This is a genomic window from Ideonella sp., from assembly GCF_044358605.1.
Lineage (GTDB): Bacteria > Pseudomonadota > Gammaproteobacteria > Burkholderiales > Burkholderiaceae_C > Ideonella.
Genome location: NZ_JBIKNQ010000024.1, coordinates 1 through 53,922, shown reverse-complemented (window position 1 = coordinate 53,922; position 53,922 = coordinate 1). Strand labels below are relative to the sequence as shown.

Here is a 53,922-nt window from a genome sequence, read left to right as displayed (position 1 = left end):
ACGCCTGCTGACGCGCAGGTGCTGGGCCGCATGATGACGCTAGTCCCCACGCTGATGTCGGAGTTGGGCGTGAACAACGGCTTCAGACAAGTCATCAATACCGGGCATGATGGGCACCAAGAGGTCCTGCATCTGCACATGCATGTCATGGGCGGGCCCAGACCCTGGAGTCGGGGTTGATGGCTCAGGGCATTTAAGGCGAGACATCGGGCCAGCATCAGTGGCCGACTAGAATTGACTGTTTCCTAGACTGGAGAATGACTATGGGTTCGTTCAGCATTTGGCATTGGCTGATCGTGTTGATCGTTGTGGTGCTGATTTTTGGTACCAAGAAGCTCAAAAACGTGGGCTCTGACTTGGGTCAGGCGGTGAAGGGTTTCAAGGATGGCGTCAAGGGCGGCACTGAAGGGGAGCCTGAAGCGGCCCCTCCGCAGCAAGTTACGGCCAACAAGGCGACTGACACCAACACCGTTGACGTCGACGCCAAGACCAAGTCTTGATGCATGATTGACTTTGGCTTTGACAAGCTGGCGCTGATCGGAGCGGTCGCGCTGATCGTGATCGGCCCTGAGAAGTTGCCGCGCGTGGCCCGCACGGTGGGCTTTTTCATTGGCAAGGCGCAGCGCTATGTGTCTGATGTCAAGGCCGAGGTCAACCGTTCGATCGAACTCGAAGAGCTTCAGAAAATGAAGTCTCAGTTCGAAAACGCTGCTCGGGATGTCGAGCAGACGGTGCACCGTGAGGTCAATGAAGCCAGCAGCAGCTTTGAGCAAAGCTGGAGCGAGGCCACGGCTGGCATTGGCAGTGACGCTTCCGGTTCTGGGTCTGACTACTGGACGCCAGCGCCGCCCAGCTATCAGCATCCTAAAAAGAATTGGCGCGTCAAGCGCAGCGCCACGCCGCGGTGGTTTAAGCAGCGGCAGGGCGTGCGAACCCACGTGCAGTCGGGGGCGGCCCGGGTGGCGCGCTTCAGGCCTGCGCGGCCTGGAAGTCCCCGATGAGTGACCACAAGCCTGACGAACTCGAAGGCACAGAAGCCCCTTTTGTTTCTCACCTGATCGAGCTGCGAGACCGGCTAGTCAAGGCCTTGATTGCGGTGGCGGTGGTGTTCGTTGCACTGTCCGCTTGGCAGTGGGGATTCGTGGGCAAGCCTGTGCTGACCGACTTGCTGGCTGCTCCGCTGGTGGCCTCGCTGACCGGAGGGGCCAAGCTGATTGCAACGGGCGTGCTGTCGCCCTTCATGGTGCCGCTGAAGGTCACCATGATTGCGGCCTTCATGATTGCCTTGCCCGTGGTGCTCTACCAAGCCTGGGGCTTTGTGGCGCCGGGGCTCTACGCTCATGAAAGACGCTTGGTCTTGCCGCTGGTGGTGTCCAGCACCCTGCTGTTCTACAGCGGTGTGGCGTTTTGCTATTTCTTTGTTTTTGGCAAGGTCTTTACCTTCATCCAGAGCTTCACGGCCGAAAGCGTGACGGCAGCGCCTGACATTGAGGCCTACCTGGGCTTTGTGATGTCCATGTTCATTGCGTTCGGAGCCGCTTTTGAGGTGCCGGTGGTGGTGGTGGTGCTCGCGCGCATGGGCATTGTCAGCATCGAGAAGCTCAAGGAGTTCCGAGGCTATTTCATCGTGCTGGCCTTCGTGATCGCAGCCATCATCACGCCGCCGGACGTGGTGTCGCAGTTGGCCTTGGCCATCCCGATGTGCATCCTCTACGAGGTCGGCATCATCGCGGCGGGCTTGTTCAACAAGCACACCAAGGCCCCAGAAGACGCTGCGGCCAAGTAGCTTTATTCGTTGCCGCCGCCACTGCGGCGCCGCTGTGTCTTGGGCCGCTTGGCAATGGTCACCTTGATCTCCAGGGCCTGTTCACCCCGTTGAACGCCGATCAGCGCTTCGGTGCCCGGCGTGATGGCCGCCACGGTGCTGAGCAATTCCGACACGCTGCGCACGGGCTGCCCCTGGATACGCACCACCACATCGCCTGGCTTCAGCCCTGCTTGGCTGGCAGGGCCATCTTGCAACACACCGGTGATGAGCACACCCTCTGAGATCGGCAGCTTGAAGCTTTGTACAAAGTCAGGGTCCAACTCGCGCGGCTGCACGCCCATCCAGCCTCGCGTGACCTGACCGTCCTTGATCAGGCTGTCCATGACTTGCCTCGCCAAATCAACAGGAATGGCAAAACCAATGCCCAGGCTACCGCCGCTGCGCGAATAAATGGCGGTGTTGATGCCCACCAAATTGCCCGAGGCATCTACCAGCGCGCCCCCCGAGTTCCCAGGGTTGATGGCCGCATCGGTCTGAATGAAATTCTCAAAGGTGGACAGCCCCAAACCACTGCGGCCCAAGGCGCTGACGATGCCCGAAGTGACGGTCTGGCCCACGTTGAACGGGTTGCCAATGGCCAGCACCGCGTCGCCCACATGCAACTGGCTCAGCGAGCCTAAGGTGATGACGGGCAGCCGATCTGCATTGATCTTCAACACCGCCACATCAGTCTCAGGGTCGGCACCGACCAAAGTGGCGCTGACTTCTCGGCCGTCTGACAAACGCACCGTGATGCCGTCTGCCCCCTCCACCACATGGTTGTTGGTGAGCAAATAGCCGTCAGGGCTGACGATCACGCCCGAGCCCAGGCCCTCTGGCGCTTCGGGGGCTTGTTGCCCACCGCGCTGGCCAAAAAAGTAATGGAACCAAGGGTCCCCTTGTCTGGCAGTGCGGGCGTGCTTGCTGGTGGTCACACTCACCACAGCGGGCGCGGCGCGCTGGGCGGCGGCGCTCAAGGGCTGGGTAGCGGTGACCCCAGAGGCCGCTTGCGCCACTTGCAGCACAGGCGCGGCGGGATGGCTGGTGTTCAAGCCAGGCTGCATCCAGCGCTGAGGCTGCTCCAGCCATTGCGGCTTGAAGGTCATCAGCACAAAGAGGATGGCCACCGCCACGGTGACCGCCTGAGAGAATATCAACCAGATTCTGCGCATTGCTGTTTTCAAAGGAGCACAACCCCCATGGTGGCACGCGACGAGATGGACCGCTATCTGCGGCAGGTGCTGGAGGTGGAAAAGTTCAAGGATTATGGGCCGAATGGCCTGCAGGTGGAGGGGCGCCCCGAGATTCGCAAACTGGTCTCAGGGGTCACCGCCAGCTTGGGTTTGATCGAAGCCGCTGTGGCTGCAGGGGCCGATGCGCTGCTGGTCCACCATGGCTTGTTTTGGCGGGGGCAAGACGGCCGCCTGACGGGCTGGCTCAAGGCCCGTGTGGCGCGCCTGATGGCGCAGGACATCAACCTCTTTGCCTATCACCTGCCTTTGGATGCGCATGCCGAGTGGGGCAACAACGCCCAGTGGGGCGCCGCCCTGGGCCTGCGCGCCGACAGCCGCTTTGGCGAACAAGCTTTGGGCTTTGTGGGCGAGGCCGGTGCCCTCAGTACCCTGCAGGCCTTGGCGCAGCGAGCCCAAGCGGTGGCCCAGCGCGATGTGCTGGTGTTGCCGGGCGATGGCCGAGCCCTGCGCCGCCTTGCCTGGTGCAGCGGTGGCGCCCAGGGCTATTTCGAGGCGGCCATTGCAGCGGGGGCTGACGCCTTTTTGACCGGAGAAATCTCCGAGCCGCAAGCGCACTTGGCGCGTGAGACGGGCGTGGCCTTCATCGCCTGCGGCCACCATGCGTCTGAGCGGCATGGCGCACCCGCCTTGGGGGCGCACCTGGCTGCGCACTTCGGCCTACAGCACGAATTCATTGACATCCCCAATCCCGCCTGAAGATCAAGCTTATGTCAGTCGCCGCCACATCGCCCGCTCTCCCCTTGCTCGTCACCATGGGCGACGCCTGTGGCATAGGTCCGGAGATCATCATCCAGGCTCACCAACGCGGGGCGCTGGGCGATGCGGTGGTGATTGGCAGCCGGGGCGTCATGGCGCGTGCGGCACAAGTGGTGCAGCAAGCCCAGGGCGGTGATCTCGTGTCGTGCAAGTCCGTTGCCAGCTTGGCCCAGGCTCGGGCCACGCTCAGCGGTGCCCTGCGGGTTTGGGAGCCGCCTCGCCTGGTAGCCCATCTGGCAGACCTGCCGTGGGGGCAGGTCCGGGCCGAGGCCGGCGCAGCGGCTGCGTGCTGCATTGAAGCAGCGGTGGCGGCTGTGCGGGCGGGGGAGGGGGCGGGCATCGTCACGGCCCCCATTCACAAAGAGGCCTTGTCGGCCGCTGGCGTGAGCTTTCCCGGCCACACCGAAATGCTGCAAGCCCTGTGTGTGTCGCCGGGTGCGCCGCTGCCGCCTGTGCGCATGATGCTGGCCAATGAAGAGCTGCGGGTGGTGTTGGTCACCATCCATGTGTCGTTGCGCCGCGCCATCGAGATGCTGGATGTGGCGGGCATCGTCGAGACGCTGCGCATCACCCACGAGGCCGCTTTGCGTTTCGGAATGGCCGCGCCGCGCATCGCCGTGGCAGGGCTCAACCCCCACGCGGGGGAGGGCGGTTTGTTTGGCGATGAGGAGATCCACATCATCAGCCCCGCCATTGCTCAGGCCAGGGCTTTGGGGATGAATGTGACCGGGCCTTTCGCGCCGGACACCGTGTTCATGCGGGCGCGCCACGCGCCGGGTCACCCTGGCGAGTTTGACTTTGTGCTGGCCATGACCCATGACCATGGTCTCATCCCCGTGAAGTACTTGGGCGTGGAGCAGGGCGTCAACGTGACCCTGGGCTTGCCGCTGGTGCGCACCAGCCCGGACCATGGCACGGCCTTTGACATTGCCGGCCAGGGCGTGGCGGACGCGTCAAGCTTGGTAGCCGCCATGCAAATGGCCCGGCGCCTCACTCATGCGGCGACGGGCCATTGATGCAGACCAGGCCCGCAGGCCCGGCGCAAAGCTTTAGCGGTTCTTCAGCGCGTCACGAATTTCACGCAGCAACACAACGTCTTCAGGCGTCACCGGCGCAGCCTCAGGGGCGCGTGCGGGTGCTTCAGCCTTCTTCAGACGGTTGATCTGCTTGACCATCATGAAGATGATGAAGGCCAAGATGATGAAGTTCAGCGCGACGGTGATGAAGCTGCCATAGGCAAACACCGCACCGGCCTTCTTGGCCTCGATCAGGGTGGTGGCTGTTTGCCCTGCCAGCGGGATGAAGTAGTTGGAAAAGTCCAAACCACCGAACACCATGCTGACAAAAGGCATGATCAAGTCCGCGACGATGGAATCGACGATCTTGCCGAAAGCTGCACCGATGATGACGCCGACCGCCAGGTCGACGACATTGCCCTTCATCGCAAACTCTTTAAACTCAGTTGCAAAACTCATGAAAAACTCCTCTAAGTTGTTGAGACGATGTGACTTTCCCGGAAGTCACTGCCGGGGGGAGTATGGCGAATACAGGGGCTGTGTCAAAGGTATTTACGCCGATTCGGCCCTGATCTGCGTGCGAAGTGCCGGGACCCTGTAGCTTGTCCGCTAAAATGCCGGATTGCCCGAGAACAAAGTCGGAAAAGTGTCGAGTGTTGAGCAGACGACCCGGACGACCATTCCTCAAGCTCCAAGAAGGACTCACATGAGTGATAACGCGGTGGATCAAGGCAAGCGCACCTGGCTGATTGCCACAGGCTGCGCTGGTGCCGTCGGCGGTGTGGCCACGGCCGTGCCCTTTGTCAGCACCTTTGCACCCTCAGAGCGTGCCAAAGCTGCTGGAGCGGCCGTTGAGGTCGATATCAGCGCCATCAACCCCGGCGAGAAACTCACCGTGGAATGGCGTGGCAAGCCGGTTTGGGTGGTGCGTCGCACGCCCGAGCAAGTCGCGGCCCTTAAAAAGCACGATGCGCAACTGGCGGACCCCAACTCTGAGCGCAAGGCCTATCCAACCCCGGATTACGCCAAAAATTCCCACCGCTCCATCAAAGAAGAGTTCTTTGTGGCCGTGGGCATCTGCTCGCACCTGGGTTGCTCGCCGTCGGACAGATTTCAAACGGGGGCGCAGCCCTCTTTGCCCAACGATTGGGCTGGTGGCTTCTTTTGCCCCTGCCATGGTTCGACCTTCGACATGGCTGGCCGGGTGTTCAAGAACGTGCCTGCGCCGGATAACCTCGAAGTTCCGCCCCATATGTACCTCTCCGACAGCAAGCTGCTGATCGGTGAAGACAAGAAGGCCTAAAGCGGCGTCACGGACACACGAAAGGCAATTCAATGGCTGAATTCAAAATTGCGCCCGCCGACGCCTCGGTTGGTGAAAAGCTGCTGACCTGGGTGGACAACCGCTTCCCAGCGTCCAAGATGTACAAGGAGCACCTCTCCGAGTACTACGCGCCCAAGAACTTCAACTTCTGGTACTTCTTTGGCTCGCTGGCCCTGTTGGTGCTGGTGATTCAAATCGTCACCGGCATCTTCTTGGTGATGCACTACAAACCAGACGCCTCGCTGAACGCGTCGGGCATTCCCGTGGCCTTTGCCTCGGTCGAGTACATCATGCGCGATGTGCCCTGGGGCTGGTTGATCCGCTACATGCACTCCACCGGCGCCTCGGCGTTCTTCGTGGTGGTGTATCTACACATGTTCCGTGGTCTGCTGTATGGGTCTTACCGCAAGCCGCGTGAGCTGGTCTGGATCTTCGGCTGCGCCATCTTCCTGTGCCTGATGGCCGAAGCCTTCATGGGCTATCTGCTGCCTTGGGGCCAGATGTCCTATTGGGGCGCGCAGGTGATCGTGAACCTGTTCGCGGCTGTGCCTTTCGTCGGTGAAGACCTGGCCTTGTTGATCCGTGGTGACTTCGTGGTCGGCGATGCCACCCTGAACCGCTTCTTCAGCTTCCACGTCATTGCCGTGCCGCTGATCTTGCTGGGTTTGGTGGTGGCGCACATCATCGCGCTGCACGAAGTGGGCTCCAACAACCCCGACGGTGTTGAAATCAAGGCCAAGAAGGATGGCCAAGGCCGTCCGCTCGATGGCATTCCTTTCCACCCCTACTACACGGTGCACGACATCCTGGGTGTCAGCGGCTTCTTGATGGCTTTCTGCGCGGTGATCTTCTTCGCGCCGGAGATGGGGGGCTACTTCCTGGAGTACAACAACTTCATCCCGGCTGACCCACTGAAGACGCCATTGCACATTGCGCCGGTCTGGTACTTCACGCCGTTCTACTCGATGCTGCGTGCCACGACCTCGGCCTTCATGCCGGTCTTCTGGCTCTTCTTTGTCGTGGTCGGTTTGATCGTGGTGCGGCCATCGCGCTTGCCTGCCTTGGTCAAGACGGGCTACTGGGGTCTGATGGGGGTGCTGTTCTTCCTGTTTGGCGTGCCTGCCGTGGTGGCTGGTTGGTTGGGCATGACGGTGTCCAACCCTGTGCTGGCAGGTTTCGATGCCAAGTTCTGGGGTGTTGTCGTGATGGGCGGCACGGTGGTGATCCTGTTCTTCCTGCCCTGGCTGGACCACAGCCCGGTCAAGTCGATCCGCTATCGCCCAACCGAGCACAAGTACCTCTACGGCGTGTTCGTGGCCTTCTTCCTGATCTTGGGTTATTTGGGCATTCAGCCGCCCTCATTCATGGGCACCTTGATTTCCCAAATCGGCACCGTGTTCTACATCGGCTTCTTCCTGCTGATGCCGTGGTGGAGCAAGATGGGCCAATTCAAGCCCGTGCCTGACCGCGTGACCTTCCACCCGCACTGATCCAGCCTCAGGAGAGCCTCAACATGATCAAGAAATTCATTGCGGGATGCGTGGCTGCGCTGACCCTGGCGGCTGGCCCTGTGCTGGCAGCGGGCGGCGGTGCACCTTGGGACAAGTTCCCTGCGGACCGCGTCACTGACCAAGCAGCTTTGCAGAACGGTGCCAAGCTGTTCGTCAACTACTGCCTGAACTGCCACTCGGCTTCTTTCATGCGCTATAACCGCATGGAGGAGTTGGGTCTGACCAAAGAGCAGATCAAGGGCAACCTGATGTTCGCAGCGGACAAGGTCGGTGACACCATGACCGTGGCCATGAATAACCGCGAAGCCAAAGATTGGTTTGGCGCCGCGCCGCCGGACTTGACCGTCATCGCACGCTCGCGTGCAGGCAAGCAAGGCACGGGTGCAGACTATCTGTACACCTACATGCGCGGCTTCTACCGTGATGAGACCAAGGCCACGGGCTGGAACAACACCGCGTTCCCAAGTGTTGCTATGCCGCATGTGCTGTGGGAGCTGCAAGGCACCCAGCGCGCTGTGTATGAAGACGTCAAAGACCCGCATGACACCACTAAGACGGTGCATCAATTCAAGGGCTTGCAGCTCGAAACCAAGGGCCAGATGACCCCGGGCGAGTACGACTCGGCCATGGCTGACTTGGTTGCCTTCCTGCAATGGATGGGCGAGCCTGCACAGAACCAGCGCTTCCGCCTGGGCGTGTATGTGCTGTTCTTCCTGGGCTTGATGACGATTCTGGCTTGGCGCTTAAATGCCGCCTTCTGGAAAGACGTGAAATAAGCTCACCGGCCAGTGCCCCATAAGGGCCTGGCCGAAAGCTCGTGCAGTGAGTGCTACGGTGCCCACTGCTTTTGTGTTTTTGGCGTCCACCCTGTTCGCTTTCACTCTAGGAGCCCACCACCATGATGGTGCTTTACTCCGGTACCACGTGCCCTTACTCGCACCGTTGCCGCTTCGTGCTGTTCGAAAAGGGCATGGATTTCGAAATCCGCGACGTGGACATCTACGCGAAGCCTGAAGACATCGCGTTGATGAACCCCTATAACGAGGTGCCCATCCTCGTTGAGCGCGACCTCATCCTGTATGAGTCGCACATCATCAACGAGTACATCGACGAGCGCTTCCCGCACCCGCAGCTCATGCCCGGGGACCCGGTCGCCCGTGCGCGCGTGCGCCTGTTCTTGCTCAATTTCGAGAAGGAACTGTTCGCCAACGTCAACATTTTGGAAGGCCGCGGCGGCGTCAAAGCCACCGACAAGCAAGCCGAGAAGGCCCGCGCACAAATCCGCGACCGCCTGACTCAGCTCGCCCCGATCTTCTTGAAGAACAAGTACATGCTGGGCGACGACTTCTCCATGCTCGATGTGGCCATTGCGCCGCTGCTATGGCGCCTGGATTACTACGGCATCGACCTGTCCAAGAACGCAGCACCACTGCTGAAGTACGCCGAGCGCATCTTCTCGCGCCCGGCCTACATCGAAGCGCTGACGCCTTCTGAAAAGGTCATGCGCAAGTAAGCGGTTCAACTGGGCACCATGACACCTCCGAACTCCAGCGATAGCCAGGGCACTTCGACCCGGCCCTACCTCATCCGCGCACTGCACGATTGGTGCACGGACAACGGCTTCACGCCTTATCTGGCCGTGCATGTCGGTCCGGGTGTGCAAGTGCCGATGGAGTACGTGAAGAACAACGAGATCGTGCTCAATGCCGGCTTCGAGGCCACCAGTGGCATGAAGCTGGGCAACGAGTTCATCGAGTTCAAAGCACGTTTTGGAGGTGTGGCTCGGGAGATCGTCGTACCTGTCGACCATGTGGTGGCCATCTATGCCCGTGAAAACGGGCAAGGCATGGCCTTCCCCATGCCCGTGGAAGCGGCCGAGGCCGTGCTCAGCGAAGAAGCTACACCGAAGCCGGGCTTGCGCCTGGCGGGCACCGAGCCTCCGGCCGAAGCTGCGCCACAAGTCGTCAACCCCGCCGACGACGAGCCCACCCCGCCTGCGCCTCCTCCGCGGCGCCCGGCGCTCAAGCGCGTCAAGTAAACCGCACACTTTCGGCATCACAGTGCCTTGGGCGGCCTCAAAACCCGCTTAGAATGCAGCCCTCTCAAGCCCCACAGCGCTCGCTGTGCCGGGTACCAGAGACGCCGGCTTAGCTCAGTTGGTAGAGCAACCGCCTTGTAAGCGGTAGGTCATCAGTTCGAATCCGATAGCCGGCACCATCTCACGTCAACACCCGCTCTTTACGGGCGGTGTGCTTGAACCTTGACCCGTATTGCAGTAGGCTGCCACCCCTGATCCAACAAGACCTGCTCAATCATGGGCAGTAATTGGCGGAGTTTCGCGGCCACCGCCCCATTGGGGGCCAGCAAGTTCCAGCCGGTGTCGTCCAATACACCGGCCCGAACATGAGGCCGCATAGCCGCTGGCAGCACGGACTTCACCGTCGCCAGTCGCGCTTCGGACTCTTTCAGCCGCGCCAACAGCGAGCCCAAAGTCGCATTGGCCCCAAGGGCCTCACTGATGGGGCGCGTCTTGGGCTCTTGGCGGCTGGGGTTCATGCGCAGGAGTGTAACGATGCAAATTATGATCACCTCAGGCAGCACCGCGCGAACGCGGGTCCTGAACCTCAACACGGCCCAGTTGACCTTGGCCATCAGTGCCTTGGTGGTGGGCCTGATGCTGGCTTCTGGCCTCGTCTACCACTTTGTGTTTCTCACCGCCGCCCGCGAAGGCTGGCCGGTGGTCAGTCAACTGGTCAAGCTGGTGGTGCGCGACGAGTTTGCCCAGCGCGACCGCTTCATGCGCGAAAACCTCGACGCCATGGCCAGCCGGGTGGGCGACCTGCAAGGCCGCATGGTCAAGCTCGAAGCCATGGGCGAGCGCGTCACCGGCCTGGCCGGCGTCAAGGTCGACGACCTCAAATCCCTGCAGCGCGACGCCAAGCCCGCAGGCTCAGGCGGCCCCTATGTGCCCTTGGATCACCCCACGCTGGAGCAACTCAACCAGACCATCACCAACATGGAGTACTCGCTGGACCAGCAGGGTGACCTGTTCACCTTGGCCGAGTCGCGCTTGTTCGAGAAGCGCCTCAGCACCCTGATGGTGCCCAACACCAAACCCATCGATATGCCCATTGGCTCTGGCTTTGGCTTCCGCGCCGACCCCTTCACCGGCCGTGCCGCCTTGCACACCGGCATCGACTTTGCTGCGCCACCTGGCACGCCCATCTTGGCCGCAGCCGGTGGCGTGGTGCTCTCCACCGACTATCACCCTCAGTACGGCAACCTGCTGGAGTTGGATCACGGCAATGGCCTGGTGACGCGCTACGCCCACAACTCCCGTATCTTGGTCAAGACGGGTGACTTGATCAAACGCGGTCAGCCCGTGGCCCAGGTGGGCAGCACAGGCCGCTCCACTGGCCCGCACCTGCACTTTGAGGTGCTGGTCGACGGCGTGCCGCAAGACCCGGCGCGCTTCCTGGCTGGTGGCCCACCGCCCGCCATGGCTGCCGCTCCCAGGCGCTGAGATCCGCACCAAACTTCACACCCGGCCGCCCCTCGGTGGCCCAGGGCGGCTTGGCCCCCCTGCTTGCAGCCCGCACGCTCGGGGAGGGCGTCTCCCTGGGTGCTAAAATTTGCGGTTTCGCGCGCCTTGCGTTGCGCCCTGGCGCCCCCATCTGTTGGCGGTCCATCCCTGGCGGGTGAATCCCGGCGGCGCCCTACTCACTACACATCCATCGCAGCATGTTGCCCAAGCTTCTCACCCAGATTTTCGGCAGTCGCAACGACCGCCTGCTCAAGCAATACCGCCGCGTGGTCGAGAAGATCAACAGCCTGGAGTCCCAGCTCTCCGGTTTGGACGACGCCGCGCTGCAAGCCAAGACCGAAGAATTCAAAGCCCGTTACGCCAAGGGCGAAACCCTGGATGCGCTGCTGCCTGAAGCCTTCGCCGCTGTGCGCGAAGCCGGCAAGCGCACCCTGAAGATGCGCCACTTCGACGTGCAGATGCTGGGCGGCATGACCCTGCACAACGGCAAGATCGCCGAAATGCGCACCGGCGAAGGCAAGACCCTGATGGCCACGCTGCCGGTCTACCTGAACGCGCTGACCGGCAAGGGCGTGCATGTGGTGACGGTCAACGACTACTTGGCCCGCCGAGATGCCGAGTGGATGGCCCGCCTCTACAACTTCATGGGCCTGACCGTGGGTGTCAACGTGCCCGGCCTGAGCCGTGAAGAAAAGCAAGCCGCCTATGCGGCCGATATCACCTACGGCACCAACAACGAATTCGGCTTCGACTACCTGCGCGACAACATGGTCATGGAGCCAGCTGACCGCGTGCAGCGCAGCCAGACCTATGCCATCGTTGACGAGGTGGACTCCATCCTCATTGACGAAGCCCGCACCCCGCTCATCATCTCCGGCCAGGCTGAAGACCACACCGAGATGTACGTGCGCATCAACGCGGTGGTGCCCAAGCTCAAAAAGCAGATCGGCGAAGCAGACCCCCGCACCGGCGAGGGCGTGATCGAGCCCGGCGACTTCACCGTTGACGAGAAGACCCATCAAGTCTTCCTGACCGAAGACGGCCACGAGCACGCCGAGCAAATGCTCTCGGAAGCCGGCCTGCTGGCCGAAGGCGCCAGCCTTTATGACCCGGCCAACATCAGCCTCATGCACCACGTGTATGCCGCGCTGCGGGCCAACCACCTCTACCACCGTGACCAGCACTATGTGGTGCAGCAGGGCGAGGTCATCATCGTTGACGAGTTCACCGGCCGCCTGATGACAGGCCGCCGCTGGTCCGACGGCCTGCACCAGGCCGTTGAAGCCAAAGAAGGCGTGCAGATCCAGAGCGAAAACCAAACGCTCGCCTCCATCACCTTCCAGAACTACTTCCGTATGTACGGCAAGCTGGGCGGCATGACGGGCACGGCCGACACCGAGGCCTACGAGTTCCAAGAAATCTACAGCCTGGAAACCGTGGTCATCCCACCCAACCGGCCCACGGTGCGTAAAGACGAACTCGACCTCGTCTACAAAACCACGCGCGAAAAGTACAACGCCGTCACCGACGACATCCGCGACTCCCATGAGCGGGGTCAACCCGTGCTGGTGGGCACCACCAGCATTGAAAACTCTGAGCTTGTCTCGCGCCTGCTGACCGAAGCCAAGCTGCCACACAACGTGCTCAACGCCAAGCAGCACGCCAAAGAGGCCGAGATCATCGCCCAGGCTGGCCGCCCCGGCGTCATCACCATCGCCACCAATATGGCGGGCCGCGGCACCGACATCGTGCTGGGCGGTAACGTTGAAAAACAGGAACAGTTCATCCTAGCCGATGAAGCCCTGGACGACGCCACCAAGGCCCAAAAGATCGAGCAGCTCAAGAGCGAATGGCAAGGCCTGCATGAGCAGGTCAAGGCCGCTGGTGGCCTGCGCATCATCGCCACTGAGCGCCATGAAAGCCGCCGCATCGACAACCAGCTGCGTGGCCGTGCTGGCCGCCAGGGCGACCCCGGCCAAAGCCGCTTCTACCTGAGCCTGGAAGACCCGCTGATGCGTATCTTCGCGGGCGACCGCGTGCGCGCCATCATGGACCGCCTCAAGATGCCCGAGGGCGAAGCCATTGAGGCCGGCATCGTCAGCCGCAGCATTGAAAGCGCCCAGCGCAAGGTCGAGGCCCGCAACTTCGACGTGCGCAAGCAACTGCTCGAATACGACGATGTGAGCAACGACCAGCGCAAGGTCATCTACCAGCAGCGCAATGAAATCCTCGACGCAGCCTCGCTGAACGAGCAGATCACCAACCTGCGCCGCGCCACCATGACCGACGTGGTGCGCACCTATGTGCCCGCCGAAAGCCTGGAAGAGCAGTGGGACCTGCCCGCCCTGGAAAAAGTGCTGCGCGAAGAATGGACGCTGGAGCTGGAGCTGCAAAAGCTGGTTGAAGCCAGCGAGTCCATCACCGACGACGACATTCTGGAAAAGGTCGTGGCTGCGGCCGACGCCGCCTTCCAGCACAAGCTGGACATCGTCGGCATCGAGCAATTCACCCCCTTCATGCGCATGGTGCTGCTGCAAAGCATAGACAGCCATTGGCGCGAGCACCTGGCCGCGCTGGACTACCTGCGCCAGGGCATCCACCTGCGCGGCTATGCGCAGAAGAACCCCAAGCAAGAATACAAGCGCGAAGCCTTCGACCTCTTCTCGCAATTGCTCGATGTGGTGAAGATGGAAGTCACCCGCATCCTCATGACGGTGCGCATCCAGTCCCAAGAGCAGGTCGAGCAAGCCGCGCAAGACATCGAGCAACGCGCTGAAGCCATCCAGAACGTCACCTACACCCACCCCAACGAAGACGGCAGCGTCAGCCAAGAGGTGGACCCAGCGACCCTGGCTGCCGAGGTGCCCCGTGTGGGCCGCAACGACCCTTGCCCTTGCGGTAGCGGCAAGAAGTACAAGAACTGCCACGGGCGTTTGGCTTGAGTGTGCGGACTGATGGCCGGTGGAATCAATACAGGCCACAGAGACACTGAGACACAGAGGAGGGGGTGTGGCTGTGCCTACGCCTAGCGCATGTCAGCCGCTCTCACGCCTGCCCGCCTGATCGCCGCCCAGCGAGAGCTGCGCACAGCACGGCTCAGGCTGGCTGCCCCGGCCCCAGCGCACGCGGCAGCGCTGATGGCCCTGGTCAACCGCAACCTGCCCACCCTGGGCTACATCGCCTGGGCCCAACAGCCTTGGACCCTAACCCGCGCCCAGCGCTTTTGCGCCCGGGCCTTGAGCTTTGTGGACGCTGGCGAAGACCTGGTTTTCCATGTTTTTGCAGGCCACGGCCCCGACGCGCCGCTGATTGGCCGGATTGACCTGCACAGCTTTGACCTGGAAGTCCCCCGCGCCGAAATCGGCTACGTGGCCGACGCCACCGTGCAAGGCCAAGGCCTGATGCGCGAAGCCGTGCTGGCCGTGCTCGACTTTGCTTTTGTGCTGGGCTTTGCCCGCATCGAGGCCATCTCCGAGCTCAGCAACCACCGCGCCCTGCACTTCGCCCAGAGTTTAGGCATGGTGCGCGAAGGCACGCTGCACCACCGCGAACGCGGGGTACACGGTGAGCTGGTGGACCAGGCTTTGTTTGCGGCGTGGCCTAAGCCTGACGCCGTCGAAACTCCAGACAAGCTTTGAACAGTCTTCAGGCCTGTTCCGCGTCATATCGCACGGAGGCCAGCTCCTGCAGCAGAGCTGGAAGGGCGGATTGCACGGTGTCCCAGACCAAATCGAGATTGATGTCGAAGTAACCGTGGGCAATGCGATTGCGCATGCCGCGCATATTGCGCCACGGTACTTGACCATGAGCTTCGGCAAATGCGCCGTAGTTCTCCATGACCTTCGTGGCGGCTTCGCCGATGATGACAAGACTCATCACCACGGCCTGTTGCGTTCGTTTGTCGTTCAAAAAAGCCTGCTTGGACAAACCGTCTACAAAACCGCAGGCGTCTGCGGCCGCCTGCCGCATGTGATCCAGGTAATCGGGCAGCCGCTGATCGCTCATACAGGCTGCGCCTCGGCAAGCACCTGGGCGCGAAACTTCGGGGGCAGGTCACCGGGCGTCAACACATCGACCTGAAGCCCAAGCAGCGACTCCAACTCTACCTGCAAGCCGCCCAGGTCGAAGAGCGTGGCTCCTGGCAGTGCGTCCACCAGCAGGTCAATGTCACTGCCTTCGTGGTCAGTACCACGCACCACCGAGCCAAAGACGCGCGGGTTGCTGGTGCGAAAGCGGCTGACAGCTTCACGCACCGCATCACGCTTCATTTCAAGCACCAGAGACGGCAGCACGGGTCACATCCTTTCTTTCAGGTTTCGACAGGTTCAGCCCGAACGCAGCAGTCCTCCGGGTGCAAAGCCTGTCGATACGGAGCAATGGTAAGCGCTTGAGCCAGGGCTTGATCAAGTTTGGTGAAAGTCAGGCTGTATCAAGAGGCCTAGCCCCTGGGGAAAGGCCGGATAGAGGGGGGGGGGGGGGCTCACTGGCCTAATGGCGAGGCCTGCAGACCGCAGGCGAACCCCTTTAAACCTCAGGAGAACCACCCATGAACACCAACAGCCCCCTCATCACCCCACCCCAAGAACTCGACCTCAGCCAGCTTCAGCAGGTGGCAGGCGGCGTGCAGTCTGTGGAGGCGCAGCCGCAGTGGGATGCCGCACCGTATTTGTCGGCGCCGCCGTCGTTGGATTGGGCAGCATTTCCCACCGTCTGACCCATTCGCCCCGGGTAACGGGCGGGCATGCCGCGCATGAACTGCGGGTGTGCCCTGCTTCAGTGCATCGAGCCCGGTGAGCCTGAAGGGGCGGCGCTATCCCGGCTGCCGCTGTTTTGTCCGCTGGGCAGCACATAGCGCGTGGCGGGCCCGCGGCCTTGTTGTTCCAGCAGGCCTTTGTCGGCCAGCAGGCCTAAGTGCTTGCTGGCGGTGGCGGGGCTGACCTCGGCGGCCTCGCCATAGCTGCTCTTGCTCAGGCTGCCTTCGGCCAGCAGGCGCTCCAACACCGCTTTGCGCTGGCTGTCCGTCAGCCAGTCGCCCACCTGCTCGCGCCAACGGCTGTTGAGCTGGCTGGCCAAGTTGCCGTCATGCGCCCAGGTTTGCTGCAGGGCTTCCAACTCCGATTCCAAGTCACTGAGGCTGTGCGTTTGCATCAGCCCTCGCGCTGCGTCCCGCTCTTTGGCGGCGATGCGTAAATAAAGCTGAGATAAGGCTACGTGCGTGCGGGCACGTTGGGCGGGCGGTCGGGGCAGGGCCAGCTCAGCGCGCAGGGCTTCGATCTTGGCGAACTCGCCGGGGTGGGCGGAGGTTTCGATGGGGAGGAGGTGGTGCGTGGCGGTTTGGGGGTTGAGGGTGGCTTGTTTCAGGGTTTGGGCTTTGGTTTCATATTGGGTTAAGCCCAAACGGGATGCAAGCTCGCGTGCCCGTTCCGCGTACTCGTCTCCCGATCGTTCATCTTCAATTTCTCCGTGTTGCTTCAGGCGTAGAAAGTGAACCTCTGCGAGATTCATCAGGCCTGAGAGTTGGTGCCTCGGCAGGTCGAACTGCTGGCTAATCCTAAGAACGTTCGTAAGGTGCCAAACAGCAGAGTCCAGATCACCGAGAACCATGTCGGCTGCAGCTATCGCGACGTAGGTGCCGGCCAAACCTTCGGGACGCACGCAGAGGGTCCTGGCCATCCTGAGAATTTGCTTGCAAACCTCACGCCCTTCCGTTGCCCTTCCAAGCTGCATGAGTAATTGACCCAAATTGACCTTTGAATCCAGCACCTCTCGCAGGTCGCCAACTCTTTCATACAGCACAAGTGCCTTCTGCCGAAAGCGGAGGGCCTCACTCAACTCATCGTTGCAGCGAGCTGCTTCAGCCTGTGCCTTGAGCAGTATGCATTGTGTATCCACCGTCAACTGTTCGCATTCATTAGCTGCAGACAGCGCACTTTTCAACAGCGAGAGAGCTTGCGGGTTATTGCAGCGAAGTTGTATGAAGGCTTGTGCAGCCAGTGCAGATACGTAGATGCTTTGTAGGCGGGCTTGCTCAATGTGAGGAACATGGTGTGATGAAACAAGGAGTTGCTGACACGCCGCTTCCAAGTGGGTAAGGGCTTGTTCGGGGTCGCGGGCGTTATAGAAGTAGCCTAAACCGTACAGCGCTTCGGCGAGGTGCAAGGCCCTCATGTCGTCATTCACGAACTCGGCGGTTCGCAATGCGAGCCGAAGGCAGTCACTCTCTGCGTCGGTGTCACCGAGGCAGCGCCACATCACACTTTCACCGAGTGCTAGCTCGACCCTGCTCGTGAGTTCTACTTCTGCTCGCCTGAGTGTCTGACTCAAGGCTTTGTGTTCAGTGCTAGAGGCTAGCTCCAACGCACGCCGCCGCAGCAGCTCGGCCAAATCTACCCATTGTTTGGCACGACAGAGGTGCCAAGCCGCATCCATCGCGTGGCCGTGCTGCGCCAGACTCAGTGAGATTTCGCAGTGCCATCTGCCGGGCATCTCGGGTAGGCGAGCCGCGGCTGCAAACTCGCGCAATGCCCAGCGGCGTTCTGAATCGGCTTGGGCAGCGGCCACGGCATCGGCCATCTGGCGCCGTCCCTTATCCACATACCGGTAGGTCGTGCTGGTACCCACAGCCCAGAGTCCACTGAGTGTTTCAAGGGCGCTTTCGCCCGTGGTGCGCCTGTAATGCCGTGGCATTTCCGGCACAGTCAAGAGGTTTGACGTAGTAGCAACAGCCAGCAAAGGTCGCCAAGCGGTTTGCTCTATCCAGGCCGCGTTCGGAATCTGGCCGAGGCCAAGGGCCATTTGGTGGTCTGGCCTCACCAATCCACAGGCCCAATGTAAGAGTACCTTCACCGCCTCCGGCCAACGCTCGACTTGCGACACCTGGTCCCCCCAAGTGCCCCAAATGGGCCCAAGCCACTGCTGCTCCAGGCGCCGCCTCAACCTCGGCCAGCGCCCGGCAGGCCAAGGTGGCACCCCCCCTTGGCGCAGGCCGTCTAGGGCTTGATCCAAAAGCACAGACCAGGCAGCGCGGGGAAGGCGTTGGCTCAGAGGCATACGGTGAGGTGTTTACATAAAGTTGCACATGGGCCAGTGGAGCAGTCAGACAGATCGTCTGCCCTTCGTCTCATGCGCTTCTCAATGTGCCGCAAAACTGTGAGTTTGTTTGCGAGGCGTGGCGCTCTAGCATACGTCACCCTCACATTTTCACAGGAGCTGTTACTGATGCAAACCTTTAGACCCCTGCCCGTGCCACTGCAAGCACGAAACAGCGTTTTGGCCGTTTACGTGCCCTTTGGCTCGGACGAGACCTTGAGCAACTTTCCGGAGGGCAAGACCCTTGCTCTCGAAGACCATCCCCTGATTGACGCTTGGAGACAGGTGGCCAAGGCGGGCACGCCGGTGATGGCGCTGGTGGACAGGGCGGGGGCCGACAGCTATTTGGTGGACATCCCCGCCGAGCGCCCCGAAGCCATGACCTTGCGCAGCCTGTGGAAGCTGGACATGCGCGATGGCCGCACACTCAGCAATTTTTTGCTGCAGGTGCATGAGGCACACCCTAAAGCCCAACTCGTGTTGGGTTTGGAAGGCCACGGCGCGGGTTATCTACCGGAATTGGATGCCCGGCGGCTGACTTGGCAAGCGGTCTGCCAGGGTAATGCACGGTCTTGGAGTATCGGAGAGCGGGACGCAAGACCCTTGCAAAACGCAGGGACGGAATCACCCGGGGCACCTGTTCTTTGGGACTTCGTACCCTACCTTCCCGGCGGCAACCCCCTCACCCCCATCAACCACCAGCCCATGCCCACCCACACGCTGGGTCAGGCGCTGAAGTCAGCCCAGCAGCAGGGGGTGCCCAAGCTGGCGGCCATTTACTTCGACAACTGCTTCAACATGTCGGCCGAGCTGCTGCACACGGTGGCGCCGTATGCCCATGCGGCCGGGGGCTTTTGCAATTACAACTTCTTCACGGCGGGCCAAGCTTATGCGCTGGCCTTCCAGAAGCTGGCGGACGAGGGCCGAGCCACGCCGCTGGAGCTGGCCCAGTGGATGACGGATGCCAACCATGCCATCTTGGCCGCCAAGGGCGGGCACCCCACGGTGGGCGGGGCGCTGGCGCTGGAGCGCATGACGGGCATCAAAGAGGGGCTGCATGTGCTCTCGGGCAAGCTCTTGGACGCCATGGCCAGCAGCCCCAACCGGGCAGACACGGTGGCCAGCATCCAAAAAGCCATTTATGAGGCCCAGCAGTACGACACCCTGTTCCCCATGGAGTTGGAAGCGCCAGACCAGTTGACCGACCTGTACAGCCTGGCGGCGCAGTTGGCCGGGCCCATCATGGCGGGCTACCCCAGCGTGCAAGATGCAGCGGCCACGCTGGCCAGCATGCTCAAGGACATCAAGCGCTATGGCGACAAGGGCATGCCCTGGATGGCCGATGAGCCGCACGAGGGCCAATATGTGTGGGACTTCACCGAAGAAACCCTGGCCATGAACATCTTTTTGCCCGACCCGCTGCGCGAGGGCCAATGGGACTGGCGCTCTAACTACTACATCGACACCGATCCGCAGCCCTTTCCCCTGCTGGACGCCAATGGCGACCCACAAAAGGATGCCAACGGCCAGCCCATCCTGCTGCCACCAGCGCAGACGGGGGTGATCGACTTCCTCAAGGGCAATAACTGGATCGAGTTCTTGAAGGAGTACCACCGCGAGACCAAGTTCAAGAGCTTCTTCATTGGCAAGATCCCGCAGCTGCCGGTGCACAACGCCGAATACCGCGCGCCCGTGGTGAAGGGCGAAGAGCCCCCCACCTGCCGCATGCCCCGCCGCCCCTGGCCGCTGACGCGAGTGGCCAAGGAGATGCTGGCCACGGTGCGCGAGCAGGCCAACAAGTTGATGAAGTAAGCACGCCACACCACGACGCTGTCACACGCTGTTCACGAAAGTGCTTTAGCTTTCGGTTCAGCCCTTCGAAAACCCCTCAGGGCATGCCCTCAGGGGTTTTCTTTTTGGGCGGTTGGTGGCGGGCTCGGTTTGCGGCCGTACAGACGCGGCCCAAGGTGGCAGAACAAACTGCTGGCCGAGCCGCTGAGGGGTTTTTGGTGACCAGGCCTCCTATGAATTGAGGAGGTCGAAGGGGGGGCTGTCGTGCTAGCGTCACACCCGAATGGGGGAGGTTCTTGTGGGGCAGGGGGAATCGTCTGATGATCGAATCTCTACAGCTTGATTCAGGCACTTCTTCACGCGTTTTGTTGCGAGGGGATCAGCGGTTCAATGCATTCCGTGACGAGTTCACTGGCTTTCGCAGCTTGGCTCTTCACACCAAGGAGCACCACGCGGCAAGCGCGGTGCCTGATCAAACTGGAGAGGATGTAACACCATGGCCACTTTGCCCGAACAACTCCGCGCCGAACAAGCGCGTTGCATTCGTCTGATGCAAGACTTTGACGACATTGGTTCCGCCGGCGCTTTTGCCCGTGCACTGATCTCAGAGGCCGTACGTGCCGCTGACGACGCCTTGCACCTGGGTAACCCCGAGGCGATGAACCAGTCTCTGGAGAGCCTGCGTCGGTTTCAGCCGGTGCTGCCCGACCAGCCCCGTTTTGGCGTTGCATCGCGCCGTTACGCCGGCTACCGCCCCCCGGCTGCGCCGGTGTGGCAAGTGGCCCCACCGGCCTGGCAGGTGGCGCCGATGAGGGAGCAGTTTTTTACCTGGACGCAACGCGTCGCCTGACCCGACCCCGAAGGTCTATTGCAGTGGAGGACAAGAAAATGAAAGTTACGATCGATACGCAAGACCCCAGCACTTGGCCTCGCGGCCACCATGAGATGGCCGTCTGGCACCCCGGCGAAACCGACGACGCCGACGGCGCGTTCGAGCGCCTGGAGGCCGGCAGCATGGGCCTGGTGCGGCGCGTGCTGTTGTTGGGTGTGGGCGTGCTGGTGCTGGGCAGCGCCTGGCCTTGGCTAGGGGCCTGATGTTCTGTTGGGCCGCTTGATGTTCCGTTCGGGCTGAGCTTGTCGAAGCCCTTCGACAGGCTCAGGGCGAATGTGATCGAGCGGTGCCCAGGGTGAACTGTTCGAGCGCTTGCGGCGGATGTGTGCAGGCCCAGCGCTTTAGGCACTGAGTGCTTCGTACAATCGCGGCTCCTTTCTTGCCGCGACCTGCTGCTTTTCACCACCATGCCCGTCAACTACACCCCCCCCGCCCCTGAACAACTCTTGCCCGTGCCGGGCGTGCGCCTGGGCGTGGCCGAGGCGGGGGTCCGCAAGGCCAACCGCAAAGACTTGGTGGTGATGGCGCTGGACGAAGGCACGGCGGTGGCCGGGGTCTTCACCCGCAACCGCTTTTGCGCAGCGCCCGTGCAGATCTGCCGTGAGCACCTGGCCGCTGGCCCCACGGCCATCCGCGCCATCGTCATCAACACCGGCAATGCCAATGCTGGCACCGGGGCCGACGGCCTGGCCCGTGCCCGCAGCACCTGCGAGGCCCTGGCCGCCCACATGGGCCTGGCGGCGGCGCAGGTGCTGCCGTTCTCCACTGGCGTGATCATGGAGACGCTGCCGGTGGAGCGCATTGCGGCAGGCCTGCCCGCCGCGCTGGCAGACCTGGCCCCCGCCCACTGGGCCCGCGCGGCCGAAGGCATCATGACCACCGACACCTGCCCCAAGGCGGCCTCGCGCCAGGTGCAGGTTGGCGGCAAGACGGTCACCATCACCGGCATCTCCAAGGGCGCGGGCATGATCCGCCCGAACATGGCCACCATGCTGGGCTTTGTGGCCACCGACGCCGTGCTGGCGCCTGAGCTCTTGCAGCCCCTGGTGACGAACGCCGCCAATGCCTCGTTCAACCGCATCACCATTGACGGCGACACATCGACGAACGACTCTTTCATCTTGATGGCCACGGGGCAGGCCGGGCACGAGCGCATCATGTCCTTGGCCAGTGCTGAAGGCCAGGCCCTGCAAGCGGCGGTGTCGGCTGTGGCGGCCGAGCTGGCCCAGGCCATCGTGCGAGACGGCGAAGGGGCCACCAAGTTCATCAGCGTGAAGATCGAAGGCGGCAAGAGCGAGGCCGAGTGCCTGCAAGCCGCCTATGCCGTGGCCCATTCACCCTTGGTGAAAACAGCCTTCTTTGCCAGCGACCCCAACCTGGGTCGCATCTTGGCAGCGGTGGGCTATGCCGGCATTGACGACCTGGACCAGGGCTTGATTGACCTGTACTTAGACGACGTGCATATCGTCACACGCGGCGGCCGCCGCCCCGAGTATCGCGAGGAAGACGGCGCGCGGGTGATGAAGCAGGCCGAGATTACCGTGCGGGTCAACCTGAACCGTGGTTCAGCCCAGGCCACGGTGTGGACCTGCGATTTCTCGTACGACTACGTGCGCATCAACGCGGACTACCGCTCTTGATGCGCTATCGCCCCCACGCGGGTGGGAGCGTTTGAAACAAAGCCGCCCCTTCAGTGGGGCGGTTCGCGTTTCAGCGTGAACCGGTGCCTTCGGCAGTGCGCAGTTCCAGGTCGCCCCGGAACTCAACCTTGCCGCGCAGCTTGGCGCGGGGGTGGATGTCCAGCAGTGCGTCGTAGAGCGCGTCGCCCAGCAGGGTGGCGGTGCCGGTGATCTCCAGGGTCTTGCGCGCCATCAGCGTTCCGCGCACCTGGCCTTCGAGCAGGATGTGGTCGGCTTCGATGGTGGTGCCGTCGATCAGGCCGGTCGGGCCGATGTGCACGGTGCCGCCATTGGCAAAGCTGATGTTGCCCTTGAGCACGCCGTCGATCTTGAGGCCCAGGTCCTCGCGCGAGCTGAAGTTGCCTTCAAACACGGCGCCTTCGGCGATCAGGCTGGAAATATTGTTCAGCTGCTCGGCCGGCACCAGGCGGGCGGGGGGCCGATGATTGTCATGGTTACTCACGGGAGTCTCTCCTGTTATCGACGCTGATATCCGCCGGTTCGGGCGGTTTTGATTTTGCCCGAGTTGGGCGTGGTCTCGGTGTTTCGACACGGTCATCCAAACGCAAGATCAGTGGGGGGCCGGGCGGGAAGTCCAAGGGCGAGGCTGTTGGAGCGCTGGCCGCAGGGGTGGGGGCGGGTGCTGCCACGACCGCAGGGGCTTGCGGGGCCTCAGCGGTGGTGGGGGCTGGCGGAGCTGGCTTGGGCGCAGGTTCTTCCACCGGCGCTTTGCCCAGCACACTGGCTGCGGCGGCACGCACGGAGGCGCTGTCGGGCTTGCGCAGCTCAGGCTTTTCTTGGCTGGGCCAGAAGAACCACAGCAAGACCACGCCCAGCGCAATCCAGACCGGCCAGGCCCTTTCCCAGGCACGGCCCAAGCCCCAGACCGTCCAGCGCCAAGCCAGCCGACGCATGGCCACGCGTTTGCCTCGCTTGGTGGAGCGAGCCAGTGCCGCGCGGCGCAGTTCATCAGCCGCCAGGGGTTGGATCGGAGGGCGTTCAGCCCGCGCTGCCATCCGCGTCCGCGCGCACTCGTTCAAGCTGCGCGTTCAGATCAGCGCCATTGACCTGCAGGTGCGTATAGCGAATGCGCCCCGTCACGCTGGCCGTGCCGTGCAAGGAGACCTTGCCACCGGGCGCGTCCAACAGGCCGTTGGTGCGGCCCAGCACCGAAATGTTGCGGGCCGAGATGTCGCCTTCGACCACACCGGTTTCGGTGACGGTGACATGGCCGTTGGCCGGGGCGGGCAGGCTGAGCTGGCCCGTCACTTCACCGGCCACCGTCAAGGAGCCCACCACCACGGCGGAGCCGGAGAAGGCCATGCCGCGCGCCAGGGTCGAGTGACGCAGCGCACCGCCCTGCGAGGCCAAGCCTTGCAGCGAGGGCGCCAGCACAGGCACCCGGCCGACTTCAGGCATGGTGTGGCCCAGCGCCACCTTGGGTGGGCCGTCTTGCAGCTCGCCAGGTTGGGTGCGCTGGTGGTCGTCGGTGAGGCCACCGGTGGCGGTGTCTTCAGAGTCTTGGGGTAAATCGTTCACGTGGGGGTGCCCTGTCAAGGCCGGTTGAGCACCGGCAGGGATTGATTGGAACGCAAGGTGCGGAAGGGCCCTTGCAGGGTCGCACCATCATACATACGCAGTCGGTGCGCCATGATGGTGCCGGTGGAGACACCGGTGCTGGAGACATACACCGTGCCGTGGCACTCTAAGGTGGTGTGCGGATCGATCTCGTCCGTCACCCCGCCCAGATGGCCCAGCAGGTAAACATCGCCAAATACTTTGTACTTGCCGATGAGCTGGCCGGTGGGCCAGACCACCAGGCGGCCAGCTACTTCACCCCGGCCGCTCAATGAGCCCTGCAGCAGCAGGCCGCCTTTGAAATGCAATTGCTCGCCTGAGACCGAGGAGCCAGCGGCCACGCGGTTGACGATATTGAGCTTCACTGGGTCAATGACCAGTGTGTCCTGCGATGCATCCAAAGTATGTGTCCCGGGTCAGCCAGTGAGTTGTGGGGTTCAGAGAGGCCACCAGCGGCTGGCCACCACCAGCACCGCAGACCAGGCCAGCAGCCCGCCCGCCACCAGTGCACGGCGCCAGTTGCGCAAGCCGGGCAGCGACACCGGCTTGCCGGCGATGGCGCGGGCGGGGTCTTTGGCCAACAAGCTTTGGGCGGCAACGCCCACCAGCATGGGCTTGTCTTTGAGCATGTCCAGCAACACGCCGCGCTTGGGTTGGCGCCGCACGGTGGCCGAACGGCCCAACTGCACCACGGCGGTGGGGCCCACCACATGCTCGGTGAAGTAGATGTCCATGGGGTCGGTGGGTTCCATGCCACGGATTATCACGGAGACACGCGCCCTCTCGCCATTGGTGCTTGCCTGCCGTGAGGCCCCGCTGTTAGGATGCCACGCACTTCTCAATTTCTGAGGCCCACCATGAACACCCCCCTCCACTTCACCGCACTGCACCCAGCGTTTGCGCTGGGCGTGGCGTGTGCGCGTGGTGCGATGGCGGGCACTGGTGCGGTACCCCGCATTCGCTCCCGGCGATCCGGATCCTGACTCTGTATTGAAGCTTCTGAGTCCAGGCCCCCGGTCACCACGGCGGCAAGTAGGACCAGAGGCCCCCTTCTTCCGCAGCGCTCACCCCGTGGCCCATCTTGCATAGGCGCCGCATCGGAGCCTATGCCCATCTCAAGCCCACAAGGCTTGTGTTCGAGTTGAGGGAGAACCTTGTGTTGAATGTCTTGAATGGGGCGGTTGGCGCACTGGGTGCCAAAGCCCGGGCCGCAGTGACCCTGTCGCCCACAGACCTGCTGCGCGACGCGGTCTACCGCCGCCTTTGGATTTCTATCCTCATCAGCTCCTTTGGCGGCCAAGTCAGCATGCTGGCCCTGCCGCTGACGGCGGCCGTGCTGCTCCAGGCCACGCCCACCCAGATGGGTTGGTTGCTGGCCGCTGAGTTGCTGCCCTTTGTGCTGTTTTCCCTGCCAGCGGGGGTGTGGCTGGACCGCGTGCTCAAGCTGCCGGTCTACATCATCGGCGAAGCCCTTTTGGGCGTGGCCTTGGCCACCGTGCCCCTGGCTTGGTGGATGGGCTGGCTCAATATGGGCTGGCTCTACACCGTGGGCTTTGCCATTGGCGCGGTGCACACCACCGCAGGCTCGGCCGCGCAGATCGTGTTGACCCAGGTGGTGCCGCGTGAGCGCTTGGTCGAGGCCCATGCCAAGAACGCACTGGCCAGCTCAGGTGCCGAGGTGGCCGGCCCCGGCGTGGCGGGGGCCCTGATCCGCCTGCTGGGCGCGCCTGTGGCCTTGCTGGTGGATGCAGTGATGCTGGCCATCTCGGCCTGGATCTTGCGCGGGGTGAAGGTCAACGAGCAGCGCCAGGTGGTGCCCAAAGGCGAAGGCTGGCGGCGCTTTCGGGCTGACCTGATGGATGGCTTGCGCTTTGTGCGCCAGCAGCCCTTGCTGATCGCCATGGCCACCTGCGTGGGCGTGTGGCAGATGTGCCATCAGGCGGCTTTGGTGGTGCAGATCTTGTTCGCCACGCGTACGCTCAATATGAGCGAGCAGGCCATCGGCTTGTCCTACATCGCTTTGGGCGTGGGCACGGTGTCGGCCAGTGTGCTGGGCCACCGCATCAGCGCCCGCATCGGGCCTGGGCCTTGCCTCATCCTCGGCTGGTTCATCACCGCCTTGGGTTGGCTGCTGTTGTCTGTGGCGCCGGTGGGTACCCTGGGGGTGTGGATGTTCGGCCTGATGCTCTCGCTCTTCGGCGTGGGCGCGGTGCTCATCTTCATCAACTTCATCTCGCTGCGCCAAGCTGTGACGCCCGAGCCTATGCTGGGCCGCATGACCAGCACCGTGCGCTGGCTCATCCTGCTGCCCGCCGGCCCCGGCGCCCTGATCGGCGGCTGGCTCGGCGAGCACGTGGACCTGCGCGCCTCACTGGTCTTCTCCGGCAGCGTCTGCTTGATGATGTGCGTGGTGGCTTGGAATTGGCCCGTGATCCGCAACGTCAAAGTGCTGCCCAAGCCTCAAGGCGCAGTGCCAGGCACGCAGGTGGTGGATGAGGCGACGACGTGAATTAGAAGCCTCGGCATGGGCAGGCATGGTATCGGTGCAAAGCGTTAAATCTGTACAAATCTGCAAATTGATTGCAAAATTGTACAAATCATGACCCTTGCACGCCAAGCGCAATCCACCCTGCTGAGGTTGAGCCAAGCCTTTCGTGTGGTCGCCATTACGGGGCCACGTCAGTCGGGCAAAACAACCTTGGCGCAACTGTGCTTTCCCGAGAAGCCCTACCTCAGTTTGGAAGACCTGGACGTACGGCACCGCGCCCAGGCCGACCCGCGCGGCTTCTTGGCACAGTTTCCCCAAGGGGCAGTGCTCGACGAGGTGCAACGCCTGCCCGACCTTCTCTCGTATCTGCAAGGGGTAGTGGATCAACGCCAGCGCATGGGCGACTTTGTCTTGACCGGCTCTGAGCAGTTTGGGCTGCGTGCAGGCATCAGCCAAAGCCTGGCGGGTAGGGTCGCTCATATCGAACTCTTGCCCCTGAGCCTGAAAGAATTGGCTCAGACTCGGCAGTTCCAAGACTTGGCGTCAAAGCCATCGGGGCCGAACCAAGCCCTGATGCATTGGATGTGGCAAGGGTCATACCCGGCGCTATATGCGGGCCAGGCCGGTGCAAGCGGAGAGTCCATGGTCGCTCCTTATGACTGGTACGCGCAGTATCTAGCCACCTATGTTCAGCGCGACGTGCGCCAGATCACCGGGGTGCAAGACTTGGCGGCTTTCGAGCGCTTTGTCTTGCTGTGTGCAGGCCGCTGCGGGCAGTTGTTGAACATGAGTTCGCTGGCCAGTGACGCAGGTGTGTCGGCGAACACGGCCAAGCACTGGATCAGCGTCTTGCAGGCCAGCTACATCATTCGCCTGCTGGAGCCCTGGCATGAGAATTTTGGCAAGCGCTTGGTCAAGATGCCCAAGCTGTACTTTCTGGACACAGGCCTGCTCTGCCACTTGCTGCTCATCGAAAGCCCTGCCGCCTTGGCCCAACATGCCCTTCGCGGCGCCGTGTTCGAGTCTTGGGTCTTGGCCGAAACCTTGAAGCACCGCCTCAATCAAGGGCTTAGACCTGACATTTATTTTTGGCGAGACAACCATGGCACCGAGGTGGATCTTCTCTACCCGCATGGCGACCTGCTGTACCCCGTAGAGATCAAATCTGGCCAAACCTTTAGCCCAGACTGGCTGTCGGGCATCGACAAGTTCCGGCGCTACGCCGGCACCAAGGCGGGCTCAGGAGTGGTGGTGTATGGCGGCGAGGAATCCTTTTCGTTCAAGGAACAGGCCATCTACTCATGGCAGGTCTTGGGACAGGGGTAACAGGCCCTAGATCGCCTTGGTGATCCAACGGTTGATCTTGTCCTCCAGCACGGGCAGCGGGAGCGCGCCGGTGCCGAGAATCTGGTCATGGAAGGCACGGATGTCGAACTTGCTGCCCATCGTGGTTTCTGCTTTCTTGCGTAACCGTTGGACGGTCAAGGCTCCGACTTTGTAGGCCAGCGCTTGGCTGGGCACAGCGATGTAGCGCTCGACCTCGGCGGTGACGTCGGTGCGGCCCATGTCGCTGTTGGCCATCATGTAGTCGATCGCCTTGTCGCGGCTCCAGCCCTTGGCATGAATCCCCGTGTCAACGACTAGGCGCATGGCGCGCAGCATTTCGTCGGACAAGGTGCCGATGCGGGCATAGGGGTCTTTGTAAAGGCCCATGTCGTAGCCCAGCGTTTCCGCGTACAGCGCCCAGCCCTCGATATAGGCGGTGTTGCCGCCAAAGCGCATGAAGGCGGGCAGGGCTTCGTTCTCTTGGGCCAGGCTGATCTGGAAGTGATGGCCCGGCGCACCTTCGTGGAGGTAGAGCGTGATCATGCCCGGCGTGGTGCGGCTGGGCAGATCGTAGGCGTTGAAATAGAACACACCGGGCCGCTTGCCATCAGGCGTGCCTGAGTTGTAGCTGCCGCCCGCTTCAAACTTTTCTCGAAACTCTTCGTAGGGGCGGATCTCAAGCGCGGCCTTGGGCAGCGTCGAAAAATAGCTGCCGATCTCCGCATCCACCTTTTTGCCGATGTCAACATACCCTTGGGTCAGCGCTTCGCGGCTACTGGGTTTGAACTTGGGGTCGGTGCGCAGATGTTCAAAAAAATCGGCCAAGCTGCCCTTGAAGGCGACTTCCGCCTGGACCTTGGTCATTTCAGCGCGGATGCGTGCAACTTCTCTGAGCCCGAGTTCGTGAATGTCGCCCGCTGACATCTTCAAAGTGGTCGACCCTTCGATCAACAGCTCATAGAGCCTCTCGCCGCCCTTCATGTGCAGCAGCCCCAATCCTTCGCGGGCGTCCGCCAGATAGCTGGTTTTCAGATGGTCGCGCAACCTGGTCAGCGCGGGCATCACCTCTTGGGTGAGTGATTGCCTCAGTGCGGTGGTGACGCGGTTCTTTTCTGCATCCGTGAAGCTGGCCGGGATGGCGCGAGCCGGGCCCCAATACGGCGACTCTTCAAGCGGCATGGCGAGTTGCAAATCCAACTGGGCAATGACGTTGTTGATCGTCAGCTTGGTTTCCACTACCCCAGATGCTTGCCCCTGTTTGAAGCGCGCGATGGCCTGGTCAATGATCGTGGCGAAATTGGCATGACGCTTGATATTGTTGTCATAGTCCAGCGTGGTTTTGAAAGGAGCGGCCCCTTTTCCGCTGGCGAAGCTGGGATAGAAAGTGTGGATGCCGAAAAAATGGTTGATCGGCCGCACGGCTGTGAGCGCCAAGATCTCCGGGCTGAGGCGCTCCAGTGCCTTCCGCTGGTTCCAGGCGTAAACATCGTAGGCAATCTGGTCCGTGGCATTGAGCTTGGCCCGGTTGATGGTGCCCAGGTCAGCCAGGTTCTTTTCGGCAGCAGCCCGTTCGGCCTTGTAGTAAGCGTCCGACCCGAAATCGCCCAGCCGGTCGGCATAGCGCATATCGCCGCGAAACAGCGCACTGATGGGGTTGCGCTTCAGTGAGGCTTCATCATCGGCTGCGAATATCGCAAACATTCGATCGCGCTCGACTTGTGCAGGCACGGGCGCGCTGGCACCCGACTGTGCAAGGGCCGGCACAGCCAGCGCGGACGTGGCGAGCAGGGTGGCAACCAACAGCGAGCGAATGATCATGGAGTACCTTGATGGCGGCCAAGCCGGGTAACGTGATGGTGGCTGTCTTGCGACCTGCGGCGAACTTGGCGCCCGGACCCTGTCCGGTTTTGCGCAGCCAAGATCAACACCCGGCCGAAAACCTATCCACCGCATCCGTGATGATCCCGTCAATGCCCAGCCGCAGCAGGCGCTGGACCTCGGCTTCATCGTTGACGGTGTAGACCAGGGCACGCATCCCAGCGGCATGGAGTTGGGCGATCAGGGCCGCGTCCATCAGCTCGTAGTTGGTGATGACGGCAGCACAATCCAAGGCTTGCGCTGCGGGCCACCATCCGTCCCAAAGCGTGTCCACCAGCAGGGCTCGGGGCAGGTGGGGCGCGGTGGCTTGGGAGGCCTTCAGGGCTTCGGGCTGAAAGGAGCTGAGCACCGGGGTTTGGGCGGGCGTGGCGCCGGCCCAGAGCTGAGCCACCGCTTGGGCCACAAGACGGCCGGTGTGGGCCTCGTCGCCCGGCGTCGGTTTGATCTCCAAATCCAGGCCAAAGCCATTGCGGCGCAGGTAGGCGGCAATGGCCTGCAGCGAGGGTAGGGGCTCGCCCGCGTAGGCACGGCTGTGCCAACCGCCAGCATCGACTTGCGACAGATCGTGCCAAGGGTGTTGCTTGGCCAAGCCGCGCTGGGGCGTGGTGCGGTCTAGCGTGGCGTCGTGCAGCAAGAAGGGCACGTCGTCGGCCGAGAGTTTGACGTCACACTCAAAGGCCCGATAGCCGTGGCGCGCGCCTTCGCGGAAGGCGGCCAGTGTGTTCTCGGGGGCCAGCTTGCCCGCGCCCCGGTGGGCGATCCACAGCGGCAAGGGCCAATCGGCGGGGGCGACTTTGAAGCTCATGGGGCGCTGTTGCTCACGACACGTTGCTGGGTGTTGGCGTCAAACCAATGCAGGTGATGCGGGGCTGCGTCCAGGTGCACCGTGTCGCCTGCCTTGGGGGCTGGGTCGGTGCTGTCAATGCGCACGGTAAAGGTGCTGCTGTTGGAGCCTCCGCCCATGGTGCCATGCACCAAGCGCTCCGCGCCCAGCATCTCCACCAAATGCACCTGCAGAGGCCAGCCGGTGGCGGTGGGGCTGATGTGGGCGTGTTCCGGCCGCAGGCCCAGGATCATGTCGCCGCTGCGCGGGGCTGCGGCGGGCAAGGGCAGGTGGGTGCCGCCCACTTGAAAGGCTCCGTGCAGAGCGCTGCCGCGCAGCAGGTTCATGGGCGGCGAGCCGATGAAGCTGGCCACAAAGGTGGTGGCGGGCCGGGCGTAGACCTCTTCAGGCGTGCCGATCTGCTCCATGCGGCCGCCGTTCATCACGATCATGCGCTGGGCCAGGGTCATGGCTTCGACCTGGTCGTGGGTGACGAACAGGCTGGTCACGCCCAGCTCGGCGTGCAGCTTTTGAATCTCCAGCCGGGTCTGGGCGCGCAGTTTGGCGTCCAGGTTGGAGAGCGGCTCGTCAAACAAAAACACCTGAGGCTGGCGCACGATGGCGCGGCCCATGGCCACGCGCTGGCGCTGGCCTCCCGAGAGCTGGCGGGGCTTGCGGTCGAGCAGGGCGCCCAGCTCCAAAATCTTGGCGGCCTTTTGCACGCGTTGCTCAATCTCAGCTTTAGGCTTGCCCGCGATCTTCAGGCCGTAGGCCATGTTGTCGTACACGCTCATGTGCGGGTAGAGCGCGTAGTTCTGAAACACCATGGCGATGTCGCGCTCGGCGGGCTCTAAGTTGTTCACCACACGGGGGCCAATCGCCACCTCGCCGCCAGTGATCTCTTCCAAGCCCGCAACCATGCGCAGCAGGGTGCTTTTACCGCAGCCTGAGGGGCCGACGATGACGATGAACTCGCCGTCGGCAATCTCGGCATTCACGCCATGGATGACTTTGTTGGCGCCAGCGCCACGGCCATAGGTCTTCTCAACCGCACGAAGGGAAATGCTTGCCATCTTATTTCTCGGTATCCACCAGGCCCTTGACGAACCACTTTTGCATCAGGATCACCACCGCCGCCGGTGGCAGCATGGCCAACATGGCCGTGGCCATCACCACATTCCATTCGGTGTAGGACTCGCCGGCAATCAGCCGCTTGATGCCCATGACCACCGGGTACATGTTTTCATTGGTGGTCACCAGCAGCGGCCAGAGGTATTGGTTCCAGCCATAGATGAACTGGATCACAAACAGCGCGGCAATGCTGGTGGTGGACAGCGGCAGCAGCACATCTTTGAAGAAGCGCAGCGGCCCAGCGCCGTCGATGCGCGCAGCCTCCACCAGCTCATCGGGCACGGTCAAGAAGAACTGCCGGAACAAGAAGGTGGCGGTGGCAGACGCGATCAGCGGCACCGTCAGCCCGGCATAGCTGTTGAGCATGCCCAACTGCGACACCACCTCGTAGGTGGGGCCAATGCGCACCTCCACGGGCAGCATCAGCGTCACAAAAATCATCCAGAACACCAGGCCGCGCAGCGGAAAGCGGAAGTAGACGATGGCAAAGGCCGACAGCAGCGAGATGATGATCTTGCCCACGGCAATCACCAGCGCGCTGATGAGGCTGGTCAGCATCATGGGGGCGGCAGCCGGCATCTCGCTGCCAAACTCATTTTTGCCGCCAAACAGCGCGCGCTGGTAGGTCTCCAGCCCGTGGCCGCCCGGGATCAGCGAGAGCGGGCGGCTCTGCGCAATGACCTCGGCGGTTTGGGTGGAGGCCACAAAGGTCAGGTAAATGGGAAAGGCCACGATGAGCACACCCAGGATGAGCACGGTGTGCGCCAGCAGGGTGGCAATGGGGCGACGTTCAATCATGATGGGCGCCCTTTTTCAGTACTGAACCTTGCGCTCGACAAAGCGGAATTGCACCACCGTCAACGCCACCACGATGACCATCAACACCACCGACTGCGCGGCCGAGCCGCCCATGTCCAGGGCCTTGAAGCCGTCGTAATAAACCTTGTAGACCAAGATCGCTGTGTCTTTGCCCGGGCCGCCTTGGGTGGCCGCATCGACGATGGCAAAGGTGTCGAAGAAGGCATAGACGATGTTGATGACCAGCAAGAAAAACGCCGTGGGCGACAGCAGCGGGAACTGCACCGTCCAAAAGCGCTTCCAGGGCCCGGCGCCGTCAATGGCGGCCGCTTCGATCAGCGACTTGGGAATGGCCTGCAGCCCGGCCAAAAAGAACAAAAAGTTGTAGGAGATTTGCTTCCACACGGCGGCCAGCACGATCAGCGTCATGGCCTGGCCACTGTTGAGCAGGTGGTTCCAGTCCACGCCGAACAAGCCCAGCGCATGGCTGACCACGCCCATGCCCGGCGCGAACATGAACATCCACAACACACCGGCCACCACCGGGGCCACCGCATAGGGCCAGACCAGCAGGGTTTTGTAGAGGCTGGCACCTTTGACCACGCGGTCGGCCATCACGGCCAGCAGCAAGGAAATGGTCAGGCCGCTGACGGCCACCAAGAGCGAGAACACCGCCGTGGTCTTGAACGAGGCCAGGTAGCTGGCGTCGGCCCAGAGGCGCTTGAAGTTCTCCAGCCCCACAAACTCGGTGCTGGTGCCAAAGGCGTCTTGCTGTAGCAGGCTCTGCCACAGCGCCTGGCCTGCGGGCCAGAAGAAGAAGGCCAGCACGATGGCCATCTGCGGGGCGATCAGCACCCAGGGCAGCCAGTGCGAGCGGAACAGGACTCGTTTTTCCATACGCTTCAAAGTGAACGGGGCGCCTTTGGTGTTGGCGCCCCGTGGGTCACGGCCTCAGAGGCTGGTCAGCCCCTTGAGCAATCTTACATTTTCTCAGTCTTCTCAAAACGCTCAAGCTGCTCGTTACCCCGGGTGATGGCCGAGTCCAGCGCCTCTTTGGCGCCCTTTTTGCCAGCCCACACGCCTTCCAACTCCTCGTCGATGACGGTGCGGATCTGCACAAAATTGCCCAGGCGCACGCCGCGAGATTTATCGGTGGTCTTGCGGATCATCTGGTTGACCGACACATCGGTGCCCGGGTTCTCTTTGTAGAAGCCGGACTTGTCGGTCACCTCAAACGAGGCCTTGGTCACAGGCAGATAGCCCGTGCGCTGGTGGCTCTTGGCGGCAATGTCGGTTTGCGAGAGGTGAGCGAAGAATGCAGCGACACCCTTGTACTCAGGGGCTTTTTTGCCGTTCATCACCCACAGGCTGGCCCCACCGATGACGGTGTTTTGCGGAGCCCCAGGGACATCAGGGTAGAAGGGCAGGGTGCCAATGCCGGCGGCAAACTTGGCATTGCGCTTCACATTGCCGTAGAGCGCCGAGGAGCCGGTCATCATGGCGCACTCGCCCGACACAAACGTGCCGTCGGCCGCATTGCCCCGGCCCTTGTAGACGAACAGGCCTTGCTTGGCCATATTGCCCAGGTTCTCGATGTGGCGCACATGCAGCGGGGTGTTGAAGGCCAAGCGGGCATCCAGGCCACCAAAGCCGTTGTTCTTGGTGGCAAACAGGGTGTTGTGCCAGGCCGAGAAGCTCTCCAGCTGGGTCCAACTGATCCAGGAGGTGGTGAAGGGGCACTTGTGGCCGCTGGCCTTGAGCTTGGCGGCAGCCAAGGCCACTTCAGGCCAGGTGGTGGGCGGCTTGTTCGGGTCTAGGCCCGCGGCCTTGAAGGCGTCTTTGTTGTAGTGGAAGACGGGGGTGGAGCTGTTGAAGGGGAAGCTCAACATCTGCCCGTTGGGGGCGGTGTAGTAGCCGGCGACGGCGGGCACATAAGCGGCGGGGTCAAACTTTTGCCCGGCCTCTTTCATCACCTCAGCCACCGGCTTGATGGCGCCCTTGGAGGCCATCATGGTGGCGGTGCCTACTTCAAACACTTGCAAGATGTGCGGTGCATTGCCTGCGCGGTAGGCGGCAATCGCGGCCGTCATGGACTCGTCGTAGCTGCCCTTGAAGGTCGGAACGATCTTGTACTCTTTCTGGCTGGCGTTGAATTCTTTGGCCAGGTCGTTCACCCATTCGCCCAGGGCGCCGCCCATCGAGTGCCACCACTGCACCTCCACCTGGGCAAACGCAGGTTGAGCCAAGCTGGTTGCGGCCACGGCGGCCAGGGCGAGAAGACGTTTTTGCATGGAATCTCCGTTAAAAGTAGCACCGCCAAAGACGGGTGATCTCGGCAGTGTCGCCAATGTTTGTGACAGAACGGTGTTGTCGCATGAGTGGAGGGGGTGGCCGCCCAGGGATTTCCCGGCCATGGCGCGGCGCGGGCGCTGGGTGCCCTTGCCCACAGGGTGGTTTGCTGCACTGCGGTAGGATTCACCCTTGCCGCTTCCTCCCTGCACCTTAGCCCGTGCTCTCTGACAGGATGGCTCCCTCCAAGGCCCGCTGGGTGGCAGGAGGATAGGCCGCCTGCCCGCCATGAACGCACCGCAGTCTCTTACCGCCCTCCAAGCCGCCGCTGGCGCCCACGACGCCGAGGCGCCACGCCTGCGCGAGATCCCCTACAACTACACCTCCCTGTCCGATCGCGAGATCGTGCTGCGGCTGTTGGGCTCCCGGGCCTGGGACCTGCTGAACCTGCTGCGCGAAGAGCGCCGCACCGGCCGCTCGGCTCGCATGCTCTACGAGGTGTTGGGCGACATCTGGGTGGTGCAGCGCAACCCCTACCTGGAAGACGACCTGCTGGACAACCCCAAGCGGCGTGACCTGTTGATCGAGGCCCTGCAACACCGCCTGGGCGAGGTGCAAAAGCGCCGCAAGCCCGAGGCCGACGCCGTGCGCGACGCTTATGTGGGCGAGTTGCTGTCGCTGGCCCGGGGCGCCGTCAAGCGCTTTGCCGACCGCTTTGTCGATGTGCTGTTGCTGCGCGGCCGCTGCCGCAAGCTCTTGGGCAAGCACACGGCCAAAGACAACATCAAGTTTGACGGTCTCTCGCGTGTTTCCCATGTGACCGACGCCACCGACTGGCGGGTCGAGTACCCCTTTGTGGTGCTGACCCCTGACACCGAGGCCGAAATGGCCCACTTGGTGGCCGCTTGCGTGGAACTGGGCCTGACCATCATCCCGCGCGGCGGTGGCACCGGCTACACCGGTGGTGCTGTGCCGCTGACCTGGAAGAGCGCGGTCATCAACACCGAAAAGCTCGAACAGATGACCGAGGTCGAGCACGTCGAGCTGCCCGGCCTGGCGCAGCCCGTGCCCACCATCTGGACGGGCGCCGGGGTGGTGACCCAACGGGTCTCAGACGCCGCCGAGCGGGCCGGTTTTGTGTTTGCGGTCGACCCCACCAGCGCTGAGGCCTCTTGCGTGGGCGGCAACATCGCCATGAATGCCGGCGGCAAGAAGGCCGTGCTCTGGGGCACGGCGCTGGACAACCTGGCCTCTTGGAAGATGGTTACGCCGCAGGCCACCTGGCTGGAGGTGGTGCGCCTGGACCACAACCTGGGCAAGATCCACGACATTCCCATGGCCAGCTTCGAGCTGCGCCACTTTGACGCCAGTGGCAAAGTGCTGCAGCGCACCGAGCGCCTGGACATCCCCGGTCGCGTCTTCCGCAAAGAAGGCCTGGGCAAGGATGTGACGGACAAGTTCTTGGCGGGCCTGCCGGGCATCCAGAAAGAAGGCTGCGATGGCCTGATCACCAGCGCGCGCTGGGTGGTCCACCGCATGCCCAAGCAAACCCGCACGGTGTGCCTGGAGTTCTTTGGCAACCCCAAGGAGTGCGTGCCTTCCATCGTCGAGATCAAGAACTTCATGTTCTCGCTGATGCCGAAGCCCGGTGGCGAGAACAAGGAAGGACGGGGCCCCTCCCCCGTCCTGTTGGCGGGCCTGGAGCATCTGGACGACCGCTACCTCAAGGCCGTGGGCTATGCCACCAAAAGCAAGCGCGGCGGCTTGCCCAAGATGGTGCTGATCGGCGACATCGTGGGCGACGATGAAGACGCCGTGGCCCGCGCCACCAGCGAGGTCATCCGCCTGGCCAATGGCCGCTCGGGCGAGGGCTTTGTGGCCGTGTCGGCCGAGGCCCGTAAAAAGTTCTGGCTGGACCGCAAGCGCACGGCCGCTATCTCCAAGCACACTAACGCCTTCAAGGTGAATGAAGACGTGGTGATCCCGCTGGAGCGCATGGGCGAATACACCCTGGGCATTGAGCGCATCAACATCGAGCTGAGTCTGCGCAACAAGATTGCCTTGGCCGACAAGCTCAGCGCCTTCTTTGGCACCGGCCACTTGCCCCTGGGTAAGACCGATGACCCCAGCGACGTGCCCAGCACCGACGTGCTGGACGAGCGCTGCCAACGCGCGCTGGCGCTGGTGGCCGAAGCCCGCCAGCAGTGGCAGCAATGGATGGACGGGCTGGATGTGGTGCAGCCCGCCGCAGACGGCCAACCCGGCCGCAGCTTCTTTGACCAGATCCAAGACCAAAGCCTGCGCGCCTCTTGGAAGCGCCAGATCCTCAAGCCCCTGCAAACCGTGTTTGCGGGCGCGGTGTTTGCGCCGGTGCTGGAGGCTTGCAAGACCCTGCATAAAGAGGTGCTGCGCGGCCGCGTGTGGGTGGCGCTGCACATGCACGCGGGTGACGGCAATGTGCACACCAACATCCCCGTCAACTCCGACAACTACGAGATGCTGCAAACCGCCCACGAGGCGGTGGGCCGCATCATGGTTCTGGCCCGCAGCCTCAATGGCGTGATCTCGGGCGAGCACGGCATTGGCATCACCAAGCTGGAGTTTTTGACCGACGATGAGTTGGCCAACTTCACCGCCTACAAGGCCAAGGTCGACCCTGAAGGCCGCTTCAACAAAGGCAAGCTGCTGCGCGGTGCGGCACTCACGGGCCTGGGGCCTGATGTGCATGCGGCCGACCTGAGCCACGCCTACACGCCCAGCTTTGGCCTGATGGGGCATGAGTCGCTGATCATGCAGCAGAGCGACATTGGCGACATCGCCAACTCGGTCAAAGACTGCCTGCGCTGCGGCAAGTGCAAGCCGGTGTGCGCCACCCATGTGCCGCGCGCCAACTTGCTCTACAGCCCGCGCAACAAGATCCTGGCCACCTCGCTGCTGGTGGAGGCCTTTTTGTACGAAGAGCAAACCCGCCGGGGCGTGTCCATCAAGCACTGGGAAGAGTTTGAAGACGTGGCCGACCACTGCACGGTCTGCCACAAGTGCTTCAACCCCTGCCCGGTGAAGATCGACTTTGGCGATGTCTCCATGAACATGCGCAACCTCTTGCGCAAAATGGGGCAAAAGAGCTTCCGCCCGGGCAATGCAGCAGCCATGCTGATGCTCAACGCCACCAACCCGCAAACCATCAAGCTGGCGCGTGCCGCCATGGTGGGCGTGGGCATGAAAGCCCAGCGTTTTGCGCACGATGTGCTCAAGCTGGCGGCCCGCAAGCAGACCAGCGCCCCCCCGGCCACCGTGGGCACAGCACCCATCAAAGAGCAGGTCATCCACTTCATCAACAAGAAGATGCCCGGCGGCCTGCCCAAAAAGACCGCCCGTGCCTTGTTGGACATTGAAGACAAAGACTACGTGCCCATCATCCGCAATCCGGCCACCACCACGGTGGACTCGGAGGCGGTGTTCTACTTCCCCGGCTGCGGCTCCGAGCGCTTGTTCAGCCAAGTGGGCTTGGCCACCCAGGCCATGCTCTGGCACGCCGGGGTGCAGACGGTGCTGCCACCGGGCTACCTCTGCTGCGGTTACCCGCAGCGCGGGTCGGGCCAGTTTGATGTGGCCGAGAAGATGATCACCGACAACCGGGTGCTCTTCCACCGCGTGGCCAACACGCTGAACTACCTGGACATCAAGACCGTGGTGGTCTCGTGCGGCACCTGCTTTGACCAACTGCAGGGCTACAAGTTTGAAGAGATCTTCCCCGGCTGCCGCATCGTCGACATCCACGAGTTCTTGCTGGAGAAGGGCATCACCTTGCCGCAGGCCAACCAGCCGGGCGCGGGGGGTTATCTGTATCACGACCCCTGCCACAGCCCCATGAAGCAGCAAGACCCGATGAAGACGGTCAAGGCCTTGGTGGGCGAAGCGGTGGTTCAGTCCGCACGTTGCTGCGGTGAGTCGGGCACGCTGGGCGTCAGCCGCCCGGACATCTCCACGCAGGTTCGCTTCCGCAAAGAAGAAGAAATGCGCAAGGCTGAAACCGAGCTGCGGGCCACTGGCGCCGTGCCCGCGCAAGGCCCGGTGAAGATCCTCACCTCTTGCCCGAGCTGCCTGCAAGGCCTGTCGCGCTATGGCGACGACTTGCAGAATGGCCTGCTGGAGGCCGACTACATCGTGGTCGAAATGGCCAAGCAGATCTTGGGTGAGCAGTGGATGCCTGAGTACGTGCAACGCGCCAACAGCGGCGGTATTGAACGGGTGCTGGTCTGATGGCACGCCAACCCGGTTGCGAGCTGTGCGAGCAGATCGAATCCCCTGCCTGGGGCCTGGTGTATCGTGAGCCGGACCTCTGCGTCATCCGCGTCCTGGATGCCCCTGAGTTCCCCGCCTTCTACCGCGTGATCTGGAACGAGCATGTGGCCGAGTTGAGCGACCTGAGCGAGCTTCAGCGCGCGCGCTGCATGGCCGCTGTGGTGGCCGTTGAGCGGGTGCTGCGCGCTGAGCTGCAACCCACCAAGATCAACCTGGCTGCACTGGGCAATATGGTGCCGCACCTGCACTGGCATGTGATTGCCCGCTTCGACTGGGACGCCCAGTTCCCTCAGCCCATCTGGGGCCCGCGCCAGCGCAGCCCCGAGCCTTCTGCTGCAGAGCGCTTGGCCCGCGACTGGGCCGCGCTCGATACTCAGGTTCAGCAGGCCGTGGCCACCGCTTTGGCCACCCTTTCCAACGGACAACCCTCATGAGCAACGCCCCCCATCCCACCGCGCTGACCGTGCACCAAGCCACCCGCGTGCTGGAGATCGCTTTCTCCGACGGCAGCGAGTTCAAGATTCCCTTCGAGCTGATGCGCGTCTACAGCCCGTCGGCCGAAGTGCAAGGCCACGGCCCCGGCCAAGAAGTACTGCAATCCGGCAAGCGCCATGTGGGCATCAGTGGCGTCGCCCCCGTGGGCAATTACGGCATCCAGCCCACCTTTGACGATGGCCATGAGTCCGGCATCTTCACCTGGGAGACGCTCTACAAGTTGGGCAGTCAGCAAGAGGCGCTGTGGGCGCAATACGAAGAGCGCCTGGTGGCGGCAGGCGTCGACCGCGACGCGCCGATGGCGCCCAAGGCAGCGTCTGGCTGCGCATCGCACTGAGCAAAGAGGAACGCCTCATGTCGCAAACGCATTTCGGCTTTGAGACCGTGGACGAGGCCGTCAAGGCCAATAAGGTCAAAGGGGTGTTCGACTCCGTCGCGTCCAAATACGATGTGATGAACGACTTGATGTCCATGGGCATGCACCGCGCCTGGAAGGTCTACACCGTGGCCGTGGCCAACCTGCAGCCGGGCCAGAAGGCGCTGGACATCGCGGGGGGCACGGGCGACCTGGCCATGGCCTTCGCCAAGAGGGTCGGGCCCACGGGCATGGTGGTGCACACCGACATCAACGAGGCCATGCTGAGCACCGGCCGCGACCGCTTGCTGGACAAAGGCCTGGCCCTGCCCACCAACCTGTGCGACGCCGAGAAGCTGCCCTACCCAGAGGGTACGTTTGACCTGGTGAGCGTGGCCTTTGGCCTGCGCAACATGACCCACAAAGACGTGGCCCTGGCCGAGATGTGCCGCGTGCTCAAACCCGGTGGCCGCCTGCTGGTGCTGGAGTTCTCTAAGGTGGCTGCGCCGCTGCAAAAGCCTTATGACTGGTACTCCTTCAAAGTGCTGCCGCGCCTGGGTCAGATGGTGGCGGGCGATGCTGAAAGCTACCGTTACCTGGCCGAGTCCATCCGCATGCACCCCGACCAGGCCACCCTCAAGGGCATGATGAAGACTGCAGGCTTTGGCCATGTGGACGTGCACAACCTGACGGGCGGCGTGGTGGCGCTGCATGTGGGCATCAAGTGCTGATGTCTTGATGAATACCGCCACAGAGGCACAGAGCCACAGAGTGAGTGGTGGGCTCGCGGAGATGGGGGGCGCATGAAAAGAGTTTTGTTAACGGGTGCCACGGGCTATATCGGCTCCCACACTTGGGTGGCGCTCAAGGCCGCTGGCTTTGAGGTGGTGGGCTTGGATGATTTCTCCAACAGCTCGCCCCAAGTCTTGAACCGCCTGGCCGAGTTGATCGGCGAGCCCCCGATGTTTGTCCAAGGCGATGTCAACGACAGCGCGGCGCTGGATGCCCTGTTCGCCGCCCACACCATCGACGCCGTGGTGCACTTCGCAGCCTTCAAGGCCGTGGGTGAGTCCACCGCCCAGCCGCTCAAGTACTACGCCAACAACATCGGCGGCTTGGTCACAGTGCACCAAGCCATGGCCCGGGCTGGCGTGAAGAACTTTGTGTTCAGCTCCAGCGCCACCGTCTACGGTGAGCCGCAGTTCCTGCCCTACACCGAGGCCCACCCGCTGGCCGCAATGAATGTCTATGGCCGCACCAAGCTGATGGGCGAGCAGATTCTGCGCGACGCCGAAGCCGCCGACCCCGCGCTGAAGGTGGCCTATCTGCGCTACTTCAACCCGGTGGGCGCGCATGAAAGCGGCCGCATCGGCGAAGACCCGCGCGGCGTGCCCAACAACCTCATGCCCTATGTCACCCAAGTGGCCGTGGGCCGCCGGGAGCGCCTGGGTGTGTTTGGTGGCGACTACGACACCCCCGATGGCACTGGCGTGCGCGACTATCTGCACGTGATGGACCTGGCCGAAGGCCATGTGGCCGCCGTGTCTTACCTGCTGCGCGAGCAGCAGTCGCTGACCGTCAACCTGGGCACCGGCCAAGGCATCAGCGTGCTGGACTTGGTCAAGGCCTTCGAGCGCGCCTCGGGCCGCCCCATCCCCTACGACATCGCCCCCCGCCGCCCCGGCGATCTGCCCGCCTTCTGGGCCGACGCCACCTTGGCCCGCGACCGCCTAGGCTGGCAGGCCACCCGCAACCTCGACCAAATGTGCGCCGACAGCTGGCGCTGGCAACAGGCCAATCCGCAGGGGTTTGAGGGCTGAGGCCAGATTGCTTGGGGCCGGCGGTCGTTGACGGGCTTGGAGCGCAGGCCAATGTCCGCCGCTCTTTGCGGTGGTACCTGAAATTGGTACCATTGCTCCATGAAGAGAAGGCACCAACGCACACTGGAGTTGATCTTCGCCCACCCGACCAGCGCCAACGTCCCATGGAAAGACGTTGAAGCCTTGTTTCGGGAGCTGGGCGCCAAGGTCAGCGAGAGAGAAGGCAGCAGAGTTGCCGTCGTGCTGTTTGGCGAAGTGCGTGTCTTTCATCGGCCGCATCCTTCTCCGAATACCGACAAAGGCGCAGTGGCCAGTGTTCGGAAGTGGTTGGAGCAGCATGGAGTTTTGCCGTGAACACAATGACCTTGGATGGCTATCAGGCCAAGATTGAGTATGACGCCGACCTCGATTTGTTTCGAGGCGAAATTTTGGGCTTGAACGGTGGCGCAGATTTTCTGGGTAAGAACCCCAAGGAGCTTCGGGCTGAGTTCAAGAAGTCCTTGCAGGTTTTCCTGGAGGTCTGCCTGGAGCAGGGTATCGAGCCGCGCCGGAGTTACTCCGGAAAATTCAATGTTCGCATCCCGCCAGACCTGCATGAGCGATTGGCCATCGTCGCGCAGGCGGAAGGCAAGAGCATCAATGCTTTGGCTCAAGAAGCTTTGCAGCAGCGGGTTGCGGCCTGAATGAACTCTTCCAGTCCACTCATCGCAGAGAAGTTGCTGCGTGCCCGATCGCTCGACGGTGAGGAATGGGACATGCGAGTTTGTGTCTGGTCTCCCTCGCCTGCTGAACTGGCGACCTGGGCTTGCCAAGTCGAGATCACTCGGCTTTTCTCGCCACCGAAACCAATCTATGGCGAGGATTCTTGGCAAGCCCTGGCTCTCGCTTTGAAGTTCGCGGCGTCAGAGGTCCGAAGCTTTCTCGAAGGAGGCGGAACCCTCTATTGGCCCGAGCCTGCATCTGACGGAAGCCTTGAGCTGTTTCAGCTGTCCGACATTGATTAGGCCGTTAAGGGCAATGGCCCCCGGACCCAAACGTGCCCCCCTACAATCCCGCTCATGTCCAATCTGCTCGTCGACACCCTCGTCCCTGCGGCCACCGCACGCTTTGTTTTGCTGGCCAACCACGTGTTGATGGCAGCGCCGCCGGCCATGGGGCGGCTCAAGGCGCATAGCGGCCGTTGGCTGCGGGTCGAAGTCGAAGGCTGGCGCTTGCCCTTGCCGCCACCGCCCCCCTTGAGCCTGCGCCTGACCCCGGCGGGTCTGTTTGAGGCGCCTGAAGCCGGAGAGGCGGCACCCGAGGTGGTGGAGCTGCGTCTGACGGTCGATGCGTCTGACCCGCTGGCCGCAGCCAAGCAACTGGTGGCTGGGCAGATTCCCAACGTCCGCATTGAAGGCGATGTGGCCCTGGCGGCTGACATCAACTGGGTCCTGGCGAATGTGCGCTGGGACATTGCGGCTGATTTGGAGCGCGTGGCCGGCCCCGTCGTGGCCGAAGGCGCGAGCCGCGTGGCGGCTCAGCTGGGTGGGGTGGCGCAATCGCTGGCTCAGGGCTTGAGCAGCGTCGTTTCTGGCCTGGGGCGCAAGCCCTGAGCGCCGAGCAACTCGCACCATGAGATCCTGGGCGCGGCTGGGCCGCATCATCATCACCCTGATGCGCTATGGCGTGGATGACCTCGTCCTGGCCAATGCGCCTCAGCCCTGGATCAAGACCCTGCGTTGGTGCGTCACCCGAGGCCGTAGTTTTGAGGCCCCGCGCGGTGAGCGGCTGCGCTTGGCGCTAGAGGCGCTGGGGCCGATCTTCATCAAGTTCGGGCAGGTGCTCTCCACCCGGCGCGACCTGGTGCCGCTGGACATTGCCGACGAGTTGGCGCGTCTGCAAGACAAGGTGCCGCCGATTGCCTCTGAGCAGGCGCTGGCGTTGATCCGCCAGGGCTTGGGCCGGCCGCTGGACGAGGTGTTTGCGCACATCGAGGCCGAGCCCGTGGCCAGCGCCTCGATTGCGCAGGTTCACTTTGCGACCTTGCATGATGGCCGCGAGGTGGCCGTCAAGGTGCTGCGGCCGGGCATGCTGTCGGTGATTGATGACGACCTGTCGCTCTTGCATGTGCTGGCCCGCTGGGTGGAGCGCCTGAGTGCCGATGGCCGCCGTCTGCGCCCGCGCGAGGTGGTGTCGGAGTTTGACGGCTATCTGCACGATGAGCTCGACCTGGTGCGAGAGGCCTCCAACTCGGCCCAGTTGCGCCGCAATATGGCGGACCTGCCGCTGATCATGGTGCCCGAGATGCACTGGAACTTGTGCACCGAGACGGTGATGGTGATGCAGCGCATGCACGGCGTGCCCATCAGCCAGGTGCAGCGCCTGCGCGAGGCGGGGGTGGACATCGCCAAGCTGGCGCGCGACGGCGTCACCATCTTTTTCACCCAGGTGTTCCGGGATGGCTTTTTCCATGCCGACATGCACCCGGGCAACATCCAGGTGAGCTTGGCGCCCGAGACCTTTGGCCGCTACATCGCGCTGGACTTCGGCATCATCGGCACGCTGACCGAGAACGACAAGCAGTACCTGGCGCAGAACTTCATCGCCTTCTTCCGTCGCGACTACAAGCGCGTGGCCGAGCTGCATGTGGAAAGCGGCTGGGTGCCGCCTGACACCCGTGTGGATGCCCTGGAGCAAGCCGTGCGCGCCGTCTGCGAGCCGCATTTCGATAGGCCGCTCAAAGAAATCTCCTTGGGCCAGGTGCTGATGCGCCTGTTCCAAACCTCGCGCCGCTTCAATGTCGAGATTCAGCCGCAACTGGTGCTGCTGCAAAAAACTTTGCTGAACGTGGAAGGCCTGGGGCGCGAGCTGGACCCCGAGCTCGACCTCTGGGCCACCGCCAAGCCTTTTTTGGAGCGCTGGATGAACGAGCAAGTGGGTTGGCGCGCGCTGCTGCGCCAACTGCAGGCCGAAGCCCCGCGCTACGCCCAACTGCTGCCCGAACTGCCCCGCCTGCTGCACGCCAGCCTGCAAGCCCGCACCCCTGACCACACCGCTTTGCTGCAAGACCTGCTGCATGAGCAGCGCCGAACCAACCGCTTGGTGCGCGGCGTGATCATCGCCATCGTGGGTTTTGTGGTGGGCGTGCTGGCGGCGCGGTGGTGGATGGCGCTGTTGCATTGAGCCCATGTCGCTCCACAGGGGGCCAAGGTCTGGCTGGCCTCTGGCTACACTGTGAGGCAATTTTTTTCACACCATCAATGAGCATCGTTGGACGAGGAGTCGTGCCGTGTTGATCACCTTTGTCGCTGTTTATCTCGCTGTCACCATTGCCATCGGTCTGATGGCCGCACGCCGGGTGCATGGCAGCACTGACTTTTTGGTGGCGGGCCGCAGCCTGCCGCTCTACATGAATGTGGCCACGGTGTTTGCCACCTGGTTTGGGGCGGAAACCGTGCTGTCGGTGTCGGCCACCTTTGCTAAAGACGGCTTGAATGGCATCCCGGGCGACCCCTTTGGTGCCACGGTCTGCCTGGTGCTCGCGGCGCTGTTGTTCGCGCGGCTGTTCTACAGCTTGAACTTGTTGACCATTGGCGACTTCTACAAAGTGCGCTATGGCAAGAGCGTGGAGGTGCTGACCAGCGTGGCCATTGTGCTGTCCTACCTGGGCTGGACATCGGCCCAACTCACGGCGCTGGGCTTGGTCATCCACGTGCTGTCCAGCGGCGCTATCGAGCTGAATCACGCCATCATGCTGGGGGCGGTGGTGGTGCTGGTCTACACCGTGTTCGGCGGCATGTGGTCGGTGGCCTTCACCGACTTGTTCCAAACCGTGATCATCGTGGTCGGCTTGTTCTTGGTGGCCGGTTTGGTCGGCGGGCAAGCGGGCGGCATGGAGAAGGTGTTGGCCCAAGCCGCTGCCGATGGCAAGTTTGTAATGTTCCCGGCGGACATGGATGCAACGGCTTGGTGGGCCATGGCGGGGGTGTTTTTTGCGTTTGCCTTTGGTTCCATTCCGCAGCAAGACGTGTTTCAGCGCATGACCAGCGCGAAAGATGAGAAGACAGCGGTCAGAGGCACGCTTATAGGCGCATCGGTGTACTTTCTGATGGCCTTTGTGCCCATCTACATCGCCTATGCCGCGCTGGTGGCCCACCCAGAGCTTAAGGAGTTGTTCAATTCTGAGGACGCTCGTGAGATTCAACGCATCTTGCCTGACCTGGTCTTGGGCAAGATGCCGCTGTGGGCCCAGGTGATGTTCTTCGGTGCTCTGTTGTCGGCCATTTTGTCCACAGCCAGCGGCGCGATCTTGGCCCCAACTGCTACCTTCACTGAAAACATCTTGCGGCCTTTTGTGCCGAACATGGGTGACCGTCAGTTCCTGTTGACTATGCGCATCATCTTGGTCACCTTCACCTCTTTCGCCTTGCTGTTCGCCCTGAACAGCCAAAGCACCATGTACGAAATGGTCCAGAACGCCTACAACGTCACCTTGACGGGCGCGTTTGTGCCGCTGGTGGCCGGGGCCTTCTGGAAGCGGGCCAATACGCAAGGTGCTTTGTTGTCGGTGGTGTTGGGGGTCGGCACTTGGCTCATCTTGGATCAGTTGAAAATTGAAACTATGGTCCCCGCTAATTTGTTGGGTCTCGCCGCCTCTGCCGTGGGCATGCTGGTCGGCAGCTTCGCCCCGGAGCTGATCAAACATAAAGGCCATTCCATTGAAACGGCCCTGCACATGGCCAAGGCGGCCGCGGCCAAACACTGAGTGAAGCGCTAAAAAAGGCCACCCTCTATAATCGAGGGTTTTCTCGGCCTTTTGAACCTTCAAGACTGCCATGCCAATTTACGCCTACAAGTGCGGAGCCTGTGGCCATCAGCAGGATGTGCTGCAGAAGATGTCCGATGCACCGCTGACCGTGTGTCCGCACTGCGGTGCTGAGCAATTCCAGAAACAGCTGACGGCTGCGGGCTTTCAGCTCAAGGGCTCGGGCTGGTACGCCACCGACTTTAAAGGTGGTGGCGCCACGTCCGCGCCGGCAGCCGCAAGCACTGCGGCCACTGGTGCAGCAGCCAGCGCATCGTCAGAGTCTGCCGCTGCAGCCCCATCGGGTGGCACGCCCTGTGGCGGTTCTTGCGCCTGCCATTGAGCCTGGGGCTCAGGGCCGCGCTCTGTGTTCCACCGGCCTGCCCCTGATGCCCATGCCCTCTTGCCGCGAGTTTGACCCCCTGTGAAAAAGTACCTCATTGCTGGCCTGCTGACTTGGATGCCCTTGGCCATCACCATCTGGGTGATGCTTTGGGTGGTCGGCCTCATGGACGGCATGTTCAATGCGGTGCTGAGCCTGTTCGGTACCTTGGTGCCCGGCCTGGCGCAGCTCAAGGACATTCCTGGCCTGGGCGTTCTGGTCACGCTGGCGGCGATGCTGCTGACGGGCATGTTCGTGACCAATATTTTTGGTCAGTGGTGGGTGCAGCAGTGGGACAGGCTGCTCAACCGCATTCCCATCGTCAAGTCCATTTACAGCTCGGTCAAACAGGTCTCCGACACCCTGTTCTCCAGCAGCGGCAATGCCTTTCGTGAAGCGGTGTTGGTGCAATACCCGCGTGAAGGCTCTTGGACCATTGCCTTTGTAACGGGCCGCCCCAGCGGTGAAGTGGCCGCTCATTTGGTGGGTGAGCATGTCAGCTTGTATGTGCCCACCACGCCCAACCCCACCTCGGGCTTCTTCTTGATGATGCCCAAGAGCAGCATCAAGCCGCTGGACATGAGCGTGGATGCAGCCCTCAAATACATCATCTCCATGGGCGTGGTCGCGCCCCCGGCTGGCGCGGTGGCGCAGCCGGAGGAGGCCGACCCCAATCGACGGGGCTGAAGGCTGCTCGGCAGGCCCTCAGCCCTGAGTGCTCACGCACCCACCGCCTCTCCATCCCCTTGCTGCGCGGCGCCTTTGCTGCGCACTTCACCGAATTCAATGCACAGGAGTGCCCCATGAGAACAACCTACTGCGGCCTGGTCAGCGAAGCGCTGATGGACCAAACCGTGACCTTGATGGGCTGGGCCCATCGTCGCCGTGACCACGGCGGTGTGATCTTCATTGACCTGCGTGACCGCGAAGGCCTGGTGCAGATCGTCTGCGACCCCGACCGCGCCGACATGTTCAAGACCGCCGAAGGCGTGCGCAACGAGTTCTGCCTGAAGGTCATCGGCAAGGTCCGTGCGCGGCCTGCCGGTACTGAAAACGCCAACCTGGTGTCCGGCAAGATCGAAGTGCTCTGCCATGAGCTGGAAGTGCTGAACCCCTCGGTGACGCCCCCGTTCCAGTTGGACGACGACAACCTCAGCGAGACCGTGCGCCTGACGCACCGCGTGCTCGACCTGCGCCGCCCGCAGATGCAGAAGAACCTGATGCTGCGCTACCGCGTGGCCATGGAAGTGCGCAAGTTCTTGGACGCCCAAGGCTTTGTGGACATCGAGACCCCGATGCTCACCAAGAGCACGCCCGAAGGCGCGCGCGACTACCTGGTGCCCAGCCGCGTGCACGACGGCCAGTTCTTTGCGCTGCCGCAGTCGCCGCAGTTGTTCAAGCAGTTGCTGATGGTCTCGGGCTTCGACCGCTACTACCAGATCACCAAGTGCTTCCGCGACGAAGACCTGCGCGCTGACCGCCAGCCCGAATTCACCCAGATCGATATCGAGACCTCCTTCCTCACCGAAGAAGAGATCCGCTCGATGTTCGAGGGCATGATCCGCACCGTCTTCAAGAACGCCATCAACGTCGACCTGCCCGCCTACCCGGTGATGAGCTACGCCGATGCGATGTTCAAGTACGGCTCGGACAAGCCCGACCTGCGCGTCAAGCTCGAGTTCACCGAGCTGACCGAGGTGATGAAGGACGTGGACTTCAAGGTCTTCTCTGGCCCCGCCACCACCCCTGGTGGCCGCGTGGTGGCCCTGCGCATCCCAGGTGGTGCCGAGATGAGCCGTGGCGAGATCGACGGCTACACCGAGTTTGTCAAGATCTACGGCGCCAAGGGCCTGGCCTGGATCAAGGTCAACGACATCGCCAAGGGCCGTGAAGGCCTGCAATCGCCGGTGGTCAAGAACCTGCACGATGCGGCCATTGCCGAGATCCTGAAGCGCACCGGCGCCCAGGACGGCGACCTGCTGTTCTTCGGCGCCGACAAGGCCAAGATCGTCAACGACGCCATCGGCGCGCTGCGCATCAAGGTCGGCCATTCCGAGTTCGGCAAGTCCAAGGGCTTGTTCGACGACGTGTGGGCACCGCTGTGGGTGGTCGACTTCCCGATGTTCGAGCACGACGAAGAGAACGACCGCTGGGCGGCCGTGCATCACCCCTTCACCGCGCCCAAGGACGGCCACGAGAACCTGATGGACACCGACCCCGGTGCGTGCATCGCCAAGGCCTACGACATGGTGCTGAACGGCTGGGAGCTGGGTGGTGGCTCCATCCGTATCCACCGCGCCGAGGTGCAGAGCAAGGTTTTCAGCGCGCTGAAGATCACGCCCGAAGACGCCAAGGTCAAGTTCGGCTTCTTGCTGGACGCGCTGCAATACGGCGCGCCCCCGCACGGTGGCCTGGCCTTCGGTTTGGACCGCCTCATCACCCTGATGACCAAGGCCGAGTCCATCCGCGACGTGATCGCCTTCCCCAAGACCCAGCGCGCCCAGTGCCTGCTGACGGGCGCTCCGTCCATGGTCGACGAGAAGCAGTTGCGCGAGTTGCACATCCGCCTGCGCAACGCCCAGCCAGCGGCTTGAGCGGCAGCTATTGGCCGATGATCAAAGGGGCTCTTCGGAGCCCCTTTTTCTTGGTCACACAGCGGCCGAGATAGCATCGCGACATGCTGACACCTGCTGCAATGCCCCCTGATCCACGCCCGCCCAAGATCCCAGAGTCTGTGCTGGTGGTCATCTACACCCCGGCTTTGGACGTGCTGCTGATCGAGCGGGCCGATGCGCCGGGCTTTTGGCAGAGCGTGACCGGCTCCAAAGACAGCTTAGAGGAGCCCTGGCAAGAGACCTGCGTGCGCGAGGTCGAGGAAGAGACGGGCATCGTCGTCGGCAGCCCCGAGGTGCCGCTCTCGGCCCTGCAAGACTGGGCGCTGGCCAATGTGTATGAGATCTACCCGCGCTGGCGCCACCGCTATGCGCCGGGGGTGACGCACAACACCGAGCGTGTGTTTGGCCTGTGCGTGCCCAGTGGCACGCCGGTGCGCCTAGCACCACGCGAGCACACCGCTTACCAATGGCTGCCCTGGCGCGAGGCGGCGGACCGCTGCTTCTCGCCCTCGAACGCCGAAGCCGTGCTGCACCTGCAGCGCTGGGCAGCGGCCACCGAAGAGGGCTGAGCCATGCCGCGTGTGTTTCGCCACAGCACCCAAGCGCCCAGCACCCTATACACCAGCCAGGTCTTGCGGGTGGCCACCTACAACATCCACAAGGGCGTGCGCGGCATTGGCCCGCGCAAGCGGCTGGAGATCCACAACCTGGGCTTGGGGGTGGAGGCGCTGGACGCCGACATCATTTGCCTGCAAGAAGTGCGGCTGTTCCATGCCCGCGAGGCCAAGCACTTTGACCGCACTTGGTTTGGCTGGCCTGAAGAAGGCCAGGCTGACTTCTTAGCCCCTGATGGTTACGCCTCGGCCTACCGCACCAACGCGGTGACGCGGCACGGCGAGCATGGCAATGCCTTGCTGGCGCGCTGGCCCTTGGGCGAGGTGGGGCACCATGATGTGTCCGACCATCGCTTTGAGCAGCGCGGCCTGCTGCATGTGCCGGTGCGCTGGCAAGGCACCGAGGTGCATGTGGTGGTGGCCCACTTTGGCCTGATCCATGCCAGCCGCGTGCGCCAGGTGCAGCGCTTGAAGGCTTTTTTAGAGCGCGAGGTGCCTGCCCACGCGCCGCTGTTAGTGGCTGGTGATTTCAACGATTGGGGTGAGCGACTCAACCGGCCCATGGAGGCCCTGGGCCTGAGCCGTGCCGTGGCCCCAGTGGGGCGCCCCAACCAGCGGGTGACGTTTCCATCGCTGGTCCCGGTGTTTGCGCTGGATCGGGTCTACACCCGGGGCTTTCGTTGCTTGGGCACCCATGTTCCTCGGGGCACAGCCTGGGCGCGCATGTCCGACCACCTGCCCCTCATCGTTGAGCTGGAGCTGAGCTGATGGCCTCCCCGCCGCCTCCGCCGCCCTTGGCGCTCGCCGGCACGGCGGCCCGGCTCAAGGCCTGGCGCAGTGGTGAGCCCTTGGGCTGGCTGGGCGGCAACCAAGTGCACTTGCTGCGCGGTGGCGACACCTTGTTCCCGGCCATGATCGAGGCCATCGCCCAGGCGCGCGACAGCGTGTGGCTGGCCACCTATATCTTTCACGACGACCCTCAGGCCCAACAGTTGGCCGAGGCCTTGGCCGCAGCGGCCCGCCGGGGCGTGGCCGTCAAAGTGGTGGTGGATGGTTTTGGCACCAACCGCACACTGGACCAAGTGCAAGCCTGGCTGTTAGAGGCCGGCGTTGCTTTGACGGTATTCCGGCCCCTGACACGGTGGTGGAACTGGCTGCAACCCGGGCAATTGCGGCGCCTGCACCAAAAGCTGTGCGTGGTGGACGACGCACTGGGCTTTGTGGGCGGCATCAACGTGATCGGCGATAGGCTGGACATGAACCACGGCCCCACCGAGGAGCCGCGCCTGGACTTTGCCGTGGCCGTGCGGGGGCCGCTGGTGGCAGACATCAGCCAGGCCACCCGCAGTGTCTGGACGCGTGCAGCCATGGGCCAGCAATGGCGGCAAGAGGTGCAGGCCGTCTGGCGGGGAGCAGAGCCGCTGAAGGCGGCGCGCGAGCTGTGGCGGGAATGGCGCCGCAGCAGCCGCCAGCGCACAGCGGGGCAGGCCGCAGAGGCCCAGCAGCCGATGCGGGCCGCCCTGGTGGTGCGCGACAACCTGCGCCAGCGCCGCAGCATCGAGCGCGCCTACATCGAAGCCATCCAAAGCGCCCGCACCCGGGTTGACTTGGTCACGCCGTATTTCTACCCAGGCCAAAACTTTCGGCGCGCACTCATTGCGGCGGCGCGGCGCGGCGCACAAGTCCGGCTGATCTTGCAAGGCAAGGTGGACTATCGCATCGCAGGCTTGGCCGCACGTGTGCTCTACAACGAGCTGCTGGCTGAAGGCGTAGAAATCTACGAGTACATGCCAGCGTTCTTGCATGCCAAGGTGGCGGTGGTGGATGAGGCCTGGGCCACGGTGGGCAGCTCCAACATTGACCCGCTGTCGCTCTTGCTGAACTTAGAAGCCAATGTCGTGGTGCAAGATGCTGAGTTTGCGCGCGAGGTTGCCGCTGAGTTGGCCCAGGCCCGTGCGGCATCGCAGCAAGTGCTGCCCGGCAGCTATGCGCCAGGCCCGGCCGCCGTGCTGGGCCGCGCACTGGTGGCGTGGGTGGCCCACTGGTACTTGCGCATGGCGGGCTTGTCGGGGCGTTACTGACCTTCACTTACACTGACGACCGTTTTGCGGGGCCTCCTCGTGCCCCTGGGTGTCAGCCATGGATGTTGTGAATTCTTTGATCGCGGTGCTGGTGGGCTATGCCATCGGCTCGCTCTCGTTCGCCGTGATCGTCTCGCGGCTCATGGGCTTGAATGACCCGCGCTCTTATGGCTCGGGCAACCCCGGTGCCACCAATGTGCTGCGCTCGGGCAACCGCAAGGCGGCCATCCTGACGCTGGTGTTTGATGCGCTCAAGGGCTATGTGCCGGTGCTGGTGGCGTTGTGGCTGATGCCGCGTTTTGGCTGGGGCGCCAGCACCGTCGCCTTTGTGGGCTTGGCGGCCTTCTTGGGGCACCTCTGGCCGGTGTTCTTTAACTTCCAGGGTGGCAAGGGCGTGGCCACGGCGGCTGGCGTGCTGCTGGCCATTAACCCCATCCTCGGGGCAGCCACCTTGGGCACCTGGTTGATCGTGGCCGTTTTCACGCGGTACTCGTCGCTCGCAGCCATCGTGGCGGCACTGTTCGCCCCGTTTTACCAACTGCTGATTTGGGGCCCCTCTTTGATGGTGCTGCCCATCGCCATCATGAGCCTGCTGCTGGTGTGGCGCCACGAAGCCAACATTCGCAAGCTGATGGCCGGCACTGAAAGCCGCATTGGCCAAAAGGCGGCCGGTGCGGCACCAGATGCCCCAGCCGCTCCCCCAGATTCTCACACTCATGCCCAGCGCAAAGGAAACACTGAATGACGACCGCTTCCATCCAACGCTTTGACGTCGGCCCTCGCATGTCGGAGATGGCCGTGCACAACGGCGTGGTCTACCTGGCCGGCCAAGTGGCCGAAGACGGCTCCCAAGACATCACCGGCCAAACCCAGCAAGTGCTGGCCGCCGTGGATGCCCTGCTGGCCCGCGCGGGCAGCGACAAGAGCAAGATCCTGCGCGCGCAAATCTTCTTGGTCGACCTGGCCGACTTCGCCGCCATGAACGCCGTGTGGGAGCAGTGGGTGGTGCCCGGCCACACCCCCCCGCGTGCCACCGTGCAAGCCGCTTTGGCGCGCCCGGAGTGGAAGATTGAAGTGGTGGTGACGGCGGCTGTGTAAGGCCTGCGTTCCTCAAATGAGAAGGGCTCCCTCGGGAGCCCTTTGTCATGCCGTACCAGTTCAGGTTTGTCGCCCACCTAAGGGTCCATGCGACGCCTACCTTGGCAGTGTCAGCGGCGACGGGCCCGAGCCCCACTCAATCTGAGGGTTACTGCCCATCCTGTCCTCCCTCCAAAGCGTGACCGCCCGGGGCTATAGTGCTGTGCAGCCCTGCGCCAAAATGCCGATCTGTTAACGCTGTATGTTCATCCAGTTTGAAGCGCAATACGTCAGCATCGACAAGCACTTAGAGGCTGGTCACACAGCCTGTTGCTGGCGACTGGGTTTTTTCGGGCGACAGGCATCTGTCTCCACATAAAAAAGTTCCCTTGAGCCACTGCTCGGGAAGGGCCAATAGTCTA

The 53,922-nt window shown here is 62.8% G+C and carries 58 protein-coding genes and 1 tRNA gene (1 of these 59 only partly in view); 42 read left to right on the top strand and 17 right to left on the bottom strand.

What is annotated here, in order from left to right; genetic code table 11:
* The 4 genes from ACIQ3Q_RS10500 to tatC all read left to right on the top strand — a co-directional run.
* A protein-coding gene (locus ACIQ3Q_RS10500) for a histidine triad nucleotide-binding protein (RefSeq protein ID WP_396269022.1) crosses the window boundary here: on the top strand, nucleotides 1-180 show its 3' portion. It extends 171 nt beyond the left edge of the window; the window shows 180 of its 351 coding nt (coding positions 172-351); its start codon lies off the left edge, out of view; its stop codon occupies nucleotides 178-180.
* An 83-nt stretch (nucleotides 181-263) separates the two neighbouring features.
* Nucleotides 264-500 (top strand): Sec-independent protein translocase subunit TatA, encoded by a 237-nt coding sequence (gene tatA, locus ACIQ3Q_RS10495; protein ID WP_396269021.1) that lies wholly within the window; start codon nucleotides 264-266, stop codon nucleotides 498-500.
* A 3-nt stretch (nucleotides 501-503) separates the two neighbouring features.
* Nucleotides 504-1,001 (top strand): Sec-independent protein translocase protein TatB, encoded by a 498-nt coding sequence (gene tatB / locus ACIQ3Q_RS10490; RefSeq protein ID WP_396269020.1) that lies wholly within the window; start codon nucleotides 504-506, stop codon nucleotides 999-1,001.
* Nucleotides 998-1,786: a twin-arginine translocase subunit TatC gene (tatC, locus tag ACIQ3Q_RS10485; RefSeq protein ID WP_396269019.1), complete on the top strand. Its 789-nt coding sequence runs from the start codon at nucleotides 998-1,000 to the stop codon at nucleotides 1,784-1,786. Before tatB ends, tatC begins: the two co-directional genes overlap by 4 nt.
* A gap of 2 nt (nucleotides 1,787-1,788) precedes the next feature.
* Here tatC and ACIQ3Q_RS10480 read toward each other — a convergent pair whose 3' ends face one another.
* Nucleotides 1,789-2,979: a S1C family serine protease gene (locus tag ACIQ3Q_RS10480; RefSeq protein WP_396269018.1), complete on the bottom strand. Its 1,191-nt coding sequence runs from the start codon at nucleotides 2,977-2,979 to the stop codon at nucleotides 1,789-1,791.
* 27 nt (nucleotides 2,980-3,006) lie between these two features.
* On the opposite strand from ACIQ3Q_RS10480, the gene ACIQ3Q_RS10475 reads away from it, so the two are divergent.
* Nucleotides 3,007-3,756 (top strand): Nif3-like dinuclear metal center hexameric protein, encoded by a 750-nt coding sequence (locus ACIQ3Q_RS10475; RefSeq protein ID WP_396269017.1) that lies wholly within the window; start codon nucleotides 3,007-3,009, stop codon nucleotides 3,754-3,756.
* 11 nt (nucleotides 3,757-3,767) lie between these two features.
* Nucleotides 3,768-4,832 carry a 4-hydroxythreonine-4-phosphate dehydrogenase PdxA gene (gene pdxA / locus ACIQ3Q_RS10470; RefSeq protein WP_396269016.1) on the top strand — a complete coding sequence of 355 codons (1,065 nt, stop codon included), beginning with the start codon at nucleotides 3,768-3,770 and terminating at the stop codon, nucleotides 4,830-4,832.
* Between the two features lie 33 nt (nucleotides 4,833-4,865).
* On the opposite strand, the gene mscL is transcribed toward pdxA, so the two are convergent.
* Complete coding sequence (gene mscL, locus ACIQ3Q_RS10465; protein WP_396269015.1) at nucleotides 4,866-5,291, bottom strand: large conductance mechanosensitive channel protein MscL; 426 nt, start codon at nucleotides 5,289-5,291, stop codon at nucleotides 4,866-4,868.
* A gap of 247 nt (nucleotides 5,292-5,538) precedes the next feature.
* Between mscL and petA the strand changes: the two genes are divergently transcribed.
* From petA to ACIQ3Q_RS10435, 6 genes are all read left to right on the top strand, one after another.
* Nucleotides 5,539-6,135 (top strand): ubiquinol-cytochrome c reductase iron-sulfur subunit, encoded by a 597-nt coding sequence (petA, locus tag ACIQ3Q_RS10460; protein ID WP_396269014.1) that lies wholly within the window; start codon nucleotides 5,539-5,541, stop codon nucleotides 6,133-6,135.
* Between the two features lie 32 nt (nucleotides 6,136-6,167).
* The gene (locus ACIQ3Q_RS10455) at nucleotides 6,168-7,646 is read left to right on the top strand and encodes a cytochrome bc complex cytochrome b subunit (protein WP_396269013.1); all 1,479 of its coding nucleotides are present in this window, start codon (nucleotides 6,168-6,170) and stop codon (nucleotides 7,644-7,646) included.
* Nucleotides 7,647-7,672: 26 nt separating this feature from the next.
* Nucleotides 7,673-8,443 (top strand): cytochrome c1, encoded by a 771-nt coding sequence (locus tag ACIQ3Q_RS10450; protein WP_396269032.1) that lies wholly within the window; start codon nucleotides 7,673-7,675, stop codon nucleotides 8,441-8,443.
* A 122-nt stretch (nucleotides 8,444-8,565) separates the two neighbouring features.
* A complete protein-coding gene (locus ACIQ3Q_RS10445) occupies nucleotides 8,566-9,180 on the top strand; it encodes a glutathione S-transferase N-terminal domain-containing protein (RefSeq protein WP_210809567.1) in 615 nt (204 codons plus the stop codon).
* A gap of 18 nt (nucleotides 9,181-9,198) precedes the next feature.
* Entirely contained in the window at nucleotides 9,199-9,705 is a 507-nt protein-coding gene (locus ACIQ3Q_RS10440; protein ID WP_396269012.1) for a ClpXP protease specificity-enhancing factor, read from the top strand.
* A 103-nt stretch (nucleotides 9,706-9,808) separates the two neighbouring features.
* A tRNA-Thr gene (locus tag ACIQ3Q_RS10435) sits at nucleotides 9,809-9,884 on the top strand.
* A gap of 21 nt (nucleotides 9,885-9,905) precedes the next feature.
* Here ACIQ3Q_RS10435 and ACIQ3Q_RS10430 read toward each other — a convergent pair.
* Nucleotides 9,906-10,223 carry a hypothetical protein gene (locus tag ACIQ3Q_RS10430; protein WP_396269011.1) on the bottom strand — a complete coding sequence of 106 codons (318 nt, stop codon included), beginning with the start codon at nucleotides 10,221-10,223 and terminating at the stop codon, nucleotides 9,906-9,908.
* Nucleotides 10,224-10,239: 16 nt separating this feature from the next.
* Here ACIQ3Q_RS10430 and ACIQ3Q_RS10425 point away from each other — a divergent pair, with 16 nt between their 5' ends.
* The 3 genes from ACIQ3Q_RS10425 to ACIQ3Q_RS10415 all read left to right on the top strand — a co-directional run bounded on the left by ACIQ3Q_RS10425 (nucleotide 10,240) and on the right by ACIQ3Q_RS10415 (nucleotide 14,849).
* Nucleotides 10,240-11,190 (top strand): M23 family metallopeptidase, encoded by a 951-nt coding sequence (locus ACIQ3Q_RS10425; protein ID WP_396269010.1) that lies wholly within the window; start codon nucleotides 10,240-10,242, stop codon nucleotides 11,188-11,190.
* 218 nt (nucleotides 11,191-11,408) lie between these two features.
* Nucleotides 11,409-14,153, top strand: coding sequence for a preprotein translocase subunit SecA (gene secA / locus ACIQ3Q_RS10420; protein ID WP_396269009.1), 2,745 nt, complete (start codon nucleotides 11,409-11,411; stop codon nucleotides 14,151-14,153).
* Between the two features lie 90 nt (nucleotides 14,154-14,243).
* Nucleotides 14,244-14,849, top strand: a complete 606-nt coding sequence (locus ACIQ3Q_RS10415; RefSeq protein WP_396269008.1) for a GNAT family N-acetyltransferase — start codon at nucleotides 14,244-14,246, stop codon at nucleotides 14,847-14,849.
* Between the two features lie 7 nt (nucleotides 14,850-14,856).
* Here ACIQ3Q_RS10415 and ACIQ3Q_RS10410 read toward each other — a convergent pair whose 3' ends face one another.
* Both ACIQ3Q_RS10410 and ACIQ3Q_RS10405 read right to left on the bottom strand, forming a co-directional pair.
* Nucleotides 14,857-15,216, bottom strand: a complete 360-nt coding sequence (locus ACIQ3Q_RS10410) for a DUF86 domain-containing protein (RefSeq protein WP_396269007.1) — start codon at nucleotides 15,214-15,216, stop codon at nucleotides 14,857-14,859.
* On the bottom strand, nucleotides 15,213-15,503 hold the full coding sequence (locus ACIQ3Q_RS10405; RefSeq protein WP_396269006.1) for a nucleotidyltransferase family protein: 291 nt from the start codon (nucleotides 15,501-15,503) through the stop codon (nucleotides 15,213-15,215). Before ACIQ3Q_RS10405 ends, ACIQ3Q_RS10410 begins: the two co-directional genes overlap by 4 nt.
* A 254-nt stretch (nucleotides 15,504-15,757) precedes the next feature.
* Here ACIQ3Q_RS10405 and ACIQ3Q_RS10400 point away from each other — a divergent pair, with 254 nt between their 5' ends.
* Complete coding sequence (locus tag ACIQ3Q_RS10400) at nucleotides 15,758-15,925, top strand: hypothetical protein (protein ID WP_396269005.1); 168 nt, start codon at nucleotides 15,758-15,760, stop codon at nucleotides 15,923-15,925.
* A gap of 59 nt (nucleotides 15,926-15,984) precedes the next feature.
* Here the strand turns inward: ACIQ3Q_RS10400 and ACIQ3Q_RS10395 are convergent, their stop codons facing one another.
* Complete coding sequence (locus tag ACIQ3Q_RS10395) at nucleotides 15,985-17,595, bottom strand: hypothetical protein (RefSeq protein ID WP_396269004.1); 1,611 nt, start codon at nucleotides 17,593-17,595, stop codon at nucleotides 15,985-15,987.
* Between the two features lie 834 nt (nucleotides 17,596-18,429).
* Between ACIQ3Q_RS10395 and ACIQ3Q_RS10390 the strand changes: the two genes are divergently transcribed.
* From ACIQ3Q_RS10390 to argJ, 4 genes are all read left to right on the top strand, one after another.
* Complete coding sequence (locus ACIQ3Q_RS10390; RefSeq protein ID WP_396269003.1) at nucleotides 18,430-20,112, top strand: hypothetical protein; 1,683 nt, start codon at nucleotides 18,430-18,432, stop codon at nucleotides 20,110-20,112.
* A 475-nt stretch (nucleotides 20,113-20,587) separates the two neighbouring features.
* Entirely contained in the window at nucleotides 20,588-20,941 is a 354-nt protein-coding gene (locus ACIQ3Q_RS10385) for a hypothetical protein (RefSeq protein ID WP_396269002.1), read from the top strand.
* A gap of 38 nt (nucleotides 20,942-20,979) precedes the next feature.
* Complete coding sequence (locus ACIQ3Q_RS10380; RefSeq protein ID WP_396269001.1) at nucleotides 20,980-21,186, top strand: hypothetical protein; 207 nt, start codon at nucleotides 20,980-20,982, stop codon at nucleotides 21,184-21,186.
* A 204-nt stretch (nucleotides 21,187-21,390) separates the two neighbouring features.
* On the top strand, nucleotides 21,391-22,623 hold the full coding sequence (argJ, locus tag ACIQ3Q_RS10375) for a bifunctional glutamate N-acetyltransferase/amino-acid acetyltransferase ArgJ (protein WP_396269000.1): 1,233 nt from the start codon (nucleotides 21,391-21,393) through the stop codon (nucleotides 22,621-22,623).
* A gap of 70 nt (nucleotides 22,624-22,693) precedes the next feature.
* Here argJ and ACIQ3Q_RS10370 read toward each other — a convergent pair whose 3' ends face one another.
* The 5 genes from ACIQ3Q_RS10370 to ACIQ3Q_RS10350 are packed head-to-tail and all read right to left on the bottom strand — an operon-like array spanning nucleotide 22,694 to nucleotide 24,992.
* Nucleotides 22,694-23,125 carry a polymer-forming cytoskeletal protein gene (locus ACIQ3Q_RS10370; RefSeq protein ID WP_396268999.1) on the bottom strand — a complete coding sequence of 144 codons (432 nt, stop codon included), beginning with the start codon at nucleotides 23,123-23,125 and terminating at the stop codon, nucleotides 22,694-22,696.
* Nucleotides 23,118-23,678, bottom strand: coding sequence for a hypothetical protein (locus tag ACIQ3Q_RS10365; protein ID WP_396268998.1), 561 nt, complete (start codon nucleotides 23,676-23,678; stop codon nucleotides 23,118-23,120). Before ACIQ3Q_RS10365 ends, ACIQ3Q_RS10370 begins: the two co-directional genes overlap by 8 nt.
* The gene (locus tag ACIQ3Q_RS10360) at nucleotides 23,662-24,201 is read right to left on the bottom strand and encodes a polymer-forming cytoskeletal protein (RefSeq protein WP_396268997.1); all 540 of its coding nucleotides are present in this window, start codon (nucleotides 24,199-24,201) and stop codon (nucleotides 23,662-23,664) included. Before ACIQ3Q_RS10360 ends, ACIQ3Q_RS10365 begins: the two co-directional genes overlap by 17 nt.
* A gap of 14 nt (nucleotides 24,202-24,215) precedes the next feature.
* Nucleotides 24,216-24,641 (bottom strand): polymer-forming cytoskeletal protein, encoded by a 426-nt coding sequence (locus ACIQ3Q_RS10355; RefSeq protein WP_210809550.1) that lies wholly within the window; start codon nucleotides 24,639-24,641, stop codon nucleotides 24,216-24,218.
* A 36-nt stretch (nucleotides 24,642-24,677) separates the two neighbouring features.
* Nucleotides 24,678-24,992, bottom strand: coding sequence for a hypothetical protein (locus ACIQ3Q_RS10350; RefSeq protein WP_396268996.1), 315 nt, complete (start codon nucleotides 24,990-24,992; stop codon nucleotides 24,678-24,680).
* Nucleotides 24,993-25,097: 105 nt separating this feature from the next.
* Between ACIQ3Q_RS10350 and ACIQ3Q_RS10345 the strand changes: the two genes are divergently transcribed.
* From ACIQ3Q_RS10345 to ACIQ3Q_RS10335, 3 genes are all read left to right on the top strand, one after another.
* Nucleotides 25,098-25,223 carry a hypothetical protein gene (locus tag ACIQ3Q_RS10345; protein ID WP_396268995.1) on the top strand — a complete coding sequence of 42 codons (126 nt, stop codon included), beginning with the start codon at nucleotides 25,098-25,100 and terminating at the stop codon, nucleotides 25,221-25,223.
* 173 nt (nucleotides 25,224-25,396) lie between these two features.
* Nucleotides 25,397-26,749 carry an MFS transporter gene (locus ACIQ3Q_RS10340; RefSeq protein WP_396268994.1) on the top strand — a complete coding sequence of 451 codons (1,353 nt, stop codon included), beginning with the start codon at nucleotides 25,397-25,399 and terminating at the stop codon, nucleotides 26,747-26,749.
* Between the two features lie 90 nt (nucleotides 26,750-26,839).
* Complete coding sequence (locus ACIQ3Q_RS10335; RefSeq protein ID WP_396268993.1) at nucleotides 26,840-28,054, top strand: ATP-binding protein; 1,215 nt, start codon at nucleotides 26,840-26,842, stop codon at nucleotides 28,052-28,054.
* 6 nt (nucleotides 28,055-28,060) lie between these two features.
* Here the strand turns inward: ACIQ3Q_RS10335 and ACIQ3Q_RS10330 are convergent, their stop codons facing one another.
* From ACIQ3Q_RS10330 to ugpB, 6 genes are all read right to left on the bottom strand, one after another.
* Nucleotides 28,061-30,094 (bottom strand): DUF885 domain-containing protein, encoded by a 2,034-nt coding sequence (locus tag ACIQ3Q_RS10330; protein WP_396269031.1) that lies wholly within the window; start codon nucleotides 30,092-30,094, stop codon nucleotides 28,061-28,063.
* Nucleotides 29,976-30,737: a glycerophosphodiester phosphodiesterase gene (ugpQ, locus tag ACIQ3Q_RS10325; RefSeq protein WP_396268992.1), complete on the bottom strand. Its 762-nt coding sequence runs from the start codon at nucleotides 30,735-30,737 to the stop codon at nucleotides 29,976-29,978. The genes ACIQ3Q_RS10330 and ugpQ overlap by 119 nt, the downstream gene beginning before the upstream one ends.
* The gene (locus tag ACIQ3Q_RS10320) at nucleotides 30,734-31,828 is read right to left on the bottom strand and encodes a sn-glycerol-3-phosphate import ATP-binding protein UgpC (protein WP_396268991.1); all 1,095 of its coding nucleotides are present in this window, start codon (nucleotides 31,826-31,828) and stop codon (nucleotides 30,734-30,736) included. The genes ugpQ and ACIQ3Q_RS10320 overlap by 4 nt, the downstream gene beginning before the upstream one ends.
* Nucleotide 31,829: 1 nt before the next feature.
* Entirely contained in the window at nucleotides 31,830-32,684 is an 855-nt protein-coding gene (gene ugpE, locus ACIQ3Q_RS10315) for a sn-glycerol-3-phosphate ABC transporter permease UgpE (RefSeq protein WP_396268990.1), read from the bottom strand.
* A 15-nt stretch (nucleotides 32,685-32,699) separates the two neighbouring features.
* Nucleotides 32,700-33,581: a sn-glycerol-3-phosphate ABC transporter permease UgpA gene (ugpA, locus tag ACIQ3Q_RS10310; RefSeq protein ID WP_396268989.1), complete on the bottom strand. Its 882-nt coding sequence runs from the start codon at nucleotides 33,579-33,581 to the stop codon at nucleotides 32,700-32,702.
* Nucleotides 33,582-33,664: 83 nt separating this feature from the next.
* Nucleotides 33,665-34,975 carry a sn-glycerol-3-phosphate ABC transporter substrate-binding protein UgpB gene (ugpB, locus tag ACIQ3Q_RS10305; protein ID WP_396268988.1) on the bottom strand — a complete coding sequence of 437 codons (1,311 nt, stop codon included), beginning with the start codon at nucleotides 34,973-34,975 and terminating at the stop codon, nucleotides 33,665-33,667.
* Nucleotides 34,976-35,261: 286 nt separating this feature from the next.
* Between ugpB and ACIQ3Q_RS10300 the strand changes: the two genes are divergently transcribed.
* From ACIQ3Q_RS10300 to ACIQ3Q_RS10210, 19 genes are all read left to right on the top strand, one after another.
* Entirely contained in the window at nucleotides 35,262-39,236 is a 3,975-nt protein-coding gene (locus ACIQ3Q_RS10300; protein ID WP_396268987.1) for a DUF3683 domain-containing protein, read from the top strand.
* Nucleotides 39,236-39,712, top strand: a complete 477-nt coding sequence (locus ACIQ3Q_RS10295; RefSeq protein ID WP_396268986.1) for an HIT family protein — start codon at nucleotides 39,236-39,238, stop codon at nucleotides 39,710-39,712. Before ACIQ3Q_RS10300 ends, ACIQ3Q_RS10295 begins: the two co-directional genes overlap by 1 nt.
* Entirely contained in the window at nucleotides 39,709-40,110 is a 402-nt protein-coding gene (locus ACIQ3Q_RS10290) for a gamma-butyrobetaine hydroxylase-like domain-containing protein (protein WP_396268985.1), read from the top strand. Before ACIQ3Q_RS10295 ends, ACIQ3Q_RS10290 begins: the two co-directional genes overlap by 4 nt.
* A gap of 17 nt (nucleotides 40,111-40,127) precedes the next feature.
* A complete protein-coding gene (gene ubiE / locus ACIQ3Q_RS10285; RefSeq protein WP_396268984.1) occupies nucleotides 40,128-40,859 on the top strand; it encodes a bifunctional demethylmenaquinone methyltransferase/2-methoxy-6-polyprenyl-1,4-benzoquinol methylase UbiE in 732 nt (243 codons plus the stop codon).
* Between the two features lie 72 nt (nucleotides 40,860-40,931).
* A complete protein-coding gene (galE, locus tag ACIQ3Q_RS10280) occupies nucleotides 40,932-41,948 on the top strand; it encodes a UDP-glucose 4-epimerase GalE (RefSeq protein WP_396268983.1) in 1,017 nt (338 codons plus the stop codon).
* Nucleotides 41,949-42,047: 99 nt separating this feature from the next.
* Nucleotides 42,048-42,302 (top strand): type II toxin-antitoxin system HicA family toxin, encoded by a 255-nt coding sequence (locus tag ACIQ3Q_RS10275; RefSeq protein ID WP_396268982.1) that lies wholly within the window; start codon nucleotides 42,048-42,050, stop codon nucleotides 42,300-42,302.
* A 5-nt stretch (nucleotides 42,303-42,307) separates the two neighbouring features.
* Complete coding sequence (locus tag ACIQ3Q_RS10270; protein WP_396269030.1) at nucleotides 42,308-42,631, top strand: type II toxin-antitoxin system HicB family antitoxin; 324 nt, start codon at nucleotides 42,308-42,310, stop codon at nucleotides 42,629-42,631.
* Nucleotides 42,632-42,952, top strand: a complete 321-nt coding sequence (locus ACIQ3Q_RS10265; protein ID WP_396268981.1) for a DUF6968 family protein — start codon at nucleotides 42,632-42,634, stop codon at nucleotides 42,950-42,952.
* A 54-nt stretch (nucleotides 42,953-43,006) separates the two neighbouring features.
* Entirely contained in the window at nucleotides 43,007-43,540 is a 534-nt protein-coding gene (locus tag ACIQ3Q_RS10260; RefSeq protein ID WP_396268980.1) for a hypothetical protein, read from the top strand.
* A gap of 19 nt (nucleotides 43,541-43,559) precedes the next feature.
* Nucleotides 43,560-45,110, top strand: coding sequence for a ubiquinone biosynthesis regulatory protein kinase UbiB (gene ubiB, locus ACIQ3Q_RS10255; RefSeq protein WP_396268979.1), 1,551 nt, complete (start codon nucleotides 43,560-43,562; stop codon nucleotides 45,108-45,110).
* Nucleotides 45,111-45,216: 106 nt separating this feature from the next.
* Nucleotides 45,217-46,692 carry a sodium:solute symporter family protein gene (locus ACIQ3Q_RS10250; protein ID WP_396268978.1) on the top strand — a complete coding sequence of 492 codons (1,476 nt, stop codon included), beginning with the start codon at nucleotides 45,217-45,219 and terminating at the stop codon, nucleotides 46,690-46,692.
* A 70-nt stretch (nucleotides 46,693-46,762) separates the two neighbouring features.
* A complete protein-coding gene (locus ACIQ3Q_RS10245) occupies nucleotides 46,763-47,074 on the top strand; it encodes an FmdB family zinc ribbon protein (protein ID WP_396268977.1) in 312 nt (103 codons plus the stop codon).
* 81 nt (nucleotides 47,075-47,155) lie between these two features.
* On the top strand, nucleotides 47,156-47,800 hold the full coding sequence (locus tag ACIQ3Q_RS10240; protein WP_396268976.1) for a DUF502 domain-containing protein: 645 nt from the start codon (nucleotides 47,156-47,158) through the stop codon (nucleotides 47,798-47,800).
* A 116-nt stretch (nucleotides 47,801-47,916) separates the two neighbouring features.
* Complete coding sequence (gene aspS / locus ACIQ3Q_RS10235) at nucleotides 47,917-49,707, top strand: aspartate--tRNA ligase (protein WP_396268975.1); 1,791 nt, start codon at nucleotides 47,917-47,919, stop codon at nucleotides 49,705-49,707.
* Between the two features lie 101 nt (nucleotides 49,708-49,808).
* Nucleotides 49,809-50,297: a dihydroneopterin triphosphate diphosphatase gene (gene nudB / locus ACIQ3Q_RS10230; protein ID WP_396268974.1), complete on the top strand. Its 489-nt coding sequence runs from the start codon at nucleotides 49,809-49,811 to the stop codon at nucleotides 50,295-50,297.
* Between the two features lie 3 nt (nucleotides 50,298-50,300).
* Entirely contained in the window at nucleotides 50,301-51,110 is an 810-nt protein-coding gene (locus tag ACIQ3Q_RS10225; protein ID WP_396268973.1) for an endonuclease/exonuclease/phosphatase family protein, read from the top strand.
* Nucleotides 51,110-52,423 (top strand): cardiolipin synthase ClsB, encoded by a 1,314-nt coding sequence (gene clsB / locus ACIQ3Q_RS10220; RefSeq protein ID WP_396268972.1) that lies wholly within the window; start codon nucleotides 51,110-51,112, stop codon nucleotides 52,421-52,423. Before ACIQ3Q_RS10225 ends, clsB begins: the two co-directional genes overlap by 1 nt.
* Nucleotides 52,424-52,490: 67 nt before the next feature.
* Nucleotides 52,491-53,168, top strand: coding sequence for a glycerol-3-phosphate 1-O-acyltransferase PlsY (gene plsY, locus ACIQ3Q_RS10215; protein WP_396268971.1), 678 nt, complete (start codon nucleotides 52,491-52,493; stop codon nucleotides 53,166-53,168).
* Complete coding sequence (locus ACIQ3Q_RS10210; protein WP_396268970.1) at nucleotides 53,165-53,521, top strand: RidA family protein; 357 nt, start codon at nucleotides 53,165-53,167, stop codon at nucleotides 53,519-53,521. Before plsY ends, ACIQ3Q_RS10210 begins: the two co-directional genes overlap by 4 nt.
* Nucleotides 53,522-53,922 lie beyond the last annotated feature (401 nt).

Excerpts from the sequence above, each read along its gene's own strand:
- ACIQ3Q_RS10455 (WP_396269013.1), top strand. The coding sequence starts at position 6,168 with ATGGCTGAATTCAAAATTGCGCCCGCCGACGCCTCGGTTGGTGAAAAG.
- ugpB (WP_396268988.1), bottom strand. The coding sequence starts at position 34,975 with ATGCAAAAACGTCTTCTCGCCCTGGCCGCCGTGGCCGCAACCAGCTTG.
- ACIQ3Q_RS10475 (WP_396269017.1), top strand. The coding sequence starts at position 3,007 with ATGGTGGCACGCGACGAGATGGACCGCTATCTGCGGCAGGTGCTGGAG.
- ACIQ3Q_RS10290 (WP_396268985.1), top strand. The coding sequence starts at position 39,709 with ATGAGCAACGCCCCCCATCCCACCGCGCTGACCGTGCACCAAGCCACC.
- ACIQ3Q_RS10295 (WP_396268986.1), top strand. The coding sequence starts at position 39,236 with ATGGCACGCCAACCCGGTTGCGAGCTGTGCGAGCAGATCGAATCCCCT.
- ACIQ3Q_RS10410 (WP_396269007.1), bottom strand. The coding sequence starts at position 15,216 with ATGAGCGATCAGCGGCTGCCCGATTACCTGGATCACATGCGGCAGGCG.
- petA (WP_396269014.1), top strand. The coding sequence starts at position 5,539 with ATGAGTGATAACGCGGTGGATCAAGGCAAGCGCACCTGGCTGATTGCC.
- ugpE (WP_396268990.1), bottom strand. The coding sequence starts at position 32,684 with ATGATTGAACGTCGCCCCATTGCCACCCTGCTGGCGCACACCGTGCTC.
- ACIQ3Q_RS10260 (WP_396268980.1), top strand. The coding sequence starts at position 43,007 with ATGTCCAATCTGCTCGTCGACACCCTCGTCCCTGCGGCCACCGCACGC.
- ACIQ3Q_RS10415 (WP_396269008.1), top strand. The coding sequence starts at position 14,244 with ATGTCAGCCGCTCTCACGCCTGCCCGCCTGATCGCCGCCCAGCGAGAG.
- clsB (WP_396268972.1), top strand. The coding sequence starts at position 51,110 with ATGGCCTCCCCGCCGCCTCCGCCGCCCTTGGCGCTCGCCGGCACGGCG.
- aspS (WP_396268975.1), top strand. The coding sequence starts at position 47,917 with ATGAGAACAACCTACTGCGGCCTGGTCAGCGAAGCGCTGATGGACCAA.
- ACIQ3Q_RS10480 (WP_396269018.1), bottom strand. The coding sequence starts at position 2,979 with ATGCGCAGAATCTGGTTGATATTCTCTCAGGCGGTCACCGTGGCGGTG.
- pdxA (WP_396269016.1), top strand. The coding sequence starts at position 3,768 with ATGTCAGTCGCCGCCACATCGCCCGCTCTCCCCTTGCTCGTCACCATG.
- tatA (WP_396269021.1), top strand. The coding sequence starts at position 264 with ATGGGTTCGTTCAGCATTTGGCATTGGCTGATCGTGTTGATCGTTGTG.
- ACIQ3Q_RS10350 (WP_396268996.1), bottom strand. The coding sequence starts at position 24,992 with ATGGAACCCACCGACCCCATGGACATCTACTTCACCGAGCATGTGGTG.
- ACIQ3Q_RS10345 (WP_396268995.1), top strand. The coding sequence starts at position 25,098 with ATGAACACCCCCCTCCACTTCACCGCACTGCACCCAGCGTTTGCGCTG.
- ACIQ3Q_RS10300 (WP_396268987.1), top strand. The coding sequence starts at position 35,262 with ATGAACGCACCGCAGTCTCTTACCGCCCTCCAAGCCGCCGCTGGCGCC.
- ACIQ3Q_RS10270 (WP_396269030.1), top strand. The coding sequence starts at position 42,308 with ATGACCTTGGATGGCTATCAGGCCAAGATTGAGTATGACGCCGACCTC.
- ACIQ3Q_RS10400 (WP_396269005.1), top strand. The coding sequence starts at position 15,758 with ATGAACACCAACAGCCCCCTCATCACCCCACCCCAAGAACTCGACCTC.
- ACIQ3Q_RS10275 (WP_396268982.1), top strand. The coding sequence starts at position 42,048 with ATGAAGAGAAGGCACCAACGCACACTGGAGTTGATCTTCGCCCACCCG.
- ACIQ3Q_RS10335 (WP_396268993.1), top strand. The coding sequence starts at position 26,840 with ATGACCCTTGCACGCCAAGCGCAATCCACCCTGCTGAGGTTGAGCCAA.
- ACIQ3Q_RS10385 (WP_396269002.1), top strand. The coding sequence starts at position 20,588 with ATGGCCACTTTGCCCGAACAACTCCGCGCCGAACAAGCGCGTTGCATT.
- ACIQ3Q_RS10365 (WP_396268998.1), bottom strand. The coding sequence starts at position 23,678 with ATGGCAGCGCGGGCTGAACGCCCTCCGATCCAACCCCTGGCGGCTGAT.
- ugpA (WP_396268989.1), bottom strand. The coding sequence starts at position 33,581 with ATGGAAAAACGAGTCCTGTTCCGCTCGCACTGGCTGCCCTGGGTGCTG.
- tatC (WP_396269019.1), top strand. The coding sequence starts at position 998 with ATGAGTGACCACAAGCCTGACGAACTCGAAGGCACAGAAGCCCCTTTT.
- mscL (WP_396269015.1), bottom strand. The coding sequence starts at position 5,291 with ATGAGTTTTGCAACTGAGTTTAAAGAGTTTGCGATGAAGGGCAATGTC.
- ugpQ (WP_396268992.1), bottom strand. The coding sequence starts at position 30,737 with ATGAGCTTCAAAGTCGCCCCCGCCGATTGGCCCTTGCCGCTGTGGATC.
- ACIQ3Q_RS10210 (WP_396268970.1), top strand. The coding sequence starts at position 53,165 with ATGACGACCGCTTCCATCCAACGCTTTGACGTCGGCCCTCGCATGTCG.
- ACIQ3Q_RS10225 (WP_396268973.1), top strand. The coding sequence starts at position 50,301 with ATGCCGCGTGTGTTTCGCCACAGCACCCAAGCGCCCAGCACCCTATAC.
- ACIQ3Q_RS10425 (WP_396269010.1), top strand. The coding sequence starts at position 10,240 with ATGCAAATTATGATCACCTCAGGCAGCACCGCGCGAACGCGGGTCCTG.
- argJ (WP_396269000.1), top strand. The coding sequence starts at position 21,391 with ATGCCCGTCAACTACACCCCCCCCGCCCCTGAACAACTCTTGCCCGTG.
- ACIQ3Q_RS10390 (WP_396269003.1), top strand. The coding sequence starts at position 18,430 with ATGCAAACCTTTAGACCCCTGCCCGTGCCACTGCAAGCACGAAACAGC.
- nudB (WP_396268974.1), top strand. The coding sequence starts at position 49,809 with ATGCCCCCTGATCCACGCCCGCCCAAGATCCCAGAGTCTGTGCTGGTG.
- ubiE (WP_396268984.1), top strand. The coding sequence starts at position 40,128 with ATGTCGCAAACGCATTTCGGCTTTGAGACCGTGGACGAGGCCGTCAAG.
- tatB (WP_396269020.1), top strand. The coding sequence starts at position 504 with ATGATTGACTTTGGCTTTGACAAGCTGGCGCTGATCGGAGCGGTCGCG.
- galE (WP_396268983.1), top strand. The coding sequence starts at position 40,932 with ATGAAAAGAGTTTTGTTAACGGGTGCCACGGGCTATATCGGCTCCCAC.
- ACIQ3Q_RS10245 (WP_396268977.1), top strand. The coding sequence starts at position 46,763 with ATGCCAATTTACGCCTACAAGTGCGGAGCCTGTGGCCATCAGCAGGAT.
- ACIQ3Q_RS10430 (WP_396269011.1), bottom strand. The coding sequence starts at position 10,223 with ATGAACCCCAGCCGCCAAGAGCCCAAGACGCGCCCCATCAGTGAGGCC.
- ACIQ3Q_RS10320 (WP_396268991.1), bottom strand. The coding sequence starts at position 31,828 with ATGGCAAGCATTTCCCTTCGTGCGGTTGAGAAGACCTATGGCCGTGGC.
- ACIQ3Q_RS10380 (WP_396269001.1), top strand. The coding sequence starts at position 20,980 with ATGAAAGTTACGATCGATACGCAAGACCCCAGCACTTGGCCTCGCGGC.
- ACIQ3Q_RS10445 (WP_210809567.1), top strand. The coding sequence starts at position 8,566 with ATGATGGTGCTTTACTCCGGTACCACGTGCCCTTACTCGCACCGTTGC.
- ubiB (WP_396268979.1), top strand. The coding sequence starts at position 43,560 with ATGAGATCCTGGGCGCGGCTGGGCCGCATCATCATCACCCTGATGCGC.
- secA (WP_396269009.1), top strand. The coding sequence starts at position 11,409 with ATGTTGCCCAAGCTTCTCACCCAGATTTTCGGCAGTCGCAACGACCGC.
- ACIQ3Q_RS10440 (WP_396269012.1), top strand. The coding sequence starts at position 9,199 with ATGACACCTCCGAACTCCAGCGATAGCCAGGGCACTTCGACCCGGCCC.
- ACIQ3Q_RS10265 (WP_396268981.1), top strand. The coding sequence starts at position 42,632 with ATGAACTCTTCCAGTCCACTCATCGCAGAGAAGTTGCTGCGTGCCCGA.